General features: G+C 50.5%; 47 protein-coding genes and 1 pseudogene (2 of these 48 cut by a window edge). 34 read left to right on the top strand and 14 right to left on the bottom strand.

Annotated elements, in window-relative coordinates; translation table 11 throughout:
• The 4 genes and pseudogenes from gluQRS to thpR form a co-directional block, all read right to left on the bottom strand.
• Positions 1-713: pseudogene (gene gluQRS, locus MNO13_RS19925) on the bottom strand (tRNA glutamyl-Q(34) synthetase GluQRS); it reaches 183 nt to the left of the window's first position.
• 201 nt (positions 714-914) lie between these two features.
• Complete coding sequence (dksA, locus tag MNO13_RS19920; protein ID WP_034493443.1) at positions 915-1,370, bottom strand: RNA polymerase-binding protein DksA; 456 nt, start codon at positions 1,368-1,370, stop codon at positions 915-917.
• 192 nt (positions 1,371-1,562) lie between these two features.
• Positions 1,563-2,267, bottom strand: coding sequence for a DNA/RNA nuclease SfsA (gene sfsA / locus MNO13_RS19915; protein WP_064539827.1), 705 nt, complete (start codon positions 2,265-2,267; stop codon positions 1,563-1,565).
• Positions 2,268-2,807, bottom strand: coding sequence for an RNA 2',3'-cyclic phosphodiesterase (gene thpR / locus MNO13_RS19910; protein WP_064539826.1), 540 nt, complete (start codon positions 2,805-2,807; stop codon positions 2,268-2,270).
• A gap of 91 nt (positions 2,808-2,898) precedes the next feature.
• Between thpR and hrpB the strand changes: the two genes are divergently transcribed.
• The 7 genes from hrpB (at position 2,899) to fhuB (ending at position 14,984) form a co-directional block, all read left to right on the top strand.
• Positions 2,899-5,331: an ATP-dependent helicase HrpB gene (gene hrpB, locus MNO13_RS19905; RefSeq protein ID WP_064539824.1), complete on the top strand. Its 2,433-nt coding sequence runs from the start codon at positions 2,899-2,901 to the stop codon at positions 5,329-5,331.
• A gap of 79 nt (positions 5,332-5,410) precedes the next feature.
• Positions 5,411-7,954 (top strand): bifunctional glycosyl transferase/transpeptidase, encoded by a 2,544-nt coding sequence (mrcB, locus tag MNO13_RS19900; protein ID WP_241939167.1) that lies wholly within the window; start codon positions 5,411-5,413, stop codon positions 7,952-7,954.
• 155 nt (positions 7,955-8,109) lie between these two features.
• Positions 8,110-8,841: a hypothetical protein gene (locus MNO13_RS19895; protein ID WP_064539819.1), complete on the top strand. Its 732-nt coding sequence runs from the start codon at positions 8,110-8,112 to the stop codon at positions 8,839-8,841.
• 245 nt (positions 8,842-9,086) lie between these two features.
• Positions 9,087-11,258: a ferrichrome porin FhuA gene (fhuA, locus tag MNO13_RS19890; protein WP_064539817.1), complete on the top strand. Its 2,172-nt coding sequence runs from the start codon at positions 9,087-9,089 to the stop codon at positions 11,256-11,258.
• Positions 11,259-11,305: 47 nt separating this feature from the next.
• The gene (gene fhuC, locus MNO13_RS19885) at positions 11,306-12,103 is read left to right on the top strand and encodes a Fe3+-hydroxamate ABC transporter ATP-binding protein FhuC (RefSeq protein ID WP_121814284.1); all 798 of its coding nucleotides are present in this window, start codon (positions 11,306-11,308) and stop codon (positions 12,101-12,103) included.
• On the top strand, positions 12,103-13,002 hold the full coding sequence (gene fhuD / locus MNO13_RS19880; protein ID WP_241939166.1) for a Fe(3+)-hydroxamate ABC transporter substrate-binding protein FhuD: 900 nt from the start codon (positions 12,103-12,105) through the stop codon (positions 13,000-13,002). The genes fhuC and fhuD overlap by 1 nt, the downstream gene beginning before the upstream one ends.
• A complete protein-coding gene (fhuB, locus tag MNO13_RS19875) occupies positions 12,999-14,984 on the top strand; it encodes a Fe(3+)-hydroxamate ABC transporter permease FhuB (protein ID WP_133523117.1) in 1,986 nt (661 codons plus the stop codon). Before fhuD ends, fhuB begins: the two co-directional genes overlap by 4 nt.
• Before the next feature lie 26 nt (positions 14,985-15,010).
• On the opposite strand, the gene MNO13_RS19870 is transcribed toward fhuB, so the two are convergent.
• On the bottom strand, positions 15,011-15,937 hold the full coding sequence (locus MNO13_RS19870) for a DUF7916 family protein (RefSeq protein WP_064539808.1): 927 nt from the start codon (positions 15,935-15,937) through the stop codon (positions 15,011-15,013).
• A 262-nt stretch (positions 15,938-16,199) separates the two neighbouring features.
• Between MNO13_RS19870 and MNO13_RS19865 the strand changes: the two genes are divergently transcribed.
• The gene (locus tag MNO13_RS19865) at positions 16,200-18,029 is read left to right on the top strand and encodes a glycosyltransferase family 28 protein (RefSeq protein ID WP_241939165.1); all 1,830 of its coding nucleotides are present in this window, start codon (positions 16,200-16,202) and stop codon (positions 18,027-18,029) included.
• Positions 18,030-18,119: 90 nt separating this feature from the next.
• On the opposite strand, the gene hemL is transcribed toward MNO13_RS19865, so the two are convergent.
• Positions 18,120-19,400 carry a glutamate-1-semialdehyde 2,1-aminomutase gene (gene hemL, locus MNO13_RS19860; protein WP_064539804.1) on the bottom strand — a complete coding sequence of 427 codons (1,281 nt, stop codon included), beginning with the start codon at positions 19,398-19,400 and terminating at the stop codon, positions 18,120-18,122.
• Between the two features lie 139 nt (positions 19,401-19,539).
• Here hemL and clcA point away from each other — a divergent pair, with 139 nt between their 5' ends.
• Together clcA and erpA are read left to right on the top strand one after the other, a co-directional pair.
• Positions 19,540-20,961: a H(+)/Cl(-) exchange transporter ClcA gene (gene clcA / locus MNO13_RS19855; protein WP_064539802.1), complete on the top strand. Its 1,422-nt coding sequence runs from the start codon at positions 19,540-19,542 to the stop codon at positions 20,959-20,961.
• A gap of 81 nt (positions 20,962-21,042) precedes the next feature.
• Positions 21,043-21,390, top strand: a complete 348-nt coding sequence (gene erpA, locus MNO13_RS19850) for an iron-sulfur cluster insertion protein ErpA (RefSeq protein WP_064539800.1) — start codon at positions 21,043-21,045, stop codon at positions 21,388-21,390.
• Positions 21,391-21,529: 139 nt separating this feature from the next.
• Here erpA and MNO13_RS19845 read toward each other — a convergent pair whose 3' ends face one another.
• From MNO13_RS19845 to mtnN, 3 genes are read right to left on the bottom strand one after another with little or no spacing between them, the layout of a single operon-like run.
• Positions 21,530-22,147 carry a TRIC cation channel family protein gene (locus MNO13_RS19845; RefSeq protein WP_064539798.1) on the bottom strand — a complete coding sequence of 206 codons (618 nt, stop codon included), beginning with the start codon at positions 22,145-22,147 and terminating at the stop codon, positions 21,530-21,532.
• 12 nt (positions 22,148-22,159) lie between these two features.
• Positions 22,160-22,966, bottom strand: a complete 807-nt coding sequence (btuF, locus tag MNO13_RS19840) for a vitamin B12 ABC transporter substrate-binding protein BtuF (protein ID WP_064539796.1) — start codon at positions 22,964-22,966, stop codon at positions 22,160-22,162.
• Positions 22,959-23,657 (bottom strand): 5'-methylthioadenosine/S-adenosylhomocysteine nucleosidase, encoded by a 699-nt coding sequence (gene mtnN, locus MNO13_RS19835; protein ID WP_064539794.1) that lies wholly within the window; start codon positions 23,655-23,657, stop codon positions 22,959-22,961. Before mtnN ends, btuF begins: the two co-directional genes overlap by 8 nt.
• A gap of 78 nt (positions 23,658-23,735) precedes the next feature.
• On the opposite strand from mtnN, the gene dgt reads away from it, so the two are divergent.
• The 3 genes from dgt (at position 23,736) to cdaR (ending at position 28,158) form a co-directional block, all read left to right on the top strand.
• Positions 23,736-25,250, top strand: a complete 1,515-nt coding sequence (dgt, locus tag MNO13_RS19830) for a dGTPase (protein WP_121814278.1) — start codon at positions 23,736-23,738, stop codon at positions 25,248-25,250.
• Positions 25,251-25,393: 143 nt separating this feature from the next.
• Positions 25,394-26,836: a serine endoprotease DegP gene (gene degP, locus MNO13_RS19825; RefSeq protein WP_064539790.1), complete on the top strand. Its 1,443-nt coding sequence runs from the start codon at positions 25,394-25,396 to the stop codon at positions 26,834-26,836.
• Positions 26,837-27,000: 164 nt separating this feature from the next.
• Complete coding sequence (cdaR, locus tag MNO13_RS19820) at positions 27,001-28,158, top strand: DNA-binding transcriptional regulator CdaR (RefSeq protein ID WP_121814277.1); 1,158 nt, start codon at positions 27,001-27,003, stop codon at positions 28,156-28,158.
• A 48-nt stretch (positions 28,159-28,206) separates the two neighbouring features.
• On the opposite strand, the gene MNO13_RS19815 is transcribed toward cdaR, so the two are convergent.
• The 4 genes from MNO13_RS19815 to map all read right to left on the bottom strand — a co-directional run bounded on the left by MNO13_RS19815 (position 28,207) and on the right by map (position 33,099).
• Positions 28,207-28,596 carry a DUF3461 family protein gene (locus MNO13_RS19815; protein ID WP_034493480.1) on the bottom strand — a complete coding sequence of 130 codons (390 nt, stop codon included), beginning with the start codon at positions 28,594-28,596 and terminating at the stop codon, positions 28,207-28,209.
• A 110-nt stretch (positions 28,597-28,706) separates the two neighbouring features.
• Positions 28,707-29,531, bottom strand: a complete 825-nt coding sequence (gene dapD, locus MNO13_RS19810; protein ID WP_064539786.1) for a 2,3,4,5-tetrahydropyridine-2,6-dicarboxylate N-succinyltransferase — start codon at positions 29,529-29,531, stop codon at positions 28,707-28,709.
• Positions 29,532-29,569: 38 nt separating this feature from the next.
• The gene (gene glnD / locus MNO13_RS19805; protein WP_064540234.1) at positions 29,570-32,242 is read right to left on the bottom strand and encodes a bifunctional uridylyltransferase/uridylyl-removing protein GlnD; all 2,673 of its coding nucleotides are present in this window, start codon (positions 32,240-32,242) and stop codon (positions 29,570-29,572) included.
• A gap of 62 nt (positions 32,243-32,304) precedes the next feature.
• A complete protein-coding gene (gene map / locus MNO13_RS19800) occupies positions 32,305-33,099 on the bottom strand; it encodes a type I methionyl aminopeptidase (RefSeq protein ID WP_064539784.1) in 795 nt (264 codons plus the stop codon).
• Between the two features lie 310 nt (positions 33,100-33,409).
• On the opposite strand from map, the gene rpsB reads away from it, so the two are divergent.
• The 21 genes from rpsB (at position 33,410) to MNO13_RS19695 (ending at position 57,504) form a co-directional block, all read left to right on the top strand.
• Positions 33,410-34,135 (top strand): 30S ribosomal protein S2, encoded by a 726-nt coding sequence (gene rpsB / locus MNO13_RS19795; protein ID WP_064516318.1) that lies wholly within the window; start codon positions 33,410-33,412, stop codon positions 34,133-34,135.
• 276 nt (positions 34,136-34,411) lie between these two features.
• Positions 34,412-35,263 carry a translation elongation factor Ts gene (gene tsf / locus MNO13_RS19790; protein ID WP_064539782.1) on the top strand — a complete coding sequence of 284 codons (852 nt, stop codon included), beginning with the start codon at positions 34,412-34,414 and terminating at the stop codon, positions 35,261-35,263.
• 142 nt (positions 35,264-35,405) lie between these two features.
• Positions 35,406-36,131, top strand: coding sequence for a UMP kinase (pyrH, locus tag MNO13_RS19785; RefSeq protein WP_064516322.1), 726 nt, complete (start codon positions 35,406-35,408; stop codon positions 36,129-36,131).
• A gap of 171 nt (positions 36,132-36,302) precedes the next feature.
• Entirely contained in the window at positions 36,303-36,860 is a 558-nt protein-coding gene (gene frr, locus MNO13_RS19780; RefSeq protein ID WP_034460857.1) for a ribosome recycling factor, read from the top strand.
• A 149-nt stretch (positions 36,861-37,009) separates the two neighbouring features.
• A complete protein-coding gene (gene ispC, locus MNO13_RS19775) occupies positions 37,010-38,209 on the top strand; it encodes a 1-deoxy-D-xylulose-5-phosphate reductoisomerase (protein ID WP_064540231.1) in 1,200 nt (399 codons plus the stop codon).
• A 186-nt stretch (positions 38,210-38,395) separates the two neighbouring features.
• Positions 38,396-39,148 (top strand): (2E,6E)-farnesyl-diphosphate-specific ditrans,polycis-undecaprenyl-diphosphate synthase, encoded by a 753-nt coding sequence (gene ispU / locus MNO13_RS19770; RefSeq protein WP_064539780.1) that lies wholly within the window; start codon positions 38,396-38,398, stop codon positions 39,146-39,148.
• An 18-nt stretch (positions 39,149-39,166) separates the two neighbouring features.
• Positions 39,167-40,024 (top strand): phosphatidate cytidylyltransferase, encoded by an 858-nt coding sequence (gene cdsA / locus MNO13_RS19765; protein ID WP_064539778.1) that lies wholly within the window; start codon positions 39,167-39,169, stop codon positions 40,022-40,024.
• An 11-nt stretch (positions 40,025-40,035) separates the two neighbouring features.
• Positions 40,036-41,388, top strand: coding sequence for a sigma E protease regulator RseP (gene rseP, locus MNO13_RS19760; RefSeq protein WP_241939164.1), 1,353 nt, complete (start codon positions 40,036-40,038; stop codon positions 41,386-41,388).
• Between the two features lie 33 nt (positions 41,389-41,421).
• The gene (bamA, locus tag MNO13_RS19755; protein WP_241939163.1) at positions 41,422-43,830 is read left to right on the top strand and encodes an outer membrane protein assembly factor BamA; all 2,409 of its coding nucleotides are present in this window, start codon (positions 41,422-41,424) and stop codon (positions 43,828-43,830) included.
• A 120-nt stretch (positions 43,831-43,950) separates the two neighbouring features.
• Positions 43,951-44,451, top strand: coding sequence for a molecular chaperone Skp (gene skp, locus MNO13_RS19750; protein ID WP_064539772.1), 501 nt, complete (start codon positions 43,951-43,953; stop codon positions 44,449-44,451).
• Between the two features lie 3 nt (positions 44,452-44,454).
• Entirely contained in the window at positions 44,455-45,480 is a 1,026-nt protein-coding gene (gene lpxD / locus MNO13_RS19745) for a UDP-3-O-(3-hydroxymyristoyl)glucosamine N-acyltransferase (RefSeq protein ID WP_064539770.1), read from the top strand.
• Positions 45,481-45,596: 116 nt separating this feature from the next.
• Positions 45,597-46,052 (top strand): 3-hydroxyacyl-ACP dehydratase FabZ, encoded by a 456-nt coding sequence (gene fabZ / locus MNO13_RS19740; protein ID WP_064539768.1) that lies wholly within the window; start codon positions 45,597-45,599, stop codon positions 46,050-46,052.
• 3 nt (positions 46,053-46,055) lie between these two features.
• A complete protein-coding gene (lpxA, locus tag MNO13_RS19735; protein ID WP_064539766.1) occupies positions 46,056-46,844 on the top strand; it encodes an acyl-ACP--UDP-N-acetylglucosamine O-acyltransferase in 789 nt (262 codons plus the stop codon).
• Positions 46,845-47,993, top strand: coding sequence for a lipid-A-disaccharide synthase (gene lpxB / locus MNO13_RS19730; RefSeq protein WP_064539764.1), 1,149 nt, complete (start codon positions 46,845-46,847; stop codon positions 47,991-47,993).
• Complete coding sequence (gene rnhB, locus MNO13_RS19725) at positions 47,990-48,586, top strand: ribonuclease HII (protein WP_241939162.1); 597 nt, start codon at positions 47,990-47,992, stop codon at positions 48,584-48,586. The genes lpxB and rnhB overlap by 4 nt, the downstream gene beginning before the upstream one ends.
• A 38-nt stretch (positions 48,587-48,624) precedes the next feature.
• Complete coding sequence (gene dnaE / locus MNO13_RS19720; RefSeq protein WP_241939161.1) at positions 48,625-52,107, top strand: DNA polymerase III subunit alpha; 3,483 nt, start codon at positions 48,625-48,627, stop codon at positions 52,105-52,107.
• 12 nt (positions 52,108-52,119) lie between these two features.
• Entirely contained in the window at positions 52,120-53,079 is a 960-nt protein-coding gene (accA, locus tag MNO13_RS19715) for an acetyl-CoA carboxylase carboxyl transferase subunit alpha (protein ID WP_064539758.1), read from the top strand.
• A gap of 155 nt (positions 53,080-53,234) precedes the next feature.
• Positions 53,235-55,376: a lysine decarboxylase LdcC gene (locus MNO13_RS19710; protein ID WP_064539756.1), complete on the top strand. Its 2,142-nt coding sequence runs from the start codon at positions 53,235-53,237 to the stop codon at positions 55,374-55,376.
• Between the two features lie 56 nt (positions 55,377-55,432).
• Positions 55,433-55,822 (top strand): VOC family protein, encoded by a 390-nt coding sequence (locus MNO13_RS19705; RefSeq protein ID WP_241939160.1) that lies wholly within the window; start codon positions 55,433-55,435, stop codon positions 55,820-55,822.
• A 63-nt stretch (positions 55,823-55,885) separates the two neighbouring features.
• Positions 55,886-57,196 (top strand): tRNA lysidine(34) synthetase TilS, encoded by a 1,311-nt coding sequence (tilS, locus tag MNO13_RS19700; RefSeq protein ID WP_064540229.1) that lies wholly within the window; start codon positions 55,886-55,888, stop codon positions 57,194-57,196.
• The gene (locus MNO13_RS19695; RefSeq protein ID WP_064539752.1) at positions 57,193-57,504 is read left to right on the top strand and encodes a c-type cytochrome; all 312 of its coding nucleotides are present in this window, start codon (positions 57,193-57,195) and stop codon (positions 57,502-57,504) included. The genes tilS and MNO13_RS19695 overlap by 4 nt, the downstream gene beginning before the upstream one ends.
• A 54-nt stretch (positions 57,505-57,558) precedes the next feature.
• Here the strand turns inward: MNO13_RS19695 and rof are convergent, their stop codons facing one another.
• Positions 57,559-57,671, bottom strand: partial view of a Rho-binding antiterminator gene (gene rof, locus MNO13_RS19690; RefSeq protein ID WP_064539750.1) — the end only. 148 nt of this gene lie beyond the right edge of the window; 113 of the gene's 261 nt are visible here — the last part of the coding sequence; its start codon lies beyond the right edge, outside the window; it ends in the stop codon at positions 57,559-57,561.

Below are 57,671 nucleotides of genomic sequence, written 5' to 3'. Positions count from 1 at the left end.
AGGGCTGGCGCGTGATTTTGCTTCGATAACTTGGCGCCATTTTCGTTGAGTACCAGCGGTAAATGAACGTAATCAGGTACTGTCCAGCCAAACTGTTGATACAGAGAAATTTGTCGCACCGTAGGCTCAATTAAATCTGCACCGCGGACAATTTCGCTTACGCCCTGATAATTATCGTCCACTACTACAGCAAGATTATAGGCAAATAACCCATCGCGGCGGTGAATGATAAAATCTTCGCGCGCCAGATTTTCATCGGCAATTAGCTTCCCGCGTAGCTTATCTTCAAAGCTTAATACCGGATGATGCTGTACAAATCGTAGTGCCGCATTTTCTGGCCCATGATTCAGGGTGCGGCAATGGCCATCGTAGTAACCGCCAATTTGCTGAATACGGCTGCGGGTGCAAGTGCAGTAATAACTCAAACCTTGTTGTTGCAAGAAAGAGAGTGCTTCACGATAGGCTTCGTGCCGTTGGGATTGCCACAAAACCTCACCATCCCAGTGCAAACCGTAATGTTCTAATTGTTGCAATATCGTTGTGGCAGCGCCAGGAACTTCACGAGGCGGGTCGATATCTTCAATACGCACCAGCCAAAGGCCGCGTTGCGCGCGTGCTTGTAGGTAGCTGCCTAGTGCGGCAATCAGCGAACCAAAGTGGAGTTCACCTGAAGGCGAAGGGGCAAAGCGGCCAATGTAGCGAGATGTGGTCATCAGTTTTGTGACAGGTCAGAAATGAATAAGGCGGGAGAGTCTCCCGCCTTTGAAAGTATACCCGTCATACTTCAAGTTGCAGGTGCGTTGGCTGCACCCGTTCGCCCCGGTCACATAGCTATCTATGCTCCTGGGGACTTACGGTCTGGTCGCCTTCCTGCAACGCGAATTATTTTGGGTACGTGCTGAAATTGCGGGCTGTTAGCCAGCCATTTGTTTTTCGCGAATTTCTGCCAACGTTTTACAGTCAATGCACAAATCAGCTGTCGGGCGAGCTTCGAGACGGCGGATGCCGATTTCAACGCCACAAGATTCGCAGTAGCCGAAATCTTCGTCTTCTACTTTCTTAAGGGTCTTCTCGATTTTCTTGATCAGTTTACGTTCCCTGTCACGGTTACGCAGTTCGAGGCTGAATTCTTCTTCCTGGGCTGCACGGTCTACCGGGTCCGGGAAGTTTGCTGCTTCATCCTGCATATGCGTCACCGTGCGATCAACTTCATCCATAAGTTGGCTACGCCAGGCTTCAAGAATTAGCTTGAAGTGCGACAGCTGGGCTTCGTTCATATATTCTTCGCCCGCTTTCTCCTGATATGGCTCCACCCCAGCGATGGCGAGGATACTCAGGGACGATGTTTTACGCTTTTGCCCTTCTTGCATGTTGTTTCTCCTTAACACGCACTATCGGTCCCCTGGTAGGGGGAAAATCAGGCCGCTATAAATAGCAGATGCTTTTCAGGATGGCAATTATATAAATTCCTCTCTTGACAAGCCTGTGAAGAAAAGCGTATTTACGCGAGCCACCAGCATACAAAACAGACAAACGTTAACTGCTCTTTTATTAAGTAAAAATTATAGAAGGACAGGCAACGGCGAGGTTAGAGTCAGGCCTTTGTCCGAAAGTTCGGCCTTCCAGGCAATAATTTCTACTCCACACTGTTGCGCCTCGGATAACAATTGCGCGTATTTTGCATCGATGTGGCGTGCCGGGGAGACTTGAGTAATAGCCGAATGCAACACTGTAAACAGCAGCACCGCGCGTTCGCCCTGCAAAACCACGTTCATCAATTCCCGTAAATGCTTCTGGCCACGCAGGCTTACTGCATCCGGGAAATAGCCACAACCTTGTTGTGATAACGTGACTGATTTCACTTCAATATAGCAGTTAACTTTGCAACCTGCCTGCAACATAAAATCAATACGGCTGCGTTCGGCGCCGTACTTTACTTCGCTTTTAATTGTGCTGTAACCGGTTAATTCCGAAATAATTTCTTTTTCTAACGCTTCTTTAGCCACGGCATTCGCCCGCAGGGTATTTACGCAAATAAACTCCCCGTTCTGTGTCTGCGTCATTTCCCATGTGTGAGGGTATTTGCGCGTCGGGTTATCCGAAGTGGAATACCAGACGGTGTCGCCAGGTGTGGCACAACCGGTCATTGCGCCGGTATTTGGGCAATGAAGCGTTAGCTCTTCACCGGAAGGTGTGATGACATCAGCCAGAAAACGTTTGTAGCGTTTGATTAACGTGGCCTGCTGCAACGGCGGAGAAAATTCCATTCACTCTTCCTTATTACTTAATGTCCAGCGTTGTAATTCCAGGTAACGCGTTCGCCCTTGTTTAAAAACAGACTCATACAACACAAATTCTTCAACCGGATATTGCCAGCGGAAATTAGGGGGCGGAATAGAGACTGCACGCGAAGTGTTACGATAAATCGTGATATGTGGATGAAACGGCTGCGGGCTTTGGTAACAGCCGCTGCGCGCTGCCTGGGAGCGTAACATATTTGCCAGTTGAATCAGCCCCAAAGGCGCATGGCGCGGGCCAATCCACACCACATTCGAGCGCAGCCACTGCCCGGCATCATCAATGGTCAGGGTAAAACCGCGCTGGCGAATACGTCCGGCTAACTGGCTGAGTGCTTTTTGCTTTTCAGCGCTGATATCACCCAAAAAGGCCAGCGTCAGGTGCAGGTTTGCCGCAGCAACCGGGCGACCAGCATCTTCAGGAAACTGCGTGGCGCGCCACTGGATAATCTGTTTTTGTACCTCTGCAGGTAATTCGAGGGCAAAGAACAGACGGCGAGTTTCAGCCATTGTGGGTCTCTCGGTAATGGTGGATTCTCGGGTATAGATTCATGTGATGCTACACTAGCGAACTTTGCATCATACCCTTTTGGAGCCGTTTGTGTCGTCATTACCGGTTGCTGCCGTGCTGCCCGATATTCTTAGCGCATTGAAAAACGCGCCGCAGGTTTTACTGAGTGCGCCGACAGGTGCCGGTAAATCGACGTGGCTGCCGTTGCAGATTTTACAGCAGGCCAATTTAGGCGGTCGAATTCTGTTGCTGGAGCCACGCCGCCTGGCGGCACGGAACGTCGCACAGCGCCTTGCAGAATTATTAGGCGAAAAACCGGGTGAAACCGTCGGTTACCGAATGCGTGCCGAAACCTGCGTCGGGCCAAATACCCAACTCGAAGTGGTCACCGAGGGCATTCTGACACGCATGATCCAGCACGATCCTGAGCTGGAAGGCGTGACGCTGGTGATCCTCGATGAATTTCACGAACGCAGCCTGCAAGCCGACCTGGCGCTGGCATTATTACTTGATGTGCAGCAAGGGCTACGCGACGATCTCAAACTGCTGATTATGTCGGCAACGCTGGATAATTCGCGCCTCCAGCAGTGTTTGCCTGACGCGCCGGTTATCAGTTCTCAAGGGCGCGCATTTCCTGTGGAACGCCGTTACAGCCCGCTTTCCACAAACCTTCGTGTTGATGAAGCGGTGGCGATTGCCGTGGCGAATTTGCTGCGTGAAGAATCTGGATCGCTGCTGCTGTTTTTACCGGGCGTGGGGGAAATCCAGCGAGTTGGGCAGCAACTGCAAGAGCGCGTGGCGAGCGACGTTCAGCTTTGCCCGTTATACGGCGCATTACCGTTGAGCGAACAGCGTAAAGCGATTTTACCGGCGGCAAACGGCATGCGCAAAGTGGTGCTGGCGACCAACATTGCCGAAACCAGTCTCACCATCGAAGGCATTCGCCTGGTGGTGGATACCGCGCAAGAACGGGTGGCGCGCTTTGATGTGCGCACTGGCTTAACGCGGCTTATCACACAGCGCATTAGCCAGGCGTCGATGATCCAACGCGCCGGGCGAGCGGGGCGTCTGGAGGCGGGGATCTGCCTGCATCTGACCAGCGCTGAACAGGCAGAACGCGCAGCTGCACAAAGCGAGCCGGAAATCCTGCAAAGCGATCTCTCCGGTTTGTTACTCGATTTGCTGCAATGGGGATGTCAGGACCCTCAGCAACTGACCTGGCTTGATACGCCGCCTGCTGTCAATCTTGCCGCTGCGCGTACATTGCTACGCCAGCTTAATGCGCTGGATGAACAACACCGGCTCACGCCCATTGGCCAAAAAATGGCGAATCTCGGTAACGATCCACGCCTCGCTGCGGTGTTGGTCAACGCCAAAACGCCTGATGAACAAGCTACGGCGGCACGTATTGTCGCGATTCTGGAAGAGCCGCCACGTGGCCAGGACAGTGATTTACGAAACGCGTTTAGCCGCCGCCAGGATAACTGGCAACAACGCAGCGCTCAGTTGCTCAAACGGCTTAATAGCCGTGGTGGAGAAGTGGATTTCGCTCTTGCCGCCCCGTTACTGGCGCAAGCTTTTCCCGACCGTATTGCTCGCCGTCGTGGTCAGGATGGTCGCTACCAGTTAGCCAACGGTATGGGGGCGATGCTTAATCAGGACGATCCTTTAACGCGTTATGAATGGCTGTTAGCACCGTTGTTATTGCAGGGAAGTAACACGCCTGATGCGCGAATCTTGCAGGCTATTCCGCTGGATATTGACGCACTGACGGCGCAATGCCCGATGTTGCTGACGCAAAGCGACTCCGTGGAATGGGACGAAACGCAAGGCACTTTAAAAGCGTTTCGCCGCAGCCAGATTGGCAAGCTAATTCTGAAAGTTCAGCCGCTGGCGAAACCTTCCGAAGACGAATTGCATCAAGCGATGCTCAATGGCATTCGCGAAAAAGGGCTGTCGGTATTGAACTGGTCAGCGCATGCGCAACAGTTTCGTTTGCGCCTGGCATGTGCGGCAAAATGGTTGCCGGAACTTGCCTGGCCTGATGTTTCGGACGATGCTTTGCTGCGTGATTTAGACAGCTGGTTATTACCTGAACTGCATGGTGTACACTCGCTGCGGGCATTAAAAAACATTGATGTCACACGTGCGTTACACAATTTGCTCGACTGGAACGCGCGTGCACGTCTGGATAGTGCGTTGCCAACTCATTACACTGTGCCGACTGGCAGCCAGATAGCCATTCGCTATGATGATGAAAACCCGCCAGTTCTTGCTGTTCGTATGCAGGAAATGTTTGGCGAAGCGCGAACGCCAGTAATTGCTGAAGGCCGAGTGCCACTGGTTCTGGAACTGCTCTCCCCGGCACAGCGGCCACTACAGATAACGCGTGATTTAACCGCTTTCTGGAACGGAGCCTACCGGGAAGTGCAAAAAGAGATGAAAGGACGTTATCCAAAACACGTCTGGCCGGATTCGCCAGCAGACGCGCAGCCCACGCGGCGCACTAAAAAGTACCAATAACTTTGAGAGATTTCCTCTTCCGACCAGAGCGGAAGAAAGGAGAATCAGGCGATGCGCCTTATTTTTGGTGGAGAAAGCAATGGCGGGGAATGACCGCGAACCGATTGGACGTAAAGGTAAACCTTCACGTCCTGTAAAAGAGAAAGTAAGCCGCCGTCGAGTCCGTGAAGAGGAATACGACGCGGATTACGATGATGATTATGACGACGAGGAGCCGATGCCGCCACGCAAAGGAAAAGGCAGCGGCAATGGCCGTCCGCCACGTAAAAAGCGCCGCTGGTTGTGGTTCTTAGTCAAACTGTTTGTTGTCTTTGTCGTGCTGTTCGTGATCTACGGCGTCTATCTTGACCAGAAGATCCGTGCCCGTATTGATGGCAAGGTCTGGCAACTGCCGGCAGCAGTGTATGGCCGTATGGTGAACCTTGAGCCAGACATGCCGTACAGCAAAAAAGAGATGGTCAACCTGCTGGAAGCCACGCAGTACCGTCAGGTGACGAAGATGACGCGTCCTGGTGAGTTTACAGTGCAGGGCAACAGCATCGAAATGATCCGCCGTCCGTTTGATTTCCCTGACAGTAAAGAAGGGCAGATCCGCGCACGTCTGGTGTTTGATAATGATCATTTGGAATCGATTCAGAACATGGATAGTAACCGCAGCTTCGGTTTCTTCCGTCTGGATCCACGTTTGATCACCATGTTGTCTTCACCGAACGGTGAGCAGCGTCTTTTCGTCCCACGCACCGGCTTCCCGGATTTGTTGGTTGATACGCTGATTGCTACCGAAGACCGCCATTTCTATGAACACGATGGCATCAGTTTGTACTCCATCGGTCGTGCGATGCTGGCGAACTTAACCGCGGGTCGCACCGTGCAGGGCGCAAGTACGCTGACGCAACAGTTGGTGAAAAACCTGTTCCTGTCGAGCGAGCGCTCTTACTGGCGTAAAGCGAACGAAGCGTACATGGCGCTGATCATGGACGCCCGTTACGGCAAAGATCGCATCCTTGAGCTGTATCTGAACGAGGTGTATCTCGGCCAGAGCGGCGATAACGAAATTCGCGGTTTCCCGCTGGCGAGCCTGTACTACTTTGGTCGTCCGGTTGAAGAGCTGAGCCTTGACCAGCAAGCGTTGCTGGTGGGCATGGTGAAAGGGGCGTCGATTTACAACCCGTGGCGTAACCCGAAACTGGCGCTGGAACGTCGCAACCTGGTATTGCGCTTGCTGCAAGAGCAGAAGGTGATCGACCAGGAACTTTACGACATGCTGAGCGCCCGTCCTCTGGGTGTGCAACCGCGCGGTGGCGTGATTTCGCCACAGCCTGCTTTTATGCAGATGGTGCGTAACGAGCTTCAGACTAAGCTTGGTGACAAAGTTAAAGACCTGTCTGGGGTGAAGATCTTCACCACGTTTGATTCCGTTTCCCAGGATGCGGCAGAGAAAGCGGTAAGCGAAGGGGTTCCGGTACTGCGTGCCTCTCGTAAGCTCAAAGATCTCGAAGCGGCTATGGTGATTGTTGACCGTTCGACCGGCGAAGTTCGTGCCATGGTCGGCGGGGCAGAAACGCAATTTGCCGGCTTTAACCGTGCGATGCAGGCTCGTCGTTCCATCGGTTCTCTGGCAAAACCAGCGACTTATCTGACGGCGTTAAGCCAGCCGGATTCGTACCGCCTGAATACCTGGATTACCGATGCGCCAATCGCGCTGAAACAGCCAAACGGACAAGTGTGGTCGCCGCAAAACGATGACCGTCGCTACAGTGAGAGCGGTAAGGTCATGTTAGTGGATGCGCTGACGCGTTCGATGAACGTGCCAACCGTAAATCTGGGGATGGCGTTGGGCTTGCCAGCCGTAACCGACACCTGGGTCAAACTCGGCGTGCCGCAGAACCAATTGCATCCGGTTCCGGCTATGTTGCTGGGCGCGCTGAACCTGACGCCAATCGAAGTGGCGCAGGCATTCCAGACCATCGCCAGCGGCGGTAACCGTGCAACGCTTTCTGCATTGCGTTCGGTGATTGCTGAAGACGGCACCGTGCTATATCAAAGCTTCCCGCAGGCGGAACAGGCAGTTCCTCCGCAGGCAGCCTACATGACGCTGTTTACCATGCAGCAGGTTATGGCTCGTGGTACCGGGCGTGCGTTGGGTGGCAAGTATCCGAACCTGCATCTGGCAGGGAAAACGGGTACCACCAACGATAATGTGGATACCTGGTTTGCCGGTATTGATGGCAAAGAAGTGGCGATTACCTGGGTAGGACGTGACAACAACCAGCCAACCAAACTATATGGTGCGAGCGGGGCGATGTCGCTGTATCAACGTTATCTGGCTAACCAGACGCCAATTCCGCTGGTGCTGAACCCACCGGAAGACATTGTTGATATGGGTGTTGATAGCGCGGGTTACTTCCAGTGTGGTGGCGGTGGGGATCGCGTCCTTCCTGTCTGGACGACCAATCCGGATGGATTGTGCCAGCAAAGCCAGCAGGCCGAGCAGACCAATAATCCATTTAATCAGTCGCAGCAGCAGCAGCCTCAACAGCAACAGCAGCAACAACCTCAGCAGCAGCCTGAATCCAGTGATGGTGTTGCCGGTTGGATTAAGGATATGTTCGGCGGGAATTAATTGCTGAACGTCCTTGTGTGCCACCTTTTAGAATAATAATCTAACGGGTGGCATATATTTTTCTTAATTATTTATTTCCTGTCTGCCTCTTGTGAAGAATGCTCTAATGTTTTGTTGAATGCTTAAAATTTCACAGTACAAGACAGGAAAGTCAGATGGACAGCAAAACATTTCAAAAAATAGTATTACCACATCTCACCGAAGCCATGCTTTTTACCCGTTCCAGGTTATCTCTAAAATCATCTAATAAGTTTTATCCAGATAAAAATATGATTGAAAAGTGGATGTTGACGAATCCGCAAAAATATCGGCTGCATACCCTTGGCGGGGACAAGATGCGCAGCGCGGCGGTTTCTGCACAGCGCAAACTCAAGCTATCTTCCAGGCAACTGTACCAAAAAGTTGAAAATGATTACCGCAATGGAGTGCAGAACGCAGGCAATTGTGGGGAAAATGCCCGAATCGCTTTTTGCTATCTCACCGATCGTATTAGCAAGCTTGAACGGAAGGTCGGGTGCCCAATCCTTATATTACAAATTTTCCTTCAACATCCCGTGGATCACTGTCTGGTATTAGTCGGCACACTACCTCGTCGCGGCAGTCGGAAATTAATTGAGAACACATTAATATGTGATCCATGGGCGAAAATCGTTTGCCCAATAGCGCATTACTCCCTCGAATGGAAAATGAAAATGAATAAATGGTCCAATCGTGGGCTTATGGGGAAATGTGTCGAAGGTACGTTTGACCCTTTTTACGATGAATGTTCTCGCGAGAGTATTCGCGTGGGTAAATTTATTATTTTTGAGCAAACCGCTGCTGGGAAAACACTCGCTTCAAAAAATAAACAGCATTATTCATTGATAGACAGAAGCGCGATTTCCTGAACCACTCGCATTAGCCATTCTGTCACGTTGCTGACAGCGTGATCGGGATGTGTCATTCCTGCCTGGTTTTCTGTGTTTGTGAGTCCTTTTTCACTCCTTGCACTTTGTATGGTTATTTTTTATCCCCCTGGTCCCCCAGGGGGTGTGATCCGCTTGCCATGCACTTTCCGTTTCGTCTATTATTCTGCGGCATAATAATAATTCTCGTTTTCGTTATCATTCGTTACTTCATCAGAGATAATACAATGGCGCGCTTAAGAACTGGACAACCAGTCAATACCTCAATTCGCAAACTTGCATTCTTTGTTGCCGCCGCTGTAAGCGGTGTCAGTGCATCAAGTTTTGCAGCAGACAACACAACAGCTAAAGAAGATACCATCACCGTTTCCGCCAGTGTTGCTGACGAAAGCGCGTGGGGCCCGTCTCCAACGATTGCCGCTAAACGCACGGCAACCGCGACCAAAACTGATACGCCAATTGAAAAGACTCCACAGTCTATTTCGATTGTGACTCGTGAAGAGATGGATACTCACCAGCCAGCTTCCGTGAAAGAAGCGTTGGGCTACACGCCAGGTATCACCGTTTCTACCCGTGGTGCATCCGACACTTATGACGCGGTGAAAATTCGTGGTTTCGGTTCGGTTAACCAGAACAACTATTTAGATGGCCTGAAACTTCAGGGCGACTTCTATAACGAAGTGATCATCGACCCGTACATGCTTGAGCGCGTGGAATTAATGCGTGGCCCAACTTCCGTGCTGTACGGAAAAAGCAGTCCAGGCGGTATTATCACTATGGTAAGCAAGCGTCCAACCACTGAACCGCTGAAAGAAGTTCAGTTCAAGATGGGCACTGACAATCTGTGGCAAACCGGTTTCGACTTCAGTGATTCACTGGATGATGCAGGCGTTTATTCTTATCGTCTGACTGGTGTGGCGCGTTCTAACGACGACCAGCAACAATTCTCCAAACAGAAACGTTATGCGATTGCTCCGTCATTCACCTGGCGTCCTGACGATAAAACTAATTTCACGTTCTTAGCGAACCTGCAAGACACTCCAGAGACGGGTTATTACGGTTGGTTGCCGAAAGAAGGTACCGTTGAGCCGTTGCCAGATGGTTCTTATCTGCCGACTGATTTCAACGAAGGTGTTCCAAATAACACCTACTCGTTGTCCCATAAAATGGTCGGTTATACCTTTGACCATGAGTTCAACGACACTTTCACCGTGCGTCAGAACCTGCGTTATGTTGAGTCTAAAACCAATCAGAAAAGCGTTTACGGCACTGGCGTAGACTCTTCAGGTTATATGCTGACTCGCGGCACTGTTGTGGATAACGAAAAGCTGCACAACTTTGCTGTTGATACTCAAGTGCAAAGTAATTTTGCGACCGGTGACGTGGCACATACCTTGCTGACTGGTGTTGATTTCCAGCAGATGCGTAACGATGTGAACGCCACCTTCGGCAGCGCTCCGCCACTGGATTTGTATAACCCAGTGTACGAAAACTACGATTTTGGCGATGCAGACCCGTATCAGCAAAACAAACAGAAACAGACCGGCATCTACATTCAGGATCAAGCTGAGTGGAACAAGTTTGTTCTGACCGTCGGTGGCCGTTACGACTGGCTGAAACAGTCAACACTCGCTTACCAGGCGAATAACTACACCGAGCGTGACGATAGCGAATTCACTGGCCGTGCGGGTCTGAACTACCTGTTCGATAACGGTGTGTCGCCGTACATCAGCTACAGCGAATCTTTCGAGCCAAACTCAGGTGCAGATTTCTACGGCAACACCTTCAAACCGTCTAAAGGCCGTCAGTACGAAGCGGGCGTGAAGTATGTGCCGAAGGATATGGCGGTGGTGATTACTGGTGCGATTTATCAACTGACTAAGTCTGATAACCTGATGTCCGACCCAGACACTTCCCACGGTTTCTCCTCCATTCAGGGTGGTGAAATTCGTTCTCGCGGCGTAGAACTCGAAGCGAAAGCGGCGGTGAATGCCAACATCAACGTGACGGCTTCTTACACCTACACCGATGCGGAATACACCACTGACACCAACTACAAAGGCAACACGCCTGAGCAGGTGCCAGAGCACATGGCTTCACTGTGGGGGGATTATACCTTCAATGAAGGCTCGCTGACCGGTCTGACTATCGGTACCGGTGGTCGCTTCATCGGCTCCAGCTACGGCGACCCGGCTAACAGCTTCAAAGTGGGTAGTGCTGCGGTTCTGGATGCAGTGGTTAAATATGACCTCGGCCGTTTCGGTATGAATGGTTCAAGCGTGGCGGTGAATGTGAACAACCTGCTTGATCGTGAATACGTTGCCAGCTGCTTCGCCACTTATGGCTGCTTCTGGGGCGCTGAGCGCCAGGTTGTTGCGACTGCTACATTCCGCTTCTAAGTGTATTCGGGCACGGTTCGCCGTGCCCATCAACAAAGTTGGCTACCATGCAGGACAAACACCTTCATCCCGATACCACGTTTAGCCTCTCAGACGTTACCTTTCGCGTACCCGGTCGCACGCTTCTTCACCCTCTCTCGATAACCTTTCCCGTTGGCAAAGTCACCGGCCTGATTGGGCACAATGGCTCGGGGAAATCGACATTGCTGAAAATGCTTGGCCGTCATCAAAAGCCTTCTGATGGGGAAGTTCAGCTCAACAATCAACCGTTAGATAGCTGGAGCAGCAAGGAATTTGCGCGCAAAGTCGCGTATTTACCGCAGCAACTTCCGGCGGCAGAAGGGATGACGGTGCGTGAGTTGGTGGCGATTGGTCGTTATCCGTGGCATGGCGCGCTGGGGCGTTTCGGCGCGGCAGACCGTGAATTGGTTGAAGAGGCAATTACGCTGGTGGGGTTGAAACCTTTTGCGCATCGTCTGGTGGATAGTCTTTCTGGTGGCGAGCGCCAACGGGCGTGGATTGCTATGTTAGTGGCGCAGGACAGCCGCTGTTTACTGCTTGATGAACCCACGTCGGCACTGGACATTGCCCATCAGGTTGACGTGCTGGCGCTTATCCATCGTCTGAGCCAGGAACGCGGTCTGACGGTGATTGCTGTGCTGCATGATATCAATATGGCCGCTCGCTATTGCGACCACCTGGTAGCACTGCGCGGTGGTGAAATGATTGCCCAGGGCAGCCCGGCTGACCTGATGCAAAGCGCAACGCTGGAGAAGATTTACGGAATTCCAATGGGCATTCTGCCTCATCCTGCGGGTGCCGCTCCGGTGAGCTTTGTTTACTGATGCCTGAACTAATCAATCCTTTGTTGAGTCGTCGTCAGTTGCTCACTGCTCTGGCACTCTCGCCGCTATTGCTCAAAATGGGTAATGCACAGGCGGCAACCATTGACCCTCAGCGTATTGTGGCGCTGGAGTGGTTGCCCGTCGAACTGATGCTGGCGCTGGGAATCAAGCCTTACGCCATGGCGGACATTAAAAATTACCAGGCGTGGGTCGGCGAACCGAAATTGCCGGATGGCATTATTGAAGTCGGCCTGCGCACTGAACCCAATCTTGAACTCCTGACACAGCTGAAACCTTCACTGATTCTCTATTCTGCAGGCTATGGCCCACAGCCTGAAAAAATGGCGCGTATCGCTCCGGGATTAGGTTTTAGCTTTAACGACGGTTCCGGAAAACCGCTGACCGTAGCGCGCCAGTCGCTGATTGAACTGGGCGAGAAACTGGGCATGCAGCAAGCGGCTCGTGACCACTTGCAGAAATTCGACCAATTTATTGAGCAGATGAAACCGCGCTTTGCCGCACGTGGTGAAAAACCTGTGTTGCTGATGACGTTATTAGATTCCCGCCATGCGCTGGTGATCGGCAAAAACAGCCTGTTCCAGCAAGTGATGGACTTACTCGGTGTGAAAAATGCCTGGTCTGGGGAAACCAATTTCTGGGGCAGCGCGGTGGTGGGGCTTGAACGTCTCGCTGAAGTCAAAGACGCCGACGTTATCTGCTTTGATCACAATAACGACGCTGAAACGGAGCGTGTGATGGCGACACCATTATGGAAGGCGATGCCTTTTGTGCGCCAGCAGCGTTTCCAGCGAGTCCCGCCAGTCTGGCTTTACGGGGCGACACTCTCTGCGATGAGTTTCACCAACACGCTGGCTAAAGCGATAGGGAGCGACGCGTGAAACATCGTTATGCCTTGTTCCCGGCGATACTGTTATCGCTGCTGTTTGTGGTTGCCTGCGCGCTAACACTACACAACCTCAACGCACAACTGCCTGCTGCCCAGTGGAGTGCGGCCTGGTGGCAGCCCAACATTGATAACATCAACCAGATGTTATTCCACTACAGCTCGCTTCCACGCCTTGCTATCTCGCTGTTAGTGGGCGCGGGGCTGGGGTTAGTGGGCGTGCTTTTCCAGCAAGTGCTGCGAAATCCACTTGCCGAACCGACCACCCTGGGCGTGGCCAGTGGTGCACAGTTAGGTGTCACCGTTGCTACGTTGTGGGCGTTGCCGGGTGGGTTTGTTACCCAACAGTTCGCGGCATTAGTCGGGGCAGGCGTTGTTGGTTTGCTGGTGTTTGGTGTCGCCTGGGGCAAGCGGTTATCGCCGGTCACGCTGATCCTCGCCGGTCTGGTGCTGAGCCTGTACTGCGGCGCGGTAAATCAGCTATTAGCGATTTTCCATCACGACCAATTGCAGAACATGTTCCTGTGGAGCACCGGTTCGCTGAACCAGCAAGACTGGGACATCGTCAACGGCCTGTGGCCGCGCCTGGTGGGTGGTTTATTGCTGACATTGCTGTTGTTGCGCCCGCTAACCCTGATGGGGCTTGACGATGGTGTGGCGCGAAATCTTGGTCTGGCACTTTCGATGGTGCGCCTCGCCACACTAGTGCTGGCGATCGCCATCAGTGCGCTGCTGGTGAATGCGGTTGGGATTATTGGGTTTATCGGCCTGTTCGCGCCGTTGCTGGCGAAGATGCTCGGCGCGCGTCGTCTGGTGGCGCGTTTGTTCCTCGCTCCGCTTATCGGCGCGTTGATCTTGTGGTTGTCGGATCAGTCGGTTATCTGGCTGACGAGCGTGTGGCGTGAAATTTCGACCGGTACCGTGACCGCGCTGATTGGTGCACCGTTGCTGCTGTGGTTGCTGCCGCGCCTGCGTACCGTCGGCACGCCTGCGATGAATCAGGGCGACAACGTTCCGGCTGAACGCCAGCATTTGGGCTGGTGGGCGTTAATCGGCAGCGGGGTGTTAGCGCTGGTGATTGTCACTGCGCTGACGCTGGGGCGTGACGTACATGGCTGGAACTGGGTGAGCGGTTCGTTATTCCATGATTTGTTGCAGTGGCGTTGGCCGCGAGTATTAGCCGCGTTGACGGCGGGTATGATGTTGGCGGTTGCCGGTAGCGTTATTCAGCGCCTGACGGGCAATGCGATGGCCAGCCCGGAAGTGTTAGGGATAAGCTCAGGTGCCGCATTTGGCGTAGTGGTGATGCTGTTTATCGTGCCAGGCAATGCTTTCGGTTGGTTATTCCCTGCGGGGAGCCTGGGAGCGGCGGTCACATTACTGGTGATTATGGTCACTGCCAGCCGTGGCGGTTTTTCCCCGCAACGTATGTTGCTGGCCGGGATGGCGCTGAGCACCGCATTTACCATGTTGCTGATGTTACTGATGGCGAGTGGTGACCCGCGCATGGCTGGCATTCTCACCTGGATTTCTGGTTCAACCTATAACGTGACCGGCGATCAGGCGGTCAGAACGTTAATCCTGATGGTGATTTTGTTTGCCCTGACGCCGCTGTGCCGCCGTTGGTTGATGATTCTGCCGCTAGGTGGGGCAACCGCGCGTGCCATTGGTATGGCGTTGACACCATCACGCTTTGCGCTGTTATTACTAGCCGCCACGTTGACGGCAGCAGCAACCATGACCGTCGGCCCGCTGAGTTTTGTTGGCTTAATGGCACCGCATATCGCGCGCATGCTGGGATTCCGCCGTGCGATGCCGCAACTGATCATGTCGGCGTTGTTAGGTGGTATGTTGATGGTGGCAGCGGATTGGTGTGGAAGGATGATTCTGTTCCCCGATCAGGTTCCGGCGGGGTTGTTGGCGACCTTTATCGGCGCGCCTTATTTCGTTTATTTGCTGCGTAAGCAGAGCCGTTGATAGGGTCTATAACGGCCCTTTCTGTATCAGCGATTGACGGACCTTGCGATACGCGTGTAGGTATGACGAACACCGCGGATAGCGATGCTGTAGGTGCGAATATTTTCGGGTATGGCTATCCCGGTGTAACCGGTATCTCCAATGTGGTGTAAGTCCGTTCCGGCCATTTTACTCATCAGTGCAATTTGACGTACCGTTTCAGCGTCCGCACCTTCTTGCGAGGTACCAATTGCGGTCATGGTCATCGCGCCCATTTGATGTGCCAGATCGATAAGCTTTTGCGCATACTCGAGCGTTATTCCTGGTACAGTTCCGGGGGCGGGCAACAAAATAATATCGGCACCTTTTTGGATGAATTTCTCTACATCGTCTGGCGTTATCAGCTTTTGAGAGCCAGAGGGTAAGATCCCCGCAGAGTGCATTTTCCCTGCTATCAGCACCATATCCTCACCTAATTCAGCACGTATTTCCTGCAAACTTTCAGCGATCGCTTCATTGCTGATGCCGTTGCCCGGGTTTCCCGTCAGCACAATAAATCCGACGCCCATTTCATGGAGCCGGCGTGCATTAGCAGCGGTAGCAAAACGCCCCTGACGCATCATCCAAAGCTCTTCGTGTGTTGCAGAAAAACCCTTATCTACTGCTTCCAGATTAACGCCAATTATCCGCCCGGTTAGATGCTGCAATTTGCGGATGACATCCTCGGGCGGGGTATCGGCAGGCATTCCTGCAATTTTTGGATTTTCAATATCGAACAGGTTGAGCAATAAAAGATCTGCCCCTTGGCTGGCAGCGAGTTCAGCATTGGTGACCGAGGTCAGTAACGGTGCGACGGTGACAATGGTTTCACTCACCAGAATACGGCCTTCGCAGGCCCTGAGAGAAAACAGTAAATCGGTACGGGAAAGATCCATCAAATCTGAGGCATTACAATCCAGATATCTTTTATACATTTTAATTTCCTTCCAAGAGGTGAATTTTTATGACGACCTGGTTCTTATAATGAAGAGTTTATTTACGTTGCAAAATATCATGATTAAAAATGTGGCTGATATCACTACTCTTTAGCATTTGTAGCTAACAGATGAATGCTGCAGCCGCCTAGAATAGATATCAAAGTTAAATTTATTCCATCAATGAATTAAGTTAAACCTATCATTTAGGTCAATGATATTGGTTGGGATTTATATTAAGTGATGTATTAGAAGGGAACTCATGATTACTGCAACTGTAAAAAAATATATAAGCAATCCTTCCGCTAAATTAATTATTGTTAGCTACTCACCAACCGGGGGTGGGCATACTGCACGTTTACTCAATATTATTTCGATGGCGCTAGAAAAAAAATCAATCCCCGAAGATAGCATCGTTATGTTTCATGTCCCCTGTCCCTGGGAAGGTACGCCACGCTCTCCTTTAGTCGCAAATCTTGCAAAGACACTCATCAATCGCCAAATTAATGTCTGGATAGCTGAGTCAGATAAATCTATCTATGGATATCTGAATAAAGAGACGGGGGGATCAGATGATGCCAGCATTCTCCAGCATATCACGCGCTTTCCTCAACGCAATGTCACGCCCCAATCCGCCAGAAAGGATGATAGCCAGAAAACGATCACAGAACTTACGCAATGTGTTTCTTTCCAAACTGATGAAGATTGTAAGAATTTACCCATTATTTCAGCAAAGAATCTGATGAATAGCATGGCGGCTACATTTGGGCGTGAAATTATGGCTGAGCGTTGTTATGTTATGACTGATATGGACCCCTATTTGCAGAAAGCGGCACAGGCTGCGGGGGTTCCAGGGAAACGATGCCTGGATCAACAAAATCATGCAATTTTACTGAATCTTAATGATAGCCAGCTCAACATATTGCCTAAATATGCTCTGTTATCAAAAGTATTAGGTGGATACGGTGAGCAAATCTCGCATATTGATTTAGGTGGGCGTAATACGCTGGTGAGTATCAGTAATATTACTGAACGTCTTGGTATATTAAGTGGAACACCCAAATATATTGCCAGGCTAAAAATTGCTGATTTATTATTGTCACACGCGCTTCCTGCAGAAAAAATTAAAGAAAAATTAGCGGATGCTAATCGTCCCTTTTCTGGTGTGATGGCGGGTTCTTTAGTGCAGCATGGTGGCGATGCCCAAAATATTGTTTATGTTTATGCACATAAGAAAACAAATATAGTAGCACGTTGTGTCAATGAACGAATGTGTGCCAATGATCCCCTTTTTCAGAGAATAATATTCTTATTTTGCGGGCCGGGAGCTGCGGGTGATTTTAATGCCATGCATCTGGCTTATATTGCCGACGCTGATGGTATTACTACCGCTGGGGCGGGTACGATTGGCGAATTTGCCTATTTACGGAAACAGGCGGGATGTGGTTCACGCTTGTTGGTCTTACCTATTGAAGGTCACAACGAGCAAGAGAAGAATGCCGATGTGATTTCTGAAGACAACGAAATCAAAGCTTTTGTGGTACGTACACTTGCAACCGAACAGCTTTCTGATTCGCTTCTGCGTTTTGTTAGCGATCAGCCTAAAACGCGTGAAGCACCGTGCACCATGAACGAATTCATTACCGCAATTAGCGATCAAAATAGCTATGTGCGGCAGGCTTATGATCGGTTGTTTAACAATGATATCGCCATCAATTTCAAAAATATTGAGCAAGTTGAGCAGATTATGAATCGAAGCCCATTGCTGAAAGCCACACGTAAATATTTGAAACTCGTCTTCCAGGCACTTAATGCGACCGAGAAAGAAGCCAACAGCAGTATCCAGGTTATGTTACAGCAAGGCATGTCACATACTTTTAGCAATGTGAAAGAACTGAACAACACGCTACTAAGCTCTATGCGTCTGGCGCAAATGATTGGACTGAAGGAGGCAGAAGATGCGGATCGATTGCCGTTACTTAGCGAAGTAAGGAGGCACTTTTCAGCGCTGGCGGGAGGAGGTAAACCTTCAGTCAGTCAATCGACAAAACTTAAGGAAGAATTTGGTGAGTTTATGGTAACTGGGTTCTGATATTGCTGCATTTATTGCTGCATTGAAACCACGGGATAACCACTTTCGTAGGGCGATAGCTCGCCCTACGAACCTATTTTGCAATCAGCGTTACAGTTTTGCGAATGCCCGACGCGCAGCGTCGATAGTCTTCTGAATATCTTCTTTCGAATGGGCAACTGACATAAAGCCTGCTTCAAACGCAGACGGTGCCAGGTAAACACCTTCTTCCAGCATTAAGTGGAAGAACTTTTTAAAGCGTTCAACGTCACACGCCATCACATCCTGATAGCACGTTACGCTCTCGGCATCGGTGAAGAACAAACCAAACATCCCCCCAACATTATTCACCACCAGTGGGATATTTTCGGCAATCGCTGCATTCAACAAGCCATCAGCCAGCATTTCGGTCAGTTCGGTCAACGTCTGGTGAATGCCCGGTTGTGCGACTTCTGTCAGGCAAGCGTAGCCTGCAGCCATGGCAATTGGGTTACCGGAAAGTGTTCCCGCTTGATAAACCGGTCCGGTTGGTGCCAGCGCATCCATAATTTCACGACGGCCACCGAATGCTCCGACAGGCATGCCACCACCGATGATTTTGCCCAGACAGGTTAAGTCAGGCTCCACGCCGTAGTAAGACTGTGCGCCAGCCAGCGCGACACGGAAGCCAGTCATCACTTCGTCGATAATAAACAGTGCGCCAAACTCATCGCACAACGCGCGCAGGCCTGGCAGGAAATCATCGTTTGGCGGAATGCAGTTCATGTTGCCGGCAACCGGCTCAACGATAATACAAGCGATGTCTTGCGGATATTGCTCGAACGCGGCGCGCACCGAGGCGAGATCGTTATAGGTACAGGTGAGGGTATGTTTGGCGAAATCAGCCGGAACGCCCGGTGAATTTGGCTGGCCAAGGGTCAGGGCACCAGAACCGGCTTTCACCAGCAGGCAATCGGCGTGACCGTGATAGCAGCCTTCGAATTTGATGATTTTATCGCGCCCGGTGAAACCACGCGCCAGACGAATCGCGCTCATGGTGGCTTCTGTACCGGAGTTCACCATGCGAACCATGTCCATTGTTGGAACCAGTTCGGTAACCAGCTCCGCCATTTTTACTTCCATCTCCGTCGGCGCACCAAAGCTTAAACCGCGCTCAACTGCTTCAATGACCGCATTGCGAATCGCCGGATGGTTATGGCCGAGAACCATTGGCCCCCATGAACCTACGTAATCGATATAGGCTTTGCCGTCTGCGTCAAACAGGTAAGCCCCGTCAGCACGTTCGATAAACAGCGGCACACCGCCGACGCCGGTGAAAGCACGAACTGGCGAATTCACCCCACCCGGGATGACTTTACGTGCGGCAGCGTACAGGTTTTCAGACTTACTCATGGAGCGGCTCCTGGATTCGTATAAAGAATGGCAACGCACTATTCTAAGGGAAACCGCCGACGTTATGAAAGTATTGCCCAAACGCGTCGAGGGAGTAGAATGCCCGCTCGATTTGTATTACCAATAAATGATTAGCCTAATGAATCACTCCCAGCCCTCTTTTGAAGCACAACAGGTTGTGCGCTTACGCCGGGGCGACATGGTGCGTCGCCTGATTCGACAGGATAAAACCCCTGTCGCTATTCTTTTTATGGCCGCGATAGTAGGGACGTTAACCGGTTTAGTGGGGGTCGCGTTTGAAAAATCAGTGACCTGGATTCAACAAAATCGCCTGGCGATGCTGGCGCATGTGGCAGATTACAGCGTGATCGTCTGGCCGCTGGCATTCATCAGTTCAATGCTTTTGGCGATGATCGGCTACTATCTGGTGCGTCGTTTTGCGCCGGAAGCAGGCGGTTCAGGCATCCCTGAAATTGAAGGTGCGCTTGAAGAGTTGCGCCCGGTTCGCTGGTGGCGTGTCATCCCGGTGAAATTCATCGGCGGCATGGGGACGCTCGGCGCGGGCATGGTGCTGGGCCGCGAAGGACCAACAGTACAACTTGGCGGGAATATCGGCCGTATGGTGCTGGATATTTTCCGTCTGCGCGGTGCCGAAGCTCGCCATTCACTGTTAGCCACCGGTGCGGCTGCTGGTTTATCCGCGGCGTTTAACGCTCCGCTGGCGGGCATTTTGTTCATCATCGAAGAGATGCGCCCGCAGTTCCGCTACAACCTCATTTCGATCAAAGCCGTGTTTATCGGCGTGATTATGTCGAGCGTCGTGTTCCGTATTTTTAACGGTGAAAATGCGGTTATTGAAGTCGAGAAACTTTCTAACGCGCCGGTTAATACACTGTGGCTATATCTGGTGCTCGGCATGGTATTTGGCATTGTCGGCGTCATGTTTAATGCGATGGTGTTTCGCACTCAGGATATGTTCCAGCGTATCCATGGCGGCAACCTCAAAAAATGGGTGATCATCGGTGGCCTGTTGGGCGGTGTTTGCGGTGTGTTAGGTCTCATTCAGCCCGCAGCAGCCGGTGGCGGTTTTAACTTGATTCCTATTGCTGCGGCGGGTAACTACACCATCGGCATGCTGCTATTTATTTTTATTGCCCGGGTGATTACCACATTGTTGTGCTTCGCATCTGGTGCGCCGGGTGGGATCTTTGCGCCAATGTTGGCACTGGGCACATTGCTGGGTACGGCTTTCGGTGCCGCTAGTGTCGCCTGGTTCCCGGCCTATCATCTTGAAGTGGGAACATTTGCCATTGCTGGTATGGGCGCATTATTTGCGGCTTCCGTGCGTGCACCACTGACGGGAATTGTGCTGGTTCTGGAAATGACTGACAATTATCAGCTCATTCTGCCAATGATTATTACCTGCCTGGGCGCGACACTATTGGCACAATTCCTGGGTGGAAAACCGCTATACTCCTCGATCCTTGCGCGTACGCTTGCCAAACAAGACGCCGAAAAGCACAGCAAAGAGCAGCAAAACCCGGTCGGGGAGAATACTTGAACGATTTACTCGGGTATTAGATAATGGCGCTAAAGATCGGGTTATTCTTTGCCCGACTTCTTATTTCGTTGGGAGCAAAAAATGAGTGATGACGTAGCAGTGCTGCCGTTGCAGTTTACCGAAGCCGCAGCCAATAAAGTAAAAACCCTGATCGCGGATGAAGAAAACCCGAATCTGAAACTGCGCGTTTACATCACCGGTGGTGGTTGCAGCGGCTTCCAGTATGGTTTTACTTTTGATGACCAGATCAACGACGGCGATATGACTATCGAGAAGCAAGGCGTTGCACTGGTTGTTGACCCGATGAGCCTGCAATATCTGGTAGGTGGCGCGGTGGATTACACCGAAGGTCTGGAAGGTTCCCGCTTTGTGGTGACCAACCCGAACGCCAAGAGCACCTGCGGGTGTGGTTCATCTTTCAGCGTTTAAAGACATCGTTCTTTTGTAGGTCGGATAAGCGAAGCGCCATCCGACAAAAATGGTGGATGACGCTAACGCTTATCCACCCTACAAAACCTGTTTAGCTATCCGAAGCCGTGTTTTTTAACACGGCTTTTTTATGTCTAAATTACCGGTCATCCAGCGCAAACGTCGGCAGTTTTAAGTGCCAGCGAATGGCAGCCAGACGAATCCCTAGCGTGACCACCATGCCAATCATACTGGCCTGGTCTAGCGGGACGTGGAAGGTGTGATAGGCGGTGGCATGAACGATACCGCCTGCAATACAGGCTGTCGCGTAGATTTCGGTGCGCAGAATCATCGGGATTTCACGCGCTAAAACGTCACGAATGATCCCGCCACCAACGCCAGTGAGCACGCCCATGCAGATAGCAATCAGCGGGCTGGCGCCAGCCAGAAATGCTTTATTTACCCCAATCCCGACAAACACCGCAAGACCGACCGCATCCAGTACCGGTAAAATCCATTTTGGCAGGCGACGCGGCTGGCGTATTAACAGGATAGTGAGTAAACAGGTCACCATCGCGACTACTAAGTCGGTCGGGTCTTTAACCCAAAATACCGGGCCGTTATCCAGAGCCATATCGCGTATTGTCCCACCGCCCACAGCTGTCACTACGCCCAGCACCAGTACACCGAACGGGTCCATACGGAGTTTTCCAGCTAACAATACGCCGGATATGGCAAAGACGGCTGTGCCTATGATGTCCAGCCAATAGACAAGCATGTGAGATTACCCTCATTGTTCATTGTTATTCAGCTCCTTACAGAGCTGTTTTGCGGCGAGGATAATACGTGGGCTCGAGCGACTAAACCAGTCATCATTCACTGCGATAACCGGAATTTTTAACTGGGTATTCCAAAATTGTTCAACCGGGGGAATCTGGGTCTCATCGCCAGTAATAATAATAGCCTGGGGACGCCGACTAATCACTTGTTCGCGGCTCACCTGTGGCCAGGGAACCCGGCTGTCCGCAAAGATATTTTGCCCGCCACAGACTTCCAGAATTTCGTTCTGAATCGAACCTTTTCCTGAAGTAAATAACGGTTGCTGGCCAAATTGCAGGAATACTTTTTTCTTCGGGTGTTGAGAGTACTGGGCTTTTAACTCAGCAAATTCTTTTGCCAGCCGATCTGCGGCGTCCTGGGCAGTTTGTGGTGTTGGGCTGAATTGGCCAAGTTGACGCAGTGCGGCAACCACACCTTCAACGGTTGTTGGATCAAGCCAAATGACTTTAATCCCCAGTGCCTGCATTTGATTGACTTGCCGTTCGGCATTACCGCCACGCCATGCCAGCACTACATCGGGTTTAAGTGCCACGATACGTTCGAGGTTCATCCCCTGCCAATTAGAGACTTGCTCAAGTTTTTTGGCAGCATCCGGATAATTCGACCACGCGCTGACCGCCACAGGGGTAATTCCCGCAGCGTACGCCAGTTCAGTATTACTGGGCGACAATGAGATAACCCGCGGCGCTGCAATCAGCAACGCCGGGAGGCAACACAGCAGCGCGGTGAGCCCGCGCCAGATTTTTTTATTATGCACGAGCCAGTTTCTGTACCAGTTTTTCAACCATCAGCGTGGACTGCTTCGCCGCTACGGCGAGGAACTCGTCAAAGCTCAGGTGAGATTGTTGGTCGGCGACGTCGGAAATCGCGCGAACCACCACAAATGGTGTGCCAAAATTATGGCAAACGTGCGCAACGGCGGTCGCTTCCATTTCAACGGCTACAGCCTGCGGGAAGTTATGTTGGATCTTTGCCAATGCCACAGAACCATTAATAAAGGCATCACCGCTGACCACCAGGCCACGTACTGCATTCAGGTTCAGCTCGGCAATGCACTCTTCAGCCGCGGCAATCAGTTTGGCGTCGGCGGCGAAACCTGCCGGGCAGCCAGGTAATTGACCATATTCATAGCCAAAAGCGGTAACGTCTGCATCGTGGTAACGCACTTCATCGGAAACCACGATATCGCCTACTTTGAGCGTGGATGCGAGGCCACCTGCAGAGCCGGTGTTAATCACAACATCTGGTTTGCAATGCTCAAGCAGAAGCGTTGCGCCCATGGCTGCTGCCACTTTACCGATGCCTGATTTCAACAATGCGACTTCAACGCCGTCCAGTGTGCCGGTGTAGATTTCACATCCAGCCAGCGTCAGAGTTTGACGGTTTTCAATTTTGTCACGCAGCAACGTAACTTCTTCTTCCATTGCACCAATAATGCCTGCTTTCATAGTGATACTCGCTAAAGTAATAAATCAGTCGCATAGTCTACCATGACAAACCGCAGAGAAAACGGCGCAGGAGAGGGCATGAGTGAGATAGATTTCCGCAAGAAAATTAACTGGCACCGCCGTTTCCGCTCGCCAGAAGGGCAGAAAAGCGAGCATGAGATCCTGCGAATTTTTGAAAGCGATCGCGGGCGTATCGTGAATTCCCCGGCGATTCGCCGCTTGCAGCAGAAAACACAAGTCTTTCCCCTGGAGCGTAATGCTTCGGTGCGCACGCGTTTAACGCATTCAATGGAAGTGCAGCAGGTCGGGCGCTATATCGCCAAAGAAGTGTTGAGCCGCTTGAAAGAGCAGCAAGCGCTTGAGCGCTACGGGCTGCATGAACTGACCGGCCCGTTTGAAAGTATTGTCGAAATGGCCTGCCTGATGCACGACATCGGTAACCCGCCGTTTGGTCATTTTGGGGAATCGGCGATAAATGACTGGTTCCGCCAGCGTTTGTTTCCTGCTGATGCCGGGAGCCAGCCACGCAGCGATGATCGTTGCCGTGTGGCGACGTTGCGTCTGCACGAAGGCGAAGATCAACTGAACGGTTTGCGCCGTAAAGTCCGCCAGGATCTTTGCCAGTTTGAGGGCAATGCTCAGGGCATTCGTCTGGTACACAGTCTGCTGCGTATGAATCTGACCTGGGCGCAGGTTGGCTGCATCCTCAAATATACCCGTCCCGCCTGGTTTGTTGGTGAGCCTCCAGAAAGCCACGCCTATCTGATGAAGAAGCCGGGTTTTTATCTTTCCGAAGAATCGTACATTGTGCGTTTGCGTAGCGAACTTGAACTCGGTGAGTACAGCCGTTTTTCACTGACGTGGATAATGGAAGCGGCTGACGACATCTCTTATTGCGTGGCGGATCTCGAAGATGCCGTTGAGAAGCGCATTTTCAGTGTTGATCAACTTTACCAGCACTTATGTGACGCCTGGGGCGAGCATCGCGAGGGGGATCTTTTCGAACGCGTGGTGAATGAAGCCTGGGAGAAATCCCGCTCAAACCAGATGCGCCGCAGCACCGAAGATCAGTTCTTTATGTATCTGCGTGTCAACACGCTAAATCAACTGGTGCCGTATGCCGCCCAGCGTTTTATCGATAACCTGGCTGAGATCTTTCGTGGGGAGTTTAATCACGCGCTTCTTGAAGATGACAGCCCATTTGCGCGCCTGTTGGAGTTATATAAACAAGTGGCGTTCAAACACGTGTTTAGCCACCCGGAGGTTGAGCAGTTAGAGTTACAGGGTTATCGGGTAATAAGCGGCTTACTTGATATTTACAGTCCCTTACTCAATATATCCCTTGAGGATTTTGCTGAGTTGGTGGAAAAGGAAAGTTTACGCCGTTTGCCGATTGAGAGTCGGTTATTCCATAAATTATCGACAAAACATCGGCTTGCTTACATAGAGGCAGTCAATGATTTGACGCCGTCGGCCAGTGATTTTCCGGTATGGGAATATTACTACCGCTGCCGCCTGATTCAGGATTATATCAGTGGAATGACGGACTTATTCGCCTGGGATGAATATCGTCGTCTGATGGCTGTGGAGTAATGGAGTCGCTGAGTTTTGTAAAGACGGACAATAAACTTTTACGTTTTCCAGTGACTTATAGACGGAACTTAGCGTCGCATTAGTCACTCTATATTGGCCTACACAGCAATTTTGCGTGACTTATTAACTTTGGATCGAAATCAATGAAAAAAACAACTTTAGCAATGAGCGCGCTGGCTCTGAGTTTGGGTTTAGCGCTGAGCCCTGTATCTGCAATTGCAGCAGAAACCGCATCTTCCGCATCCGCAGCACAACCGCTTCCAAGCCTTGCGCCGATGCTGGAAAAAGTGATGCCTTCAGTGGTGAGCATCAATGTTGAAGGCAGCACTACCGTTAACACGCCACGCATGGGACGTAACTTCCAGCAATTCTTTGGTGATAATTCACCATTCTGCCAGGAAGGTTCACCGTTCCAGAGCTCTCCATTCTGCCAGGAAGGTGCGCCTGGGAACGGCGGCCAGGGTGGTGGACAGCAACAGAAATTTGCAGCCCTTGGTTCTGGTGTCATTATTGACGCAGCGAAAGGCTATGTCGTGACCAACAACCACGTTGTTGATAATGCAACAAAAATTCAGGTCTCACTGAGTGATGGTCGCAAGTTTGAGGCGAAAGTGGTGGGTAAAGATCCACGATCTGATATCGCACTATTGCAATTACAAGATCCGAAAAATCTGACTGCCATTAAAATGGCTGATTCAGACGCATTGCGCGTTGGTGATTACACCGTGGCAATTGGTAACCCATACGGCCTGGGTGAAACCGTGACTTCCGGTATTGTATCTGCACTGGGTCGTAGTGGTCTTAACATTGAAAACTATGAAAACTTTATCCAGACAGATGCGGCAATCAACCGGGGTAACTCGGGTGGCGCACTGGTTAACCTGAATGGCGAACTGATCGGGATTAACACTGCGATTCTGGCACCGGACGGCGGCAACATCGGTATCGGCTTTGCCATTCCAAGCAACATGGTGAAAAACTTGACTGCTCAGATGGTGGAGTTCGGCCAGGTTAAACGCGGCGAGCTGGGGATTATGGGTACCGAGCTGAACTCTGAGTTGGCGAAAGCGATGAAAGTCGACGCGCAGCGTGGCGCATTTGTCAGCCAGGTGATGCCAAACTCTTCTGCTGCAAAAGCGGGTATTAAAGCCGGTGATGTGGTGGTGTCAATGAACGGTAAAGCAATTACCAGCTTTGCCGCATTGCGTGCTGAAGTCGGTTCTATGCCGGTGGGTAGCAAACTGACTCTTGGCCTGCTGCGTGATGGCAAACCAGTATCGGTAGATCTGGAGTTGCAACAAAGTAGCCAGACTCAGGTTGACTCAGCAACCATCTTTACCGGTATTGAAGGTGCTGAAATGAGCAACCGCAGCGGTAAAGGCGAAAAAGGGGTTATCGTTAACAACGTTAAAGGGAATACCCCAGCGGCACGTATTGGCCTGAAAAAAGGTGACATCATCATTGGTGTGAACCAGCAGGCAGTGAACAACATTGCTGAATTGCGTAAAATTCTTGACGCTAAACCGTCAGTAATGGCGCTGAACATTCAGCGAGGTGATACCACTATCTACCTGCTGATGCAGTAATCGTCACTGAGATACACTCAAAACTATCAGGGCCGCGCTATGCGGCCCTTTTTTGTGAGCCTTTCCACAACTCCATACTCTTCCTTTGTGCTTTGTGCATTTGCACAATGCTGGGGCGATTCATCTCGCCTATGCTAGGCCATTAGCACGATTCAGGAGGAAGCATGGCTGGCTGGCATCTTGATACCAAAATGGCGCAGGACATTGTGGCGCGCACCATGACCATCATTGATACCAACATCAACGTGATGGATGCGCGTGGGCGGATTATTGGTAGCGGTGATAAAGAACGTATTGGTGAACTGCATGAAGGTGCGTTGCTTGTGCTCTCTCAGGGACGTGTTGTCGATATTGATGACGCAGTAGCCCGGCATCTTCACGGCGTGCGTCAGGGCATCAACCTGCCTTTGCGTATCGATGGTGAAATCGTTGGTGTAATTGGTTTGACGGGGGAACCGGGCTCGTTGCGTAAGTACGGTGAGTTGGTGTGTATGACAGCCGAGATGATGCTTGAACAATCTCGTTTGATGCACCTGCTGGCGCAAGACAGCCGTTTACGCGAAGAGTTGGTGATGAATTTGATTCAGGCGGAAGAGCATACGCCCGCGTTGAGTGAATGGGCGCAGCGTTTGGGGATTGACCTGAATCAGCCTCGAGTGGTTGCCGTGGTGGAAGTCGACAGCGGTCAGCTTGGCGTGGACAGTGCCATGGAAGAGTTGCAACAACTGCAAACTGCGCTGACGACACCTGAGAGAAATAACCTGATTGCTATTGTGTCGTTAACCGAAATGGTCGTGCTGAAACCGGCACTCAACCAGTTTGGCCGTTGGGATGCAGAAGATCATCGCAAACGCGTTGAACAGTTGATTAGCCGCATGAAAGAAAACGGTCAGCTGCGTTTTCGCGTTGCATTGGGCAACTATTTTACCGGCCCTGGCAGTATCGCACGTTCGTATCGTACCGCTCGCACCACCATGATAGTTGGTAAACAGCGTATGCCGGAAAGCCGTGGCTATTTTTATCAGGATTTGATGTTGCCGGTGCTGTTGGATAGTTTGCGTGGCGGTTGGCAGGCGAACGAACTGGCTCGTCCGTTGGCTCGTCTGAAATCAATGGATAACAATGGATTATTACGCCGCACGCTTAGCGCATGGTTTCGTCATAATGTGCAGCCGCTGGCGACATCTAAAGCGTTGTTTATTCATCGTAATACGCTTGAATATCGGTTAAATCGCATCTCCGAATTAACGGGTTTGGACTTAGGGAATTTTGACGACCGGTTGTTGCTGTATGTGGCGTTGCAACTGGATGAACAGAGATGAAATAGAGTGGATGACGTTGTGTCATCCACTCGTGGCATACGCAGGACTTTATTTACCGCGGGTTAGCTTATCGAGATCGGATTCAATTTCACTGATCTTATGAGCAACCACAGACTCCAGATGGCGGAGATCGTCGAGAATTTTGCGTTTCAGATCGACTTCTGTGCGATCGCGCTGACACAGTTGATCCAGTTCATCAATCACATAACGCAAGTTCGGGCTGATTTCCTGTACTTCTTTGTAGCCCTGGCCAACGCCATCGGCAACGACAGTTTTACGCTGGCGTGGGTATTTAAACTTCACGCTTTTAGCAAAAAACTCGCCTTTATCCTTCTGGAAATAGATTTTCAGGATATCGTTGTTGGCTTCCTGCCGGAGGCTATAACGATCGATTTCATCAGGATTGGTAATACCCAGACTTTTCAAGTTATCGTACATAGTGTTACCTTTTCGATATCATTAACCTATAGATAATCAACGGAAAATTCCCTTTCCGCCAGTCCCGGATGCAAAAAAGGCGAGTCGCCCCGCCTTTTGAACATTTATATTTAGTCGATAGTGCGAAGCAGTTCGTTGATGCCCACTTTACCGCGGGTTTTGGCGTCTACTTTTTTCACGATAACCGCGCAGTACAAGCTGTACTTACCATCTTTGGATGGCAGGTTACCGGAAACAACTACGGAGCCTGCTGGTACGCGGCCATAATGCACTTCACCCGTTTCACGGTCATAAATACGCGTGCTTTGACCGATGTAAACGCCCATGGAAATGACAGACCCTTCTTCAACGATAACGCCTTCCACAACTTCTGAACGCGCACCGATAAAGCAGTTATCTTCGATAATGGTTGGGTTAGCCTGCAGTGGTTCCAGAACACCACCAATTCCCACGCCACCAGACAGGTGTACGTTTTTACCAATCTGCGCGCAAGAACCTACGGTCGCCCAGGTATCAACCATCGAGCCTTCATCAACGTATGCGCCGATGTTGACGTAAGAAGGCATCAGAACGGTATTGCGCGCGATGAATGCGCCCTGGCGTACTGCCGCTGGTGGCACAACGCGGAAACCTTCTTTCTGGAAGCGTGCTTCGTCATAGTTGGCGAATTTCATCGGCACTTTGTCGAAGTAGCGGCTTTCTGCGCCATCAATAACCTGGTTGTCATTGATACGGAAAGAGAGCAGAACGGCTTTTTTGAGCCACTGGTGGGTAACCCACTGGCCATCAATTTTTTCGGCAACGCGCAGCGCACCGCTGTCGAGCAGGGAGATGACCTGGTTTACCGCTTCACGAGTCACGGTATCTGCATTTGCCGGAGTGATTTCGGCGCGGCGCTCGAAAGCGGTTTCAATGATATTTTGTAGCTGCTGCATTAAAATTTTCCTGATCGTAGCTGAATTAAAAAAGACTGTTATTTATCGTTGGGATTAAGGGCCGCTGTCAACCGTTGCTGTACTTCCTGTTGTAACTCATCATTAAGAGCACGCCGGTCGGCAGTGGCTATTATAAATAAATCTTCTACTCGCTCACCAATTGTCGTGATTCTTGCGCCATAAAGCGAGATCCCGAGATCGGCAAATACTTCCCCAACCCTTGCCAGCAAACCTGGCTGATCTAAAGCAATCAGCTCCAGGAATGTGCGTCTGTCGGTGTGTGTCGGCAGGAAATTCACCTCAGTATCGACAGTAAAATGGCGCAGTTTTGCCGACTGGCGCCGGGGTTGTGGTGGCTGCCAGCTGGCTTGCGTGATGGCTTGTTCCAGGCTGTGGCAAATAAGCTCGTGCCTGTCGGCGGAAAGCGGGCTGCCGTCTGGCTCCAGTACAATAAAGGTATCCATCGCCATTCCGTCGCGGGTGGTAAAGATTTGCGCGTCGTGAACACTAAGGTTACGCCGGTCTAACTCCGCGCAAACCGCAGCAAACAGGTGAGGGCGGTCAGGGCTCCAGATGAAAATTTCGGTGCCACCGCGAGTTGCCTGCGGGCTGAGTAAAATCATCGGCTTGCTGAGATCGTGTTTCAGTAAATGGCGCGCATGCCAGGCAATTTGGTTTGGTGTATGGCGGACGAAATAGTTTGCCCGGCAACGGCGCCAGATATTATGCAGGGCTTCTTCGTTTATGTTGTCCATACGCAACAATGCCAGCGCCTGTAATTGATGATGGCGCACACGTTCGCGCATATCCGGGCTGTTCTGCATCCCGCGGCGTAGCTGTTTTTCGGTTGCGAAGTACAGTTCACGTAGCAAGCTTTGTTTCCAGCTGTTCCACAAGGTTTCGTTAGTCGCGCAAATATCGGCAACGGTCAGGCAAACCAAATAGCGCAGGCGGTTTTCAGTCTGTACCTCTTCAGCGAACTGCTTAATCACTTCTGGATCCTGAATATCGCGGCGTTGTGCCGTTACCGACATCAGCAAATGCTGGCGTACCAGCCATGCGACTAACTGTGTTTCACGCGAGTTCAGCCCGTGAAGTTCCGCAAATTTTACAATGTCCTGCGCGCCGAGGACCGAGTGATCTCCGCCACGGCCTTTGGCGATATCATGGAACAGGGCTGCGATCAGAATAAGTTCCGGATGCGCCAGGCGTGGCCACAGATCCACACATAAAGGATGTTTCGAGCGAGTCTCTTCTTTGGCGAAACTCTCCAGTTTTAGCAGCACACGAATAGTATGTTCATCAACGGTATAAGCGTGGAATAGGTCAAACTGCATCTGGCCGACGATATGCGACCACTGTGGCATATAAGCCCACAACACGCTGTGGCGGTGCATCGGTAATAATGCGCGGCTAACAGCACCAGGGTGGCGCAGGATAACCAGAAACAGTTCACGCGCCTCAGGAATGTAGCAAAGAGGCTGTTTGAGATGGCGACGTGCATGACGTAAATGGCGCAGGGTAGTCGAATAAATTCCGGTGATGTCCCGATTGCGTACCATCGTGTAAAACATGCGCAGAATGGCCTGTGGCTCGCGCATAAACAGTGTTTCGTCACGCAGATCAATCAGTGTTCCGCGCAGCTGGAAGTCATCATCAAGCGGGCGAGGTTTTTCGCTGGCGTCCAGGGCAAGAATCGCTTCGTCAAAAAGCTGCAATAGCATCTGGTTAAGCTCACCCACACGTCGGGTCACGCGATAAAAATCTTTCATCATGCGCTCGACTGGCTCATTACCTTCACCGGTGTAATTCAGGCGTTGGGCAACGCTGAGCTGGCGGTCGAACAATAAGCGGTTGTCATAGCGATTCACTTCAAGATGCAGCGCAAAACGGATGCGCCATAACAGGTGCTGACATTCGTCGAGTTCATTTCGTTCCGCTTCGGTTAAAAAGCCAAAGCCGACCATTTCACTTAATGACGTTGCGCCAAAGTGGCGACGGGCAACCCATTGCAGGGTATGGATGTCGCGCAGGCCACCGGGGCTACTTTTGATATCTGGCTCGAGGTTATAACTGGTACCGTGATAACGTTGATGACGTTCGTTTTGCTCGTCAATTTTGGCGGCAAAGAATTTCGCCGATGGCCAAAAACCATCGCTAAAAATGTGTTTTTGAAGTTCGAGAAACAGAGCGACATCGCCAATCAGCAAGCGCGATTCAATCAAGTTAGTGGCGACGGTTAAATCTGACAAACCTTCGAGTAAACACTCTTCAAGCGTACGCACGCTGTGGCCGACTTCCAGTTTCACATCCCACAATAGCGTTAGCAGCTCGCCGATTTTCTGGGCTTGAGATTCGGTCAGACGCTTACGGCTGAGAATCAGTAAGTCAATGTCGGAAAGAGGATGTAGCTCCCCGCGTCCGTATCCCCCAACCGCGACCAGAGCCGTTTCGGCAACATCGCCAAAGTCATATTTCAGCCACAACCGCTGTAGCAGTTGATCGATAAATTCGGTGCGGGCATCCATTAACTTTTCGGCTGAAATCCCGTCATCAAAAGCGCGCCCCAGCCATTGCTGGAAGAGGTCGATTCGGGCTTTTATCTGGCTGCATTCAAGCTCTGCATCTGGCCAACTGACGGGGTATTCAGGTTGCCCGGAAATCTCAGGAAGCACTGTGGTCGCGTACTGCTCGGGTAAACTCTGGGTCATGTCGCCATCCATAAAAAAAGCCGGCATAAGCCGGCTTCGATCGCTGACTTTCGTCAGGCGAATCACTCGTTATGCGAAATCACACTTGGGATGGTGTCATCTTTACGCAAAGTGAGAATTTCGCAGCCGTTATCTGTCACCACAATAGTATGCTCGTATTGTGCAGACAAGCTGCGATCTTTGGTTTTCACCGTCCAACCGTCTTTCATGGTGCGAATGCGGTAATCACCGGAGTTCACCATCGGCTCGATGGTGAACGTCATACCCGGTTGCAGTACTACGCCGCCGTCGTCAGCATCATAATGCAGCACTTGTGGTTCTTCGTGGAATACGCGACCAATACCGTGTCCACAGTATTCACGTACTACAGAAAAACCTTCTGCTTCAACGAACTTCTGAATTGCCGCACCGAGGGTACGCAGGCGAATGCCTGGTTTTACCATGCGCAGAGACAAATACAGGCTTTCTTGCGTGATACGACACAGACGCTCACCAAGGATGGTTGGTTTGCCCACGAGGAACATTTTTGAGGTATCGCCGTGGTATTCATCTTTGATGACAGTGACGTCGATGTTGACGATGTCGCCATCTTTCAAAATTTTAGTGTCATCAGGGATACCGTGGCATACCACTTCGTTGATGGAGATGCACACGGATTTTGGGAAGCCGTGGTAACCCAAACACGCTGAAATAGCCTGTTGGTTGTTAACGATGTAATCGTTGCAAATACGATCCAACTCACCAGTGCTAACACCAGGCCGCACGTGAGGTTCAATCATTTCCAGCACTTCAGCGGCAAGCCTGCCCGCAACGCGCATTTTTGCAATTTCTTCAGGGGTTTTAATTGAGATAGCCATTAATTCGATCCGCAGGTGTCGTCAATATCGACAATAATTGAGCAAGTGTATAGCAATGTTATCAGGGCAGGCGATCGGTGCCAAATTGAGAATCCTTGCGCGCACTATCTGCCAACAACTATTGGAGTCCTGGTGCGTTTTATGGTATAAAGCGCGCCGGACTTGTATTTCGATTTTTCGGATACAGCCAACACTCTCACTTTGTGTAAATAACACACACGTATCGACACATATTCCGGGGTGCCCTTTGGGGTCGGTAATATGGGATACGTGGAGGCTTAACCCCAATCACTATATAGAGGTTTTAATCATGGCAACTGTTTCCATGCGCGACATGCTCAAGGCTGGTGTTCACTTCGGTCACCAAACCCGTTACTGGAACCCGAAAATGAAGCCTTTCATCTTCGGCGCTCGTAACAAAGTTCACATCATCAACCTTGAAAAAACTGTACCTATGTTCAACGAAGCTTTGGCTGAACTGAGCAAGATTTCTTCTCGTAAAGGCAAAATCCTTTTCGTTGGTACTAAGCGCGCAGCAAGCGAACCAGTAAAAGAAGCTGCTCTGAGCTGCGATCAGTTCTTCGTGAACCATCGCTGGTTGGGCGGTATGCTGACTAACTGGAAAACCGTTCGTCAGTCCATCAAACGTCTGAAAGACCTGGAAATCCAGTCTCAGGACGGTACCTTCGACAAACTGACCAAGAAAGAAGCGCTGATGCGTACCCGTGAGCTGATTAAGTTAGAAAACAGCCTCGGCGGTATCAAAGACATGGGCGGCTTGCCGGATGCACTGTTTGTAATCGACGCCGATCACGAACACATTGCAATCAAAGAAGCGAATAACTTGGGTATCCCAGTATTCTCTATCGTTGATACTAACTCTGATCCAGATGGCGTTGATTTCGTTATCCCTGGTAACGACGATGCAATCCGTGCTGTAACCCTGTACCTGGGTGCTGTAGCTGCTACCGTTCGTGAAGGCCGTTCTCAGGATCTGGCTTCTCAGGCAGAAGAAAGCTTCGTAGAAGCTGAATAATAAGGTTCGCTCTTATTTGAGCTCTTATTAACCAGGTATACCCTTTAGATTTCGAGTTGCAGGTAGACGGCAAACTCAAGAATCCCCAGGAGCTTACTTAGGTAAGTGACTGGGTGAGTGAGTGCAGCCAACGCCCCTGTGGCTTGAAAGATTATGGGTATATTGAATAGTTTGGTTAGGGGGCCTGCACAGGCCCCCTTTTTATTTTGAGCCAGGGTTCGTCTGTTCCGTGGACCAGGGCTTATCTCTCTCTACGAGATAACCGAGGATTTTAGAATGGCTGATATTACTGCTGCTCTGGTAAAAGAACTGCGTGAGCGTACTGGCGCAGGCATGATGGATTGCAAAAAGTCACTGACTGAAGCTAATGGCGACATTGAGCTGGCAATCGAAAACATGCGTAAGTCTGGTGCGATCAAAGCGGCTAAGAAAGCAGGCAACGTTGCTGCTGACGGCGTGATCAAAACTAAGATTGCTGACGGCTATGCTGTGATTCTGGAAGTTAACTGCCAGACTGACTTCGTTGCTAAAGATGGTGGTTTCCAGGCATTTGCTGACAAAGTGCTGGACGCTGCTGCTGCAGGCAAAGTAACTGACATCGAAGTGCTGAAAGCACAATTCGAAGAAGAGCGTGTTGCACTGGTTGCTAAAATCGGTGAGAACATCAACGTTCGTCGTGTTGCTGTTCTGGAAGGCGACGTTCTGGGTAGCTACCTGCACGGTGCTCGCATCGGTGTTGTTGTTGCAGCTAAAGGCGCTGACGAAGAACTGGTTAAGCAAATTGCTATGCACGTTGCTGCAAGCAAGCCAGAATTCGTTAAGCCAGAAGATGTGTCTGCTGACGTGGTTGAGAAAGAGTACCAGGTTCAGCTGGACATCGCTATGCAGTCTGGTAAGCCGAAAGAAATCGCAGAGAAAATGGTTGAAGGCCGCATGAAGAAATTCACCGGCGAAGTTTCTCTGACTGGTCAGCCTTTCGTAATCGACCCAAGCAAAACTGTTGCTCAGTTGCTGAAAGAGCACAATGCTGACGTGACTGGCTTCATCCGCTTTGAAGTGGGCGAAGGCATCCAGAAAGTTGAGACTGACTTCGCAGCAGAAGTTGCTGCAATGTCTAAGCAGTCTTAATTTTTAAAGGAGCCGCCAATTGGCGGCTCCTTTATATCTGCCTTTAAAAATCAGTCTGCTCTGATACAGATCTTACTGATATGCGACACTATGTCGCCTGAATTTACCATCCCCATTCGTTGACTGTTCCCAGGAAAGAATCATGGCTACCAATGCAAAACCTGTCTACAAACGCATTCTGCTCAAGCTAAGCGGCGAAGCGCTGCAAGGTACCGAAGGCTTCGGTATTGATGCAAGCATCCTTGATCGTATGGCTCAGGAAATTAAAGAGCTGGTTGAATTGGGCATTCAGGTCGGGGTGGTGATTGGTGGTGGCAACTTATTCCGCGGTGCGGGCCTGGCAAAAGCCGGTATGAACCGTGTTGTGGGCGACCACATGGGCATGTTGGCCACCGTCATGAACGGCCTGGCAATGCGTGATGCGCTTCATCGCGCCTATGTGAACGCCCGCTTGATGTCCGCTATTCCATTGAATGGCGTGTGTGATAACTACAGCTGGGCAGAAGCCATCAGCCTGCTGCGTAATAACCGCGTAGTTATCCTGGCTGCCGGTACTGGCAACCCGTTCTTTACCACTGACTCTGCAGCGTGTTTACGCGGTATTGAAATTGAAGCTGACGTCGTATTGAAAGCGACAAAAGTTGATGGCGTGTTTACCGCAGATCCGGTTCAAGATCCTACCGCTACGCTTTGTGAGCAATTGACCTATACCGAAGTACTGGAAAAAGAACTGAAAGTGATGGACCTGGCGGCGTTTACCCTCGCACGCGATCACAAAATCCCGATTCGTGTTTTCAACATGAACAAACCTGGTGCGCTTCGCCGTGTTGTGATGGGCGAAAAAGAAGGCACTTTAATCACTGAATAATTTCAGTCGATGATAAATCAGGGTAAGATTCGATTTCACTTACTCTGATTAATTGAGTAGCAGGCAACCCCAACGGGCGCCATGAATAAACAGGGCTATACTTAGCTCGCAGCGTCTGCATCGCAGCGTGAAGTGTGGTCTGCCCTAAACCAGTTTTCAAGGATTCGTAACGTGATAAGTGATATCAGAAAAGATGCCGAAGTGCGTATGGAAAAATGCGTAGAAGCATTCAAAACTCAAATCAGTAAAATCCGCACCGGTCGCGCCTCTCCATCTCTGCTGGACGGTATCATTGTGGAGTATTACGGAACACCAACTCCACTGCGCCAACTGGCAAGTGTAACGGTTGAAGATTCTCGTACACTGAAGATCAACGTGTTTGACCGCTCCCTGAGCCAGGCCGTTGAGAAAGCGATCATGACTTCCGACCTCGGTCTGAACCCAAGCTCTGCCGGTACCGACATTCGTGTTCCACTACCAGCACTGACTGAAGAACGTCGTAAAGACCTGATCAAAATTGTACGTGGCGAAGCTGAAGGCGCGCGCGTTGCGGTTCGTAACGTTCGCCGTGATGCTAACGACAAAGTTAAAGCGCTGCTGAAAGATAAAGAAATCAGTGAAGATGACGATCGTCGTTCACAGGATGACGTTCAGAAAATGACTGATGCTGCTATCAAAAAAGTAGATGCTGCGCTTGCTGAGAAAGAAGCTGAGTTGATGCAGTTCTAATCCGTTGAGATGACGGATCAAACGCCGTATACAGGCTGTGGCTAACGTTGCAGTCATTGTTTACGGCGTTTTGTTTTTCACGCGAAAGTGTCGGCAATCTCTCTGTGTCGCGGCAAACTATTATTAATTCTAAAATTCCAGAGCGTCTTATGAAGCAACTGACCATTCTTGGCTCTACCGGGTCTATCGGTACCAGTACCCTTAGCGTTGTTCGTCATAATCCTGAGAAGTTTTCCGTCACGGCATTAGTTGCCGGGAAAAATGTCGCGCGTATGGCCGAGCAGTGCCTGGAGTTCCAGCCAAAATGGGCAGTGATGGATGATGAGAAGTCTGCCGGTGAGTTACGTCGCCTGTTAAAAGAGCATGGGAGTCGCACCGAAGTCCTGGCAGGGCAGCAAGCGGCTTGCGAAATGGCCGCGCTGGATGAAGTTAATCAGGTTATGGCCGCGATTGTTGGTGCTGCGGGGCTGTTACCAACACTTGCAGCTATCGCTGCAGGCAAGCAAGTTTTACTGGCAAACAAAGAGTCGTTAGTGACTTGTGGTCGTCTATTTATGGACGCTGTTCAACGCAGTAAAGCCCAGTTGCTACCTATCGACAGTGAACACAACGCAATTTTTCAGAGTTTACCGGAACCAATCCAGCAAAACCTCGGGTACGCTGAACTTGAGAGTAATGGCGTTTCGTCCATTATTCTTACTGGGTCAGGTGGCCCGTTCCGTGAGACGCCTTTAGGCGACTTGGCTGCAATGACGCCAGACCAGGCTTGTAGCCATCCGAACTGGTCGATGGGACGTAAAATCTCTGTCGATTCAGCCACCATGATGAATAAAGGTCTCGAATATATTGAAGCTCGCTGGCTATTCAATGCAACAGCGAAGCAAATGGAAGTCCTGATACATCCGCAGTCGGTTATCCATTCGATGGTTCGCTATCGCGATGGCAGTGTATTGGCACAATTGGGCGCGCCAGATATGCGCACACCAATCGCGCATGCAATGGCGTTCCCGGAGCGTGTTATATCCGGTGTTGAGCCGCTCGATTTTTGTAAAATTGGCACTTTCACCTTCATGGAACCAGACTATCACCGCTATCCTTGTCTGAAATTGGCGATGGACGCGTTTGAGCAGGGGCAGGCCGCAACGACAGTACTAAATGCGGCTAATGAAGTGGTTGTTGAAGCCTTCTTACGCGAACAACTGCGATTCACCGAGATTGCAGCCCTGAATCGGGCCGTGTTGGAAAGTGTTGATTTGACGGAACCGAAGAGCGTTGAAGATGTGATTACTGTGGACGCAAAAGCGCGTGAAGTTGCCCGAAATTTGGTGACACGTATCGCTTCCCGATGATTATTCATCCGGCTGATGTGCCTCCATTTGTTAGCTCTGTGCTTCAGTGATATAGTCTGCGCTATCTTTCAGTCGATAATTATTGACTGAAAGATAGGTAAGCCGTGTTATAGCACGGCTTTTTTATGTAAAAGCTGAAATCATTCTGAGTACCGCTTAATCCTTATCTGGGAATAATTACGTCTTATGTTGTCTGCAAACCAACAATTAAGCGAATCACAATCTGACCATGGCGCACGTCATGTTGCCATCATTATGGACGGTAATGGACGTTGGGCTAAACGACAGGGGAAGATGAGGATTTCCGGCCATAAAGCGGGTGCGAAATCAGTACGGCGGGCTGTGAGTTTTGCAGCAAATAACGGTATTGATGCGCTAACACTTTATGCCTTCAGTAGTGAAAACTGGAATCGCCCTGCTCAAGAAGTCAGCGCGTTGATGGAATTGTTCGTGTGGGCTTTAGACAGTGAAGTCAAAAGTTTACATCGACACAATGTTCGTCTGCGGATTATTGGTGATACCAGTCGATTCAATGCTCGCCTGCAAGAACGTATTAACAAAGCCGAAGCCCTCACCAGTGCCAATACCGGTTTAACTCTCAACATTGCCGCGAATTATGGCGGACGTTGGGATATTATTCAGGGAGTGCGGCATCTTGCCGAACAGGTACAGGAAGGCTTATTGCGCCCAGACCAGATTGATGAAGAGATGCTGAGTCAGCAAATCTGCATGAATGAACTGGCTCCCGTAGATTTAGTAATTAGGACAGGGGGAGAGCATCGTATCAGTAACTTTCTGATTTGGCAGATTGCCTATGCAGAACTTTATTTCACTGATGTTCTTTGGCCTGATTTCGATGAACAAGACTTTGAAGGTGCACTACATGCTTTTGCAAATCGAGAGCGTCGTTTTGGCGGCACGGCACCTGGTAGTGAGTAAGCCTGTTGGGGGTCACCTTTGCTGAAGTATCGCCTGCTTTCTGCGTTTATTTTAATCCCGGTGGTTATAGCCGCGCTATTTTGGCTCCCACCCGTAGGATTTGCTATTACCACTCTGGTGGTCTGCATGCTCGCCGCCTGGGAATGGGGGCAACTGGCAGGCTTTAAAGCACGCTCTCAACGAGTATGGCTTGCTGTGCTGTGCGGCCTGTTATTGGCGCTGATGTTGTTTGCATTGCCCGAATACCAGCGTACGGTCCATATTCCGCTCATTGAGGCGTCACTTTGGGCATCGCTTGCCTGGTGGTTTGCGGCACTGCTACTGGTGTTGTTCTATCCGGGCTCTGCATCCATTTGGCGTAATTCAAAAACACTGCGTTTGGTATTTGGTGTGCTGACGATCGTGCCGTTTTTCTGGGGCATGATTGTACTGCGTAACTGGCATTACGATATCAACCACTACACCGGTTCAATCTGGCTGTTGTATGTAATGGTACTGGTCTGGGGCGCGGACTCCGGAGCGTATATGTTTGGCAAAATGTTTGGCAAACATAAACTAGCTCCGAAAGTATCGCCTGGCAAAACATGGCAGGGCTTCTTCGGTGGCTTGTTCACTTCTGCGATTATCTCAGTGCTGTTCGGCATGTGGGCGAACCTGGATGTGTCACCGGCTATCCTGTTGACCTGTTCGGTCGTTGCGGCTCTGGCTTCAGTTCTTGGTGACTTAACCGAAAGCATGTTTAAGCGCGAAGCTGGGATTAAAGATAGCGGTCACCTGATCCCCGGTCATGGTGGTATCCTTGACCGCATTGATAGCCTTACAGCAGCAGTACCGGTATTTGCCTGTCTGTTATTGCTGGTATTCAGGACGATTTAACGGAAGGTTATATGCTGAGCTTACTCTGGAATTTGGCTGCATTTATCGTTGCACTGGGTGTGTTAATTACCGTGCATGAGTTCGGCCATTTTTGGATTGCTCGTCGCTGCGGCGTAAAAGTAGAGCGTTTTTCCATTGGTTTTGGTAAAGCGCTCTGGCGTCGCACTGACCGTCATGGTACCGAATTTGTCATTGCCCTAATCCCTCTTGGCGGCTACGTCAAAATGCTTGATGAACGTGTTGAGCCGGTTAGCCCGGAACTGCGCCATCAGGCTTTCAATAACAAAACTGTTTCTCAACGAGCAGCAATTATTGCTGCCGGTCCGATTGCTAACTTTATCTTCGCTGTGTTTGCTTATTGGCTTGTGTTTATCATTGGTGTGCCCGGTGTTCGTCCGATTGTTGGCGAAGTTATGCCCAACTCGATAGCGGCCGAAGCACAAATTGCACAAGGCACGGAACTTAAAGCGATAGATGGTATCGAAACGCCTGATTGGGAATCAGTTCAACTTGCGTTAATGGGCAAAATTGGCGATGACAGCGTCAAGATGACGACGGCACCGTTGGGCTCGAATCTGAAAAGTGAAAAAACGCTCGATTTGCGCCACTGGCAATTTGACCCAGAGAAGCAGAATCCGATCACTTCTTTAGGTATCGAACCACGTCGTCCGCAGATTGAGACAGTACTACAGGAAGTACAGCCAAATTCCGCAGCGGAAAAAGCGGGTTTGCAAGCTGGAGACAGGATCGCTAAAGTCAACGGTGCGGCACTGACTCAGTGGACAGAATTTGTTAGTCAGGTGCGTGACAATCCAGGTCAGCCACTGGAGCTAGAAATAGAAAGACAAGGGGCGCTCTTGTCTTTAACGTTGATACCGGATACAAAACCGGGTAAAGCGAAGGCTGAAGGGTTTGCGGGTGTGGTTCCAAAGGTTATCCCGCTACCGGATGAGTATAAAACAGTACGCCAGTATGGGCCGTTTGCGGCTGTTGCGGAAGCCACGGATAAAACCTGGCAACTGATGAAGCTTACGGTCAATATGCTGGGAAAATTAATAACCGGTGACATCAAGCTGAATAACCTCAGTGGGCCAATCTCCATAGCTCAAGGGGCTGGTATGTCAGCGGAATCTGGGTTGATTTACTATCTGATGTTCCTGGCGCTGATTAGCGTCAATCTGGGGATTATCAACCTGTTTCCGTTACCCGTCCTCGACGGGGGGCATCTGCTCTTTTTGGCGATTGAGAAACTGAAAGGTGGGCCGGTTTCCGAGCGAGTTCAAGACTTTAGTTACCGCATTGGCTCTATATTGCTGGTGCTGTTGATGGGGCTTGCACTTTTCAATGATTTCTCTCGGTTTTAGAGAGAATTAGGTTAGGAAGAACGCATAACAACGATGGCGATGAAAAAGTTGCTCATAGCGTCGCTGCTGTTTAGCAGCGCCACCGTATACGGTGCAGACGGGTTCGTGGTGAAGGATATTCATTTCGAAGGCCTGCAGCGAGTCGCCGTCGGTGCGGCCCTCCTCAGCATGCCGGTTCGCGTAGGCGATACTGTCTCTGACGAGGATATCAGTAATACTATCCGTTCACTTTTTGCTACCGGGAACTTCGAAGATGTCCGGGTGCTGCGTGATGGTGAAACGTTGGTTGTACAGGTGAAAGAACGCCCGACAATCGCGAGTATTACTTTCTCTGGTAACAAGTCCGTGAAGGACGACATGCTTAAACAGAACCTCGAGGCTTCTAGCGTGCGTGTCGGTGAGTCACTGGACAGAACAACCCTGGCCGATATTGAAAAAGGGCTGGAAGATTTCTATTACAGCGTTGGTAAATACAGTGCCAGCGTGAAAGCCGTTGTTACGCCACTGCCGCGTAACCGTGTTGACCTGAAACTGGTATTCCAGGAAGGCGTTTCCGCCAAAATTCAGCAAATCAACATCGTGGGCAACCATGCGTTTACTACTGACGAGCTCATTTCGCACTTCCAGTTGCGTGATGAGGTGCCGTGGTGGAACGTGGTGGGCGATCGTAAATATCAGAAGCAGAAGCTTGCTGGTGATCTCGAAACACTGCGCAGTTACTACCTGGATCGTGGTTATGCACGCTTTAACATCGATTCTACCCAGGTCAGCCTGACGCCTGATAAGAAAAGCATTTACGTTACCATCAACGTGACAGAAGGTGATCAGTATAAGATTGCTGGCGTGACGGTGAGCGGTAATCTGGCAGGGCACTCAGCAGAAATTGAAACGCTGACTAAGCTCAAGCCGGGCGAGCTTTATAACGGCACTAAAGTGACCAAAATGGAAGACGACATCAAGAAATTGTTGGGTCGTTATGGTTACGCCTATCCGCGCGTGCAAACACAACCTGAAATCAATGATGCAGACAAGACCGTTAAACTGCATGTTAACGTTGATTCAGGTAACCGTTACTACGTACGTAAAATTCGCTTTGAAGGTAACGACACCAGTAAAGATTCTGTCCTGCGTCGCGAAATGCGCCAAATGGAAGGAACGTGGCTGGGTAGTGACCTTGTCGACTCAGGCAAAGAACGTCTGAACCGTCTGGGATACTTCGAAACTGTAGATGTCGACACGCAGCGTGTGTCAGGTAGCTCTGACCAGGTTGATGTGGTTTACAAAGTTAAGGAGCGTAATACCGGTAGCTTCAACTTTGGTATCGGTTACGGTACTGAAAGTGGTATCAGCTTCCAGGTGGGTGTCCAGCAGGATAACTGGCTTGGAACGGGTTACTCTGTCGGTATCAACGGGACCAAAAACGATTATCAGACATATGCGGAATTGTCCTTAACCGACCCGTACTTTACAGTTGATGGTGTGAGCCTTGGCGGTCGTGTCTTCTACAACGACTTTAAAGCAGATGACGCGGACCTTTCTGACTACACCAACAAAAGTTATGGTGTGGATGGAACCCTTGGTTTCCCGGTTAATGAAAACAACACGTTGCGTCTTGGTGTAGGTTATGTACACAACGACCTGTCCAACATGCAGCCGCAGGTTGCGATGTGGCGTTACCTGGATTCAATGGGTCAATCAGCGGGTACTACGTCGACTGATAATGGTTTTGCGGCAGATGACTTCACGCTGAACTATGGCTGGACGTATAACAAACTTGACCGTGGTTACTTCCCAACGGAAGGTTCACGTGTGAACCTGAACGGTAAAGTGACCGTACCAGGTTCTGACAACGAGTTCTACAAAGTCACGTTTGATACAGCAAGCTACTTCCCAATTGATGATGATCATACCTGGGTAATGTTAGGCCGTGCTCGTATTGGTTACGGTGATGGCCTGGGCGGCAAAGAAATGCCGTTCTATGAAAACTTCTATGCCGGTGGTTCCAGTACAGTCCGTGGCTTCCAGTCCAACAACATTGGTCCGAAAGCGGTCTATATTGGTGGTCCTGGAAATGATAATTGCGACCAGCCTAACGGGTATTGCTCATCCGACGATGCAGTCGGTGGTAACGCAATGGCTGTGGCAAGTTTAGAACTTATCACGCCAACACCATTCCTGAGCGATAAGTACGCGAACTCAGTTCGTACTTCCTTGTTCATGGACATGGGTACCGTTTGGGATACAAACTGGGATAATGAGAAGTATTCTGCTGATGGGATTCCTGATTACAGTGACCCAAGCAATATTCGTATGTCAGCAGGTATAGCATTGCAATGGATGTCACCATTAGGGCCGTTGGTATTCTCTTATGCCCAACCGTTCAAGAAATATGAAGGTGACAAAGCGGAACAATTCCAGTTTAACATTGGTAAAACCTGGTAATTGTTTTGCGCAAAGGAATGCGAGTAAGCAGTGTCGCGTTGATGCCAGTTCGCTAAATGCAGAACTGGCACTCGCAAAAAGAGTGTCTCAGGACACATACGGGATGGTAAGGAGTTAATTGTGAAAAAGTGGTTATTTGCCGCAGGTCTTGGCCTCGCTATGGCTGCATCAGCCAGTGTTCAAGCAGCTGACAGCATTGCTGTAGTGAACATGGGTAATCTGTTCCAACAGGTTGCACAGAGCACCGGTGTGTCCAAAACTTTGGAAAACGAGTTCAAAGGCCGCGCGAGCGAGTTGCAGAATATGGAAGGCGATCTGCAATCCAAAATGCAAAAGCTGCAACGTGATGGTTCTACCATGAAAGCTGCTGACCGTAGCAAAATGGAAAAAGATCTGATGGCTCAGCGCCAGCAGTTCCAGACCAAAGCTCAAGCTTTTGAACAAGACCGTAACCGTCGTTCTAACGAAGAACGTGGTAAACTGGTTACTCGTATTCAGAGCGCAGTGAAGAAAGTTGCTGACGACAAAGGCTACGACGTAGTTCTGGATACTAACACCGTTGCTTATGCAGGCAGCAGTGTAAAAGACATCACTTCAGATGTTCTGAAACAGGTTAAATAAGTAATGTCTTCAATTCGACTGGCTGATTTAGCCCAGCAGTTGGATGCAGAATTGCACGGTGATGGCGAACTCGTCATCACCGGCGTTGCATCTATGCAAACGGCAAAAGCAGGCCAAATTACATTCATGGTAAACCCTCGTTATCGTGAGCAATTGGCTGTTTGCCAGGCTTCTGCCGTCGTGATGACTGAAGCCGATCTTCCTTTCGCACATAGCGCAGCTTTGGTAGTGAAGAACCCCTACCTGACTTATGCTCGTATGGCGCAAATTCTTGATTCCACGCCGCAACCTGCTCAAAATATCGCGCCAGGCGCGGTGGTTGATGCGACTGCGACGTTGGGTAAAAATGTTGCCATTGGCGCTAATGCGGTTATCGAATCTGGCGTAGTGCTGGGCGATAATGTCGTGATTGGCCCTGGCTGTTTCGTGGGCAAAAACACCAATATTGGTGCTGGCACTCGCCTGTGGGCGAATGTGTCGATCTATCACGAAATCCAGATTGGTGAGCAGTGCCTGGTTCAGTCCGGTACAGTCATTGGTTCTGATGGTTTTGGTTATGCTAACGATCGTGGAAACTGGGTGAAGATCCCCCAGCTTGGCCGAGTGATCATTGGCGATCGTGTTGAAATTGGTGCATGTACAACAATCGACCGTGGTGCACTGGACGACACGATTATTGGCAATGGTGTTATCATCGATAATCAATGCCAGATTGCACATAACGTTGTGATTGGCGACAATACTGCCGTTGCTGGTGGTGTCATCATGGCTGGTAGCCTGAAAATTGGGCGCTACTGTATGATTGGCGGTGCCAGTGTTATCAATGGTCATATGGAAATCTGCGATAAAGTCACCGTGACTGGAATGGGCATGGTAATGCGCCCAATCACAGAACCGGGAGTTTACTCCTCAGGTATTCCACTACAGCCAAACAAAGTGTGGCGTAAAACAGCCGCGTTGGTGATGAATATCGACGAAATCAGCAAGCGCTTGAAATCAGTTGAGAAAAAAATCAATCAACAAGACTAAAAGTCACCCGCCCAAGACGCGTTAGTGCTTACTGATTTGCGGCCTGCTAGCTATCCCGAGATAGCCGCAGGCCGTGTTATTATTGTCATTTGGTACATTTAGACAGGAAGAGTATCTTGACTATCGACACTCATACTCTGCACATCGAAGAGATTTTAGAACTTCTGCCGCACCGTTACCCGTTCTTGCTGGTAGATCGCGTGCTGGATTTTGAAGAAGGCCGTTTTTTACGTGCAGTAAAAAATGTCTCAGTAAACGAGCCGTTTTTCCAGGGCCACTTCCCTGGTAAACCGATTTTCCCAGGTGTTTTGATTCTTGAAGCGATGGCGCAAGCCACCGGTATTCTTGCGTTTAAAAGCGTAGGCAAACTGGAACCTGGTGAGCTTTATTACTTTGCTGGTATTGATGAAGCACGTTTCAAGCGCCCAGTCGTGCCTGGTGACCAGATGGTCATGGAAGTTACTTTCGAGAAAACCCGCCGTGGTCTGACGCGCTTCAAAGGCGTGGCAACTGTTGACGGTAAAATTGTCTGCGAAGCAACTATGATGTGTGCCCGCAGCCGGGAGAGTTAATACGTGATTGATAAATCCGCCTTTATTCATCCATCAGCCATTGTGGAAGAAGGTGCCGTCATCGGTGCTAACGTTCATATTGGTCCGTTTTGTATTGTTGGTCCGCATGTTGAGATCGGTGACGGTACCGTTCTGAAGTCTCATGTTGTGGTAAATGGTCATACGACTATTGGTCGCGATAACGAGATATATCAGTTCGCGTCCATTGGTGAAGTGAACCAGGATCTTAAATATGCTGGTGAACCAACCCGAGTGGAAATTGGCGACCGCAACCGCATTCGCGAAAGCGTAACCATCCATCGAGGAACAGAACAGGGCGGTGGCTTGACGAAGGTGGGTAGCGATAACTTACTGATGATTAACGCCCACGTGGCGCATGATTGTACGGTTGGTAATCGTTGTATCCTCGCGAATAACGCAACACTTGCTGGTCACGTTTGCGTTGATGATTTTGCCATCATCGGCGGCATGACCGCGGTGCACCAGTTCTGTATTATCGGTGCGCACGTGATGGTGGGTGGCTGCTCTGGTGTAGCACAAGATGTTCCACCGTATGTTATTGCGCAGGGCAACCACGCGACACCATTTGGCGTCAATATCGAAGGGCTTAAACGCCGCGGTTTCAGTAGAGAAGCAATCCACGCAGTTCGTAATGCGTATAAAATTCTCTACCGCAGCGGGAAAACCTTCGAAGAAGCTAAGCCTGAGATTGCTCAAATTGCCGAGCAACATCCAGAAGTGAACGCATTCGTTGAATTCTTCGCTCGTTCAACTCGTGGTCTGATTCGCTAAATGAAGCCTGGTCGTCCGCTTACGATTGCCCTGGTCGCCGGAGAAACTTCCGGCGATATTCTTGGTGCAGGTCTGATTCGTGCATTAAAAGCTCGTGTTCCTGATGCTCGCTTCGTGGGTGTCGCTGGGCCATTGATGCAGGCTGAAGGTTGTGAAGCCTGGTATGAAATGGAAGAGTTGGCCGTGATGGGCATTGTTGAAGTGCTGGGTCGCCTGCGTCGATTACTTCATATTCGTGCTGATTTGACTCGCCGTTTCACAGAATTACAGCCAGATGTTTTTGTCGGTATCGATGCGCCTGATTTTAACATCACGCTGGAAGGTAATCTCAAAAAGCAGGGTATTCGTACCATTCATTACGTCAGTCCTTCTGTTTGGGCATGGCGTCAAAAACGTGTTTTCAAAATTGGCAGAGCAACGGATTTAGTGCTCGCATTTCTGCCTTTCGAAAAAGCGTTTTACGATAGATTTAATGTGCCGTGTCGGTTTATCGGTCATACCATGGCGGATGCTATGCCGCTTGATCCTGATAAAAATGCCGCACGCGCGACTTTAGGTATTTCCCCTGAGGCTAAATGCCTGGCACTGTTGCCTGGTAGCCGCGGTGCAGAAGTTGAAATGCTCAGCGCAGATTTTCTCAAAACAGCACTTTTGCTGCGTGAACGTTTTCCGAGTCTGGAAATCGTTGTTCCGCTGGTTAATGCCAAACGTCGTGAACAATTCGAACGAATCAAAGCTGAAGTCGCTCCAGACTTGACGATGCACTTGCTCAATGGGCAAGGGCGCGAAGCGATGGTGGCGAGCGATGCCGCATTGCTGGCATCGGGTACCGCTGCACTGGAGTGCATGTTGGCGAAATGCCCGATGGTGGTTGGTTATCGCATGAAGCCGTTCACTTTCTGGCTTGCGAAGCGCCTGGTTAAAACTGATTACGTTTCATTGCCAAATCTGCTGGCTGGCCGTGAACTGGTTAAAGAGTTATTGCAGGATGAGTGTGAGCCCAATGCGCTTGCGAAGGCGCTGGGCCCGTTGCTTGAAGACGGTGCGCAGAGTCACCAAATGCATGACACCTTCCGCGATCTGCATCAGCAAATTCGTTGTAACGCAGATGAACAGGCCGCAGACGCCGTGCTGGAGCTCGCACAATGATTGAATTTATTTACCCTCATACGCACCTGGTAGCAGGTGTTGATGAAGTGGGTCGTGGCCCACTGGTTGGCGCAGTTGTCACTGCGGCGGTGATTCTTGATCCAGCAAAACCTATTATTGGCCTTGCTGATTCGAAGAAACTCTCTGAAAAACGTCGCAACGCGCTTTACGATGAAATCATCGAAAAAGCGCTGTCCTGGAGTCTTGGCCGAGCTGAACCGGAAGAGATCGACCAGTTAAACATTTTGCATGCCACTATGCTGGCGATGCAGCGTGCAGTTGCTGGCCTCAGTGTGGTGCCTGAATATGTGCTGATCGATGGTAACCGCTGCCCAGCGCTACCAATGCCTTCAATGGCGGTAGTAAAAGGCGACAGCCGGGTTGCAGAAATTAGCGCGGCATCGATAATTGCCAAAGTGACGCGCGATCGTGAAATGACAGAGCTAGACCTCTGTTTTCCGCAATACGGTTTTGCCCAACACAAGGGTTACCCTACCGCTTTTCATCTGGAAAAGTTGGCAGAGCATGGTGCGACTGAACATCATCGTCGTAGTTTTGCTCCGGTCAAACGCGCTCTCGGACTGGCGTCCTGATTTGCGGACGTACGTTACACATCTAAACGGAATGAGAAATGGCTGAACCACGTTTCGTACACCTGCGGGTGCACAGCGACTACTCTATGGTTGATGGCCTGGCAAAAACTGCTCCGCTGGTGAAGAAAGCCGCGGCGATGGGGATGCCGGCGATCGCTATCACCGATTTTACTAACCTTTGCGGGTTGGTGAAATTCTATGGTGCAGCTCATGGCGTAGGGCTTAAGCCGATCATCGGTGCTGATTTTAACGTTGCCAATGAGTTGTTGGGGGATGAGCTTAGCCATCTGACGGTTCTCGCCACCAATAATGACGGTTACCAGAACCTTACCCTGTTGATTTCTAAAGCCTACCAACGTGGTTATGGAGCAGCAGGCCCGATTATTGACCGAACCTGGCTTGCCGAGCTCAACGAAGGGCTGATCCTGCTGTCTGGCGGGCGGATGGGGGATATTGGCAAAAACTTGTTGCGTGGCAATACGGCACAGCTTGATCAGTGCCTGGAATTCTACCAGCAGTATTTTGCCGATCGCTTCTATCTGGAGCTGATTCGAACCGGCCGTCCCGATGAAGAAAGCTATTTACACGCCGCTGTGGCTTTGGCCGATGAGCGTGGTTTGCCGGTGGTGGCGACCAACGACGTCAGGTTTATTGAAGCCACAGATTTTGATGCTCACGAAATTCGTGTCGCGATTCACGACGGCTTTACGCTTGATGACCCAAAACGCCCACGCAATTACTCTTCGCAGCAATACTTGCGCACTGAAGAAGAGATGTGTGAGCTGTTTTCAGATATTCCGGAAGCGCTAGAAAATAGCGTAGAAATTGCCAAACGCTGTAATGTCACCGTGCGCCTGGGTGAGTACTTCTTGCCCCAATTCCCAACCGGTGAAATGTCGACCGAAGATTTCCTGGTGATGAAATCCCGGGAAGGGCTAGAAGATCGTCTGGAATTCTTATTCAAAGATCCTGAAGAGCGGGCAGCAAAACGGCCACCGTATGATGAGCGTCTGGAAATTGAACTCAAAGTTATCAACCAGATGGGGTTTCCTGGGTACTTTCTGATCGTAATGGAATTTATCCAGTGGTCCAAAGATAACGGTGTGCCAGTCGGCCCAGGTCGTGGTTCTGGTGCGGGCTCGCTGGTTGCTTACGCTCTGAAAATCACTGACCTCGATCCGCTTGAATTGGATCTGCTGTTCGAACGCTTCCTGAACCCGGAACGTGTTTCGATGCCTGACTTTGATATCGACTTCTGCATGGAGAAACGCGATCGGGTTATTGATCACGTGGCCGAAATGTATGGGCGTGAGGCGGTATCGCAGATCATTACTTTTGGTACCATGGCGGCAAAAGCGGTTATCCGCGATGTGGGCCGCGTACTGGGTCACCCGTACGGCTTTGTCGATCGTATTTCTAAACTGATCCCGCCAGATCCGGGAATGACGCTTGCCAAAGCGTTTGAGGTCGAGCCACAGCTTCCTGAAATCTACGAGGCTGACGAAGAAGTTAAAGCGCTAATCGATATGGCGCGAAAACTTGAAGGTGTGACGCGAAACGCTGGCAAACACGCCGGTGGTGTTGTCATCGCGCCAACCAAAATTACCGACTTTGCTCCGCTGTATTGCGATGACCAGGGGCAGAACCCGGTCACCCAGTTCGATAAAAATGATGTGGAATATGCGGGTCTGGTGAAGTTCGACTTCCTTGGCTTGCGTACGCTGACCATCATCGACTGGGCGTTGAAGATGATTAACCCGCGTCGGGCAAAGCAAGGTTTAGAGCCGATTGATATCGCCGCTATTCCGCTCGAAGACAAGAAAAGCTTCGACATGCTGCAACGCTCGGAAACCACTGCGGTGTTCCAGCTTGAATCCCGCGGCATGAAAGATTTGATTAAGCGTCTACAGCCTGACTGCTTCGAAGATATGATCGCACTGGTGGCGCTTTTCCGCCCTGGCCCGCTGCAATCAGGCATGGTTGATAACTTTATCGACCGTAAGCACGGGCGTGAAGCTATCTCTTATCCGGATATTCAGTGGCAGCATGAAAGCCTGAAACCGGTGCTGGAACCGACCTACGGCATCATCCTGTATCAAGAACAGGTTATGCAAATTGCGCAGGTTCTGGCGGGTTACTCGCTCGGCGGCGCAGATATGTTGCGTCGTGCGATGGGTAAAAAGAACCCAGCCGAGATGGCGAAGCAGCGTGGTGGCTTTGAAGATGGCGCGAAATCTCGCGGTATTGACGGCGAACTGGCGATCAAAATCTTTGACCTGGTAGAGAAATTCGCCGGTTACGGGTTTAACAAATCTCACTCCGCAGCTTACGCGCTGGTTTCCTACCAGACGCTATGGTTAAAAGCGCACTATCCGGCAGAATTTATGGCCGCAGTAATGACTGCGGATATGGATAACACCGAGAAAATCGTTGGCCTGGTCGACGAATGCTGGCGTATGGGGCTGAAAATTCTGCCACCAGATATTAACTCGGGTCTGTACCATTTCCACGTTAATGACGACGGGGAAATTGTTTACGGCATTGGCGCGATTAAAGGTGTTGGTGAAGGCCCAATTGAAGCGATAATTGAGGCGCGTAACGAAGGCGGTTATTTCCGTGAGTTGTTCGACCTCTGTGCGCGTGCTGACGTTAAAAAACTCAATAAACGTATCCTTGAAAAATTAGTGATGTCCGGGGCCTTTGACCGTCTTGGACCGCATCGGGCTGCACTTATGAATGCGCTGCCCGATGCGCTAAAAGCGGCCGATCAGCACGCTAAAGCGGAAGCTATCGGCCAGGTTGATATGTTCGGTGTACTGGCTGATGAACCAGAGCAGGTTGAACAGTCTTATGCCAGCGTGATGCCGTGGCCTGAGCAAGTGGTACTGGACGGTGAGCGTGAAACGCTGGGCTTGTATCTTACTGGCCACCCCATCACACAGTACCTTAAAGAAATTGAGCGCTATGTCGGTGGCATGCGCCTGAAAGAGATGCACCCGACAGAACGTGGTAAAATGACCACGGCTGCGGGTCTGGTGATTGCTTCGCGGGTGATGGTTACCAAGCGCGGCAATCGCATTGGCATCTGTACTCTGGATGACCGTTCTGGTCGCCTGGAAGTGATGCTATTCACAGATGCGTTAGAAAAGTACCAGCATCTGTTGGAAAAAGACCGTATCCTGATCGTCAGAGGACAGGTCAGCTTTGATGACTTCAGCGGTGGCCTTAAAATGACTGCTCGCGAAGTAATGGACATTGACGAGGCCCGCGAAAAGTATGCGCGTGGGCTTGCTATCTCGCTGACGGACAGGCAAATTGATGACCAGCTTTTGAACCGTCTCCGTCAGTCTCTGGAACCCCATCGTTCGGGGACCATTCCAGTACATCTCTACTATCAGAGAGCGGATGCACGAGCGCGTTTGCGTTTTGGCGCAGCATGGCGTGTATCCCCAAGCGATCGTTTGCTCAATGAGCTTCGCACGCTGATAGGCTCGGAGCAGGTGGAACTGGAGTTTGACTAATACAGGAATATTATGAGTCTGAATTTCCTCGATTTTGAACAGCCGATTGCAGAGCTGGAAGCGAAAATTGATTCCCTGACTGCAGTTAGCCGTCAGGACGAAAAGTTAGATATTAATCTCGACGAAGAAGTGCAGCGTCTGCGTGAAAAAAGCGTAGAACTCACACGTAAAATCTTCGCCGATTTAGGGGCATGGCAGATTGCTCAACTGGCGCGTCATCCGCAGCGCCCGTATACGCTTGATTACCTGCGTCTCGCTTTTGATGAGTTTGATGAGCTTGCGGGTGACCGTGCGTATGCTGACGATAAAGCTATTGTTGGCGGGATTGCGCGCTTAGATGGTCGTCCGGTGATGGTTATTGGCCATCAAAAAGGCCGTGAAACCAAAGAGAAGATTCGCCGTAACTTCGGTATGCCAGCACCTGAGGGGTATCGTAAAGCACTGCGTTTGATGGAAATGGCTGAGCGCTTCAAGATGCCAATCATTACCTTCATCGACACACCAGGCGCATACCCTGGTGTGGGTGCGGAAGAGCGCGGTCAATCCGAAGCTATCGCTCGCAACTTGCGTGAGATGTCTGGCCTGAAAGTGCCCGTCATCTGTACCGTAATTGGTGAGGGTGGTTCTGGTGGTGCGCTGGCGATTGGTGTGGGCGATAAAGTGAATATGCTGCAGTACAGCACCTATTCCGTAATCTCCCCAGAAGGTTGTGCGTCAATTCTGTGGAAAAGTGCTGATAAAGCCCCTATCGCCGCAGAAGCGATGGGCATCATTGCTCCGCGCCTGAAAGAGCTGAAGCTGATTGATTCCGTCATTCCTGAACCACTGGGCGGTGCGCACCGTAACGTGGAAGTAATGGCAGCATCACTGAAAGCGCAGTTACTGGCTGATTTAGCCGATCTGGACGTGCTGAATACCGAAGAGCTGTTGGCTCGTCGTTATCACCGTCTGATGAGCTACGGCTACGCGTGATAGCATGAAGCATTGCCAGGAAAGGTCAGAAGAAATTCTGGCCTTTTTTATTGCCTGAATCCCAGACTTTAAAAAGCTTTACACCACTGAGCTTGTCCTCAGCCTGATTTCAATAAACTATGCTTACTTAAAGGTTTTTTGCCAGGAGGTAAGCGTTGAATATTATTGCAATCATGGGCCCGCATGGTGTTTTCTACAAAGATGAGCCAATTAAAGAGTTACATAAAGCACTGGAAGTGCAAGGTTTCCGGCTCATTTACCCCACCAACAGCACCGACCTGCTTAAACTCATCGAACATAATCCGCGTATTTGTGGTGTCATTTTTGACTGGGACGAGTACAGCATGGACTTATGCAGCGAAATTAATGCGCTGAATGAATATTTGCCGCTGTATGCGTTTATCAATACGCACTCTTCGCTGGATGTCAGCGTCAACGAAATGCGCATGGCGCTGTGGTTTTTTGAATATGCTCTCAGTGCCGCCGACGACATCGCCCTGCGCATCCGTCAGTACACCAACGAGTATCTGGATAACATCACTCCGCCGTTAACTAAAGCGCTGTTTAACTATGTTAACGAAGGAAAATATACCTTCTGCACACCTGGCCACATGGCGGGCACTGCCTACCAGAAAAGCCCGGTCGGCTGCCTGTTCTACGATTTTTTTGGTGCGAATACTCTCAAGGCAGATGTCTCTATTTCGGTGACAGAACTGGGATCGTTACTGGATCACACAGGGCCGCATCTGGAAGCCGAGGAATACATCGCCCGTACTTTCGGTGCTGAACAGAGCTACATGGTGACTAACGGTACATCGACGTCGAATAAAATCGTTGGTATGTACGCAGCTCCTTCTGGCAGCACGGTGTTGATTGACCGTAATTGTCACAAATCGCTGACGCATTTGTTGATGATGACGGATTTGGTTCCCATCTGGCTCAAGCCGACTCGTAACGCGTTGGGGATTTTAGGCGGTATTCCGAAGCGTGAGTTTATGCGCGCGAGCATCGAAGAAAAGGTGGCGAACACTGAAAATGCGCAGTGGCCAGTTCATGCGGTCATTACCAACTCGACATACGACGGCTTGCTGTATAACACCGAATTTATCAAACAAACCCTGGATGTTCCGTCTATCCACTTTGACTCCGCCTGGGTGCCATACACCAATTTCCATCCGATTTATCAGGGGAAAAGTGGCATGAGCGGCGATCGGGTCGTGGGAAAAGTCATTTACGAAACTCAATCCACACACAAGCTACTGGCAGCGTTCTCACAAGCATCTCTGATTCATATCAAAGGGAATTACGACGAGGAGACTTTCAACGAAGCCTACATGATGCACACCACGACCTCGCCAAGTTATCCGTTGGTGGCGTCGATTGAAACGGCTGCAGCGATGCTGCGTGGTAACCCAGGTAAGCGGTTGATCAACCGTTCAGTAGAACGTGCGTTGCATTTTCGTCGTGAAGTTCAGCGTTTACGTGAAGAGACTGAGGATTGGTTCTTCGATATCTGGCAGCCGGAACACATAGACGAAGCGGCTTGTTGGCCTATTTCACCAGGCGAAGAAGACTGGCACGGCTTCAAAGATGCTGATGCCGACCATATGTACCTCGACCCGATTAAAGTCACCATTCTGACGCCGGGCATGGATGAGTTAGGTACGATGGCCGAGCAGGGGATCCCTGCGGCATTGGTGGCGAAGTTCCTTGATGAGCGTGGTGTGGTGGTTGAAAAAACCGGGCCGTATAACTTGCTCTTCCTGTTCAGTATTGGCATCGACAAAACCAAAGCTTTAAGTTTGCTGCGTGGTTTGACGGAGTTTAAACGCTCTTATGACCTCAATCTGCGGGTGAAAAACATGCTGCCAGATTTGTATGCCGAAGACCCAGATTTTTACCGCAATATGCGTATCCAGGATCTGGCGCAAGGCATTCATAAACTGATTAAGCAGCACAACCTTTCCGATCTGATGCTGCGGGCTTTTGATGTGTTACCGGAAATGAAAATGACACCGCACAAAGCCTATCAACAACAAGTGAAAGGCAACGTTGAAACGGTCGAAATTGAACAACTACTAAACCGTGTCTCGGCTAACATGATCTTGCCGTATCCGCCGGGTGTCCCGGTGGTGATGCCTGGTGAGATGATTACCGATGAAAGCCGCGCCGTGCTCGATTTCTTGCTGATGCTGTGCTCGGTTGGAGAACACTATCCCGGCTTTGAAACCGATATTCACGGCGCTAAATTGGGTGACGATGGCATCTACCGTGTACGAGTCTTAAAAACGGTTTAGGGTCTTGATTTAGCAAGGCGCGATAGTTACCGTGCGGAAAAGATAAAGGAGCACTTATGCTGGGTTTAAAACAAGTTCATCACATCGCGATTATTGCTTCGGACTACCCAATCAGTAAGCATTTTTACTGTGACATTCTCGGCTTCACGCTGCAGGCAGAGGCTTATCGTGAAGAGCGAGATTCATGGAAAGGGGATTTGGCGCTGAACGGGCAATATGTCATTGAGTTGTTCTCGTTTCCTTTTCCCCCTGCAAGGCCAAGCCGCCCGGAAGCTTGTGGGCTGCGCCATTTGGCGTTTAACGTTGATGACATTGATAGCGCGATTGTTCATCTTGAGAAGCATGGCGTGAAGTGCGAACCCGTGCGTATCGATCCTTTCACGGATAAACGTTTTACTTTCTTTAGTGACCCAGATGGCTTACCGCTGGAGCTTTATCAGCAGTAACACTTGCCTCATATCTCGTTGCCCAGTAACGTGCTGGGCAAATCCTTATTCAAACTACTGATTATGCAACTTCGTCCTCTATTCACATTACTGCATCCGCACCAACAATTGCTGGTGGCGTTTAGTGGCGGGCTGGATTCCACGGTTTTACTGCATCAATTGGTCACACTGCGTGACAGCCAGGCTGCAAATTATAAAATTCGTGCAATGCACATTCATCACGGCTTAAGCCCTTTCGCTGATGATTGGGCTGAGCATTGTCAGAAAGTGTGTTTGCAATGGAACGTGCCATGCGAAGTCAGACGAGTGCAGTTAGCCGACGACGGATTAGGCATTGAAGCTCACGCCCGGGCAGCACGTTATCAGGCGCTGACGGAAGCATTACTTCCTGAAGAGGTGCTACTCACAGCACAACATCTCGACGACCAATGCGAAACGTTTTTGTTGGCCCTAAAGCGTGGAAGTGGCCCTGCGGGATTATCCGCAATGCCAGTGCGCTTGCCTTTGGGCGAGACGGAATTAATCAGGCCGTTGCTCGGGCAAGCGCGTCAGCAGTTGCAAGCATGGGCGGATGAACACCAGCTAACCTGGATAGAAGACGAAAGTAATCAGGACGACAGCTACGACCGTAATTTCTTACGGCTGCGAGTGCTTCCTGAAATCCAACAGCGCTGGCCTCATTTCCCGCAAAGCGTGGCGCGCAGTGCGGAGTTGTGCGCTGAACAAGAACAACTACTTGATGAGTTGCTGGCCGAACAACTCGATGAACTCATTCAGTCTGATGGATCGTTGTTAATTGAGCCTATGCAGCCGTTGAGCGAGGTTCGTCGTGCCGCGCTGTTACGCCGTTGGATTGCCAGACAGAAAGCGGTGATGCCTTCCAGAGCAGCACTTGTGCGTTTATGGGATGAAGTGGCAACCAGCCGTGAGGATGCCAATCCGCGGCTGAAGTTTGGCTGCTATGAAGTCCGTCGTTTTCAGGGGGCGCTGTACTGGTTGCCAATAATCCATGGGTTAGGTGATGAAGTGGTTCGCTGGGCTGCGCCTTTCGAGCCATTAATCTTGCCCGACGGTTTGGGAGTGGTTCAACTTGTGGCAACCGGGCAAGAGATTCGTGCACCGCTGGATAACGAACCGGTGAGTATTCGATTTAAGGCTACCGGGCAGCTCCACATTGTCGGGCGGGATCGTGGCCGTAGCCTGAAAAAAATCTGGCAGGAATTTGGCATTCCGCCATGGCTACGCGAGCGAACACCGCTGTTATATTACGGCGAAAAATTAATTGCCGCTCTGGGCGTTTTTGTCACCCAGGAGGGAAGGGCAACAGAACAATCATGCTGGCATGTCGACTGGCAAAAGGAGAATCAGCAGTGAAGAGAATATTTATTTTGGCCGGTGTGTTGGTGTGCGCTCAGCCTGTATGGGCAAAAGGTGATGCCGCAGCCGGTGAACAGAAAGCCATGATGTGTGTGGCCTGTCATGGCGCAACCGGGAAAGTTTCTGTACCGATGTACCCGAATCTGGCGGGGCAAAACCAGGCGTATCTTGAGCACTCATTGCAAGCGTATAAAAAAGGCGAACGTAGTGGCGGACAAGCGGAAATCATGAAGGCTTACGTCAGTGGTTTGTCTGATGAAGATATTAGCAATCTGGCGGCTTACTACGCGTCCATGAAACCGTAGTAAAAAAAACGGGCAGCCAAGTAAGGCTGCCCGCGCATGCGGATACTTTGCGTATCAGGACTCGCTAACTACGACAGTCCCAATTTCAGGATGGCTGAAACTGGTTATTTTATCGAGACGAACTTCGCGAGCGGCACCGGCATCATCGACAATCAAATATTCGATGT

The organism is Buttiauxella ferragutiae (assembly GCF_022637515.1).
In the GTDB taxonomy this organism is placed as follows: Bacteria; Pseudomonadota; Gammaproteobacteria; order Enterobacterales; family Enterobacteriaceae; genus Buttiauxella; species Buttiauxella ferragutiae.
The sequence above is the reverse complement of the archived record's forward strand: the minus strand, read 5'-3'. Positions and strand labels throughout refer to the sequence as shown.

Excerpts from the sequence above, each read along its gene's own strand:
- dksA (WP_034493443.1), bottom strand. The coding sequence starts at position 1,370 with ATGCAAGAAGGGCAAAAGCGTAAAACATCGTCCCTGAGTATCCTCGCC.
- sfsA (WP_064539827.1), bottom strand. The coding sequence starts at position 2,267 with ATGGAATTTTCTCCGCCGTTGCAGCAGGCCACGTTAATCAAACGCTAC.
- thpR (WP_064539826.1), bottom strand. The coding sequence starts at position 2,807 with ATGGCTGAAACTCGCCGTCTGTTCTTTGCCCTCGAATTACCTGCAGAG.
- mrcB (WP_241939167.1), top strand. The coding sequence starts at position 5,411 with ATGGCGGGGAATGACCGCGAACCGATTGGACGTAAAGGTAAACCTTCA.
- MNO13_RS19895 (WP_064539819.1), top strand. The coding sequence starts at position 8,110 with ATGGACAGCAAAACATTTCAAAAAATAGTATTACCACATCTCACCGAA.
- fhuA (WP_064539817.1), top strand. The coding sequence starts at position 9,087 with ATGGCGCGCTTAAGAACTGGACAACCAGTCAATACCTCAATTCGCAAA.
- fhuC (WP_121814284.1), top strand. The coding sequence starts at position 11,306 with ATGCAGGACAAACACCTTCATCCCGATACCACGTTTAGCCTCTCAGAC.
- fhuD (WP_241939166.1), top strand. The coding sequence starts at position 12,103 with ATGCCTGAACTAATCAATCCTTTGTTGAGTCGTCGTCAGTTGCTCACT.
- MNO13_RS19870 (WP_064539808.1), bottom strand. The coding sequence starts at position 15,937 with ATGTATAAAAGATATCTGGATTGTAATGCCTCAGATTTGATGGATCTT.
- MNO13_RS19865 (WP_241939165.1), top strand. The coding sequence starts at position 16,200 with ATGATTACTGCAACTGTAAAAAAATATATAAGCAATCCTTCCGCTAAA.
- hemL (WP_064539804.1), bottom strand. The coding sequence starts at position 19,400 with ATGAGTAAGTCTGAAAACCTGTACGCTGCCGCACGTAAAGTCATCCCG.
- clcA (WP_064539802.1), top strand. The coding sequence starts at position 19,540 with ATGAATCACTCCCAGCCCTCTTTTGAAGCACAACAGGTTGTGCGCTTA.
- erpA (WP_064539800.1), top strand. The coding sequence starts at position 21,043 with ATGAGTGATGACGTAGCAGTGCTGCCGTTGCAGTTTACCGAAGCCGCA.
- MNO13_RS19845 (WP_064539798.1), bottom strand. The coding sequence starts at position 22,147 with ATGCTTGTCTATTGGCTGGACATCATAGGCACAGCCGTCTTTGCCATA.
- mtnN (WP_064539794.1), bottom strand. The coding sequence starts at position 23,657 with ATGAAAGCAGGCATTATTGGTGCAATGGAAGAAGAAGTTACGTTGCTG.
- dgt (WP_121814278.1), top strand. The coding sequence starts at position 23,736 with ATGAGTGAGATAGATTTCCGCAAGAAAATTAACTGGCACCGCCGTTTC.
- degP (WP_064539790.1), top strand. The coding sequence starts at position 25,394 with ATGAAAAAAACAACTTTAGCAATGAGCGCGCTGGCTCTGAGTTTGGGT.
- cdaR (WP_121814277.1), top strand. The coding sequence starts at position 27,001 with ATGGCTGGCTGGCATCTTGATACCAAAATGGCGCAGGACATTGTGGCG.
- MNO13_RS19815 (WP_034493480.1), bottom strand. The coding sequence starts at position 28,596 with ATGTACGATAACTTGAAAAGTCTGGGTATTACCAATCCTGATGAAATC.
- dapD (WP_064539786.1), bottom strand. The coding sequence starts at position 29,531 with ATGCAGCAGCTACAAAATATCATTGAAACCGCTTTCGAGCGCCGCGCC.
- glnD (WP_064540234.1), bottom strand. The coding sequence starts at position 32,242 with ATGACCCAGAGTTTACCCGAGCAGTACGCGACCACAGTGCTTCCTGAG.
- map (WP_064539784.1), bottom strand. The coding sequence starts at position 33,099 with ATGGCTATCTCAATTAAAACCCCTGAAGAAATTGCAAAAATGCGCGTT.
- rpsB (WP_064516318.1), top strand. The coding sequence starts at position 33,410 with ATGGCAACTGTTTCCATGCGCGACATGCTCAAGGCTGGTGTTCACTTC.
- tsf (WP_064539782.1), top strand. The coding sequence starts at position 34,412 with ATGGCTGATATTACTGCTGCTCTGGTAAAAGAACTGCGTGAGCGTACT.
- pyrH (WP_064516322.1), top strand. The coding sequence starts at position 35,406 with ATGGCTACCAATGCAAAACCTGTCTACAAACGCATTCTGCTCAAGCTA.
- ispC (WP_064540231.1), top strand. The coding sequence starts at position 37,010 with ATGAAGCAACTGACCATTCTTGGCTCTACCGGGTCTATCGGTACCAGT.
- ispU (WP_064539780.1), top strand. The coding sequence starts at position 38,396 with ATGTTGTCTGCAAACCAACAATTAAGCGAATCACAATCTGACCATGGC.
- rseP (WP_241939164.1), top strand. The coding sequence starts at position 40,036 with ATGCTGAGCTTACTCTGGAATTTGGCTGCATTTATCGTTGCACTGGGT.
- bamA (WP_241939163.1), top strand. The coding sequence starts at position 41,422 with ATGGCGATGAAAAAGTTGCTCATAGCGTCGCTGCTGTTTAGCAGCGCC.
- lpxD (WP_064539770.1), top strand. The coding sequence starts at position 44,455 with ATGTCTTCAATTCGACTGGCTGATTTAGCCCAGCAGTTGGATGCAGAA.
- lpxB (WP_064539764.1), top strand. The coding sequence starts at position 46,845 with ATGAAGCCTGGTCGTCCGCTTACGATTGCCCTGGTCGCCGGAGAAACT.
- rnhB (WP_241939162.1), top strand. The coding sequence starts at position 47,990 with ATGATTGAATTTATTTACCCTCATACGCACCTGGTAGCAGGTGTTGAT.
- dnaE (WP_241939161.1), top strand. The coding sequence starts at position 48,625 with ATGGCTGAACCACGTTTCGTACACCTGCGGGTGCACAGCGACTACTCT.
- accA (WP_064539758.1), top strand. The coding sequence starts at position 52,120 with ATGAGTCTGAATTTCCTCGATTTTGAACAGCCGATTGCAGAGCTGGAA.
- MNO13_RS19705 (WP_241939160.1), top strand. The coding sequence starts at position 55,433 with ATGCTGGGTTTAAAACAAGTTCATCACATCGCGATTATTGCTTCGGAC.
- tilS (WP_064540229.1), top strand. The coding sequence starts at position 55,886 with ATGCAACTTCGTCCTCTATTCACATTACTGCATCCGCACCAACAATTG.